The 42,856-nt window shown below is 59.3% G+C and carries 51 protein-coding genes and 8 pseudogenes; 22 read left to right on the forward strand and 37 right to left on the reverse strand.

Annotation, left to right across the window (positions count from 1 at the left end; genetic code table 11):
• From scpB to lov, 5 genes and pseudogenes are all read left to right on the forward strand, one after another.
• On the forward strand, nt 1-586 hold a 586-nt coding region (scpB, locus tag GA829_RS36180; RefSeq protein ID WP_195180518.1), incomplete at its 5' end, for an SMC-Scp complex subunit ScpB.
• Nucleotides 587-703: 117 nt separating this feature from the next.
• Complete coding sequence (locus GA829_RS36185) at nt 704-1,039, forward strand: FAD-dependent oxidoreductase (RefSeq protein ID WP_195180519.1); 336 nt, start codon at nt 704-706, stop codon at nt 1,037-1,039.
• Nucleotides 1,036-1,686 carry a hypothetical protein gene (locus GA829_RS36190; protein WP_195180520.1) on the forward strand — a complete coding sequence of 217 codons (651 nt, stop codon included), beginning with the start codon at nt 1,036-1,038 and terminating at the stop codon, nt 1,684-1,686. Before GA829_RS36185 ends, GA829_RS36190 begins: the two co-directional genes overlap by 4 nt.
• A 170-nt stretch (nt 1,687-1,856) precedes the next feature.
• Complete coding sequence (locus GA829_RS36195; protein WP_195180521.1) at nt 1,857-2,024, forward strand: hypothetical protein; 168 nt, start codon at nt 1,857-1,859, stop codon at nt 2,022-2,024.
• 306 nt (nt 2,025-2,330) lie between these two features.
• A pseudogene (lov, locus tag GA829_RS36200) lies at nt 2,331-3,364 on the forward strand (blue-light-activated histidine kinase).
• Between the two features lie 129 nt (nt 3,365-3,493).
• On the opposite strand, the gene GA829_RS36205 reads toward lov, so the two are convergent.
• Complete coding sequence (locus GA829_RS36205) at nt 3,494-3,703, reverse strand: hypothetical protein (protein ID WP_258052487.1); 210 nt, start codon at nt 3,701-3,703, stop codon at nt 3,494-3,496.
• Nucleotides 3,704-3,985: 282 nt separating this feature from the next.
• Between GA829_RS36205 and GA829_RS36210 the strand changes: the two genes are divergently transcribed.
• The 3 genes from GA829_RS36210 to GA829_RS36220 all read left to right on the forward strand — a co-directional run bounded on the left by GA829_RS36210 (nt 3,986) and on the right by GA829_RS36220 (nt 7,091).
• Complete coding sequence (locus tag GA829_RS36210; RefSeq protein WP_195180522.1) at nt 3,986-4,774, forward strand: alpha/beta fold hydrolase; 789 nt, start codon at nt 3,986-3,988, stop codon at nt 4,772-4,774.
• A gap of 10 nt (nt 4,775-4,784) precedes the next feature.
• Nucleotides 4,785-6,440: a hybrid sensor histidine kinase/response regulator gene (locus GA829_RS36215; RefSeq protein WP_195180523.1), complete on the forward strand. Its 1,656-nt coding sequence runs from the start codon at nt 4,785-4,787 to the stop codon at nt 6,438-6,440.
• A 486-nt stretch (nt 6,441-6,926) separates the two neighbouring features.
• Nucleotides 6,927-7,091 carry a hypothetical protein gene (locus GA829_RS36220; protein WP_195180524.1) on the forward strand — a complete coding sequence of 55 codons (165 nt, stop codon included), beginning with the start codon at nt 6,927-6,929 and terminating at the stop codon, nt 7,089-7,091.
• A gap of 934 nt (nt 7,092-8,025) precedes the next feature.
• On the opposite strand, the pseudogene GA829_RS37245 reads toward GA829_RS36220, so the two are convergent.
• Nucleotides 8,026-8,176: pseudogene (locus tag GA829_RS37245) on the reverse strand (acetyl-CoA C-acyltransferase); the annotation flags it as partial.
• Between the two features lie 378 nt (nt 8,177-8,554).
• Complete coding sequence (locus GA829_RS36225) at nt 8,555-9,730, reverse strand: FAD-dependent oxidoreductase (protein ID WP_308462375.1); 1,176 nt, start codon at nt 9,728-9,730, stop codon at nt 8,555-8,557.
• Nucleotides 9,731-9,769: 39 nt separating this feature from the next.
• Here GA829_RS36225 and GA829_RS36230 point away from each other — a divergent pair, with 39 nt between their 5' ends.
• Complete coding sequence (locus GA829_RS36230) at nt 9,770-10,384, forward strand: TetR/AcrR family transcriptional regulator (protein ID WP_258052488.1); 615 nt, start codon at nt 9,770-9,772, stop codon at nt 10,382-10,384.
• Nucleotides 10,385-10,579: 195 nt separating this feature from the next.
• Here GA829_RS36230 and GA829_RS36235 read toward each other — a convergent pair.
• A protein-coding gene (locus GA829_RS36235) for an IS3 family transposase (RefSeq protein WP_374940461.1) occupies nt 10,580-11,709 on the reverse strand; the annotation gives its coding sequence in 2 pieces (ribosomal slippage) (nt 10,580-11,463 and nt 11,463-11,709; 1,131 coding nt in all).
• A gap of 822 nt (nt 11,710-12,531) precedes the next feature.
• On the opposite strand from GA829_RS36235, the gene GA829_RS36240 reads away from it, so the two are divergent.
• Nucleotides 12,532-12,966 (forward strand): DUF899 family protein, encoded by a 435-nt coding sequence (locus tag GA829_RS36240; protein ID WP_195180527.1) that lies wholly within the window; start codon nt 12,532-12,534, stop codon nt 12,964-12,966.
• 325 nt (nt 12,967-13,291) lie between these two features.
• On the opposite strand, the gene GA829_RS36245 is transcribed toward GA829_RS36240, so the two are convergent.
• Both GA829_RS36245 and GA829_RS36250 read right to left on the reverse strand, forming a co-directional pair.
• Nucleotides 13,292-13,795 carry a hypothetical protein gene (locus GA829_RS36245; protein ID WP_195180413.1) on the reverse strand — a complete coding sequence of 168 codons (504 nt, stop codon included), beginning with the start codon at nt 13,793-13,795 and terminating at the stop codon, nt 13,292-13,294.
• Nucleotides 13,796-13,851: 56 nt separating this feature from the next.
• Nucleotides 13,852-14,256, reverse strand: coding sequence for a host attachment family protein (locus GA829_RS36250; RefSeq protein WP_195180528.1), 405 nt, complete (start codon nt 14,254-14,256; stop codon nt 13,852-13,854).
• A 230-nt stretch (nt 14,257-14,486) separates the two neighbouring features.
• Between GA829_RS36250 and GA829_RS37760 the strand changes: the two are divergent.
• Together GA829_RS37760 and GA829_RS36255 are read left to right on the forward strand one after the other, a co-directional pair.
• Nucleotides 14,487-14,660: pseudogene (locus tag GA829_RS37760) on the forward strand (DUF982 domain-containing protein); the annotation flags it as partial.
• Nucleotides 14,661-14,758: 98 nt separating this feature from the next.
• Nucleotides 14,759-14,962 carry a hypothetical protein gene (locus GA829_RS36255; protein ID WP_258052436.1) on the forward strand — a complete coding sequence of 68 codons (204 nt, stop codon included), beginning with the start codon at nt 14,759-14,761 and terminating at the stop codon, nt 14,960-14,962.
• Between the two features lie 195 nt (nt 14,963-15,157).
• Here GA829_RS36255 and GA829_RS36260 read toward each other — a convergent pair whose 3' ends face one another.
• The 10 genes and pseudogenes from GA829_RS36260 to GA829_RS36305 form a co-directional block, all read right to left on the reverse strand.
• Complete coding sequence (locus GA829_RS36260; RefSeq protein WP_195180213.1) at nt 15,158-15,373, reverse strand: hypothetical protein; 216 nt, start codon at nt 15,371-15,373, stop codon at nt 15,158-15,160.
• A 139-nt stretch (nt 15,374-15,512) separates the two neighbouring features.
• Entirely contained in the window at nt 15,513-17,108 is a 1,596-nt protein-coding gene (tnpC, locus tag GA829_RS36265; RefSeq protein WP_195180212.1) for an IS66 family transposase, read from the reverse strand.
• A gap of 44 nt (nt 17,109-17,152) precedes the next feature.
• Nucleotides 17,153-17,506, reverse strand: coding sequence for an IS66 family insertion sequence element accessory protein TnpB (gene tnpB, locus GA829_RS36270; RefSeq protein ID WP_195180211.1), 354 nt, complete (start codon nt 17,504-17,506; stop codon nt 17,153-17,155).
• Nucleotides 17,490-17,930 (reverse strand): IS66-like element accessory protein TnpA, encoded by a 441-nt coding sequence (gene tnpA, locus GA829_RS36275; protein WP_195180323.1) that lies wholly within the window; start codon nt 17,928-17,930, stop codon nt 17,490-17,492. Before tnpA ends, tnpB begins: the two co-directional genes overlap by 17 nt.
• An 89-nt stretch (nt 17,931-18,019) precedes the next feature.
• Nucleotides 18,020-18,385 carry a response regulator gene (locus tag GA829_RS36280; protein ID WP_195180210.1) on the reverse strand — a complete coding sequence of 122 codons (366 nt, stop codon included), beginning with the start codon at nt 18,383-18,385 and terminating at the stop codon, nt 18,020-18,022.
• A 66-nt stretch (nt 18,386-18,451) separates the two neighbouring features.
• Nucleotides 18,452-19,504, reverse strand: coding sequence for a sensor histidine kinase (locus tag GA829_RS36285; protein ID WP_195180209.1), 1,053 nt, complete (start codon nt 19,502-19,504; stop codon nt 18,452-18,454).
• 178 nt (nt 19,505-19,682) lie between these two features.
• Nucleotides 19,683-19,886: a hypothetical protein gene (locus tag GA829_RS36290; protein WP_195180208.1), complete on the reverse strand. Its 204-nt coding sequence runs from the start codon at nt 19,884-19,886 to the stop codon at nt 19,683-19,685.
• 300 nt (nt 19,887-20,186) lie between these two features.
• Nucleotides 20,187-20,336, reverse strand: a pseudogene (locus GA829_RS36295) (arginine-ornithine antiporter); the annotation flags it as partial.
• Between the two features lie 218 nt (nt 20,337-20,554).
• Nucleotides 20,555-21,085, reverse strand: a complete 531-nt coding sequence (locus tag GA829_RS36300; protein ID WP_195180215.1) for a cytochrome b/b6 domain-containing protein — start codon at nt 21,083-21,085, stop codon at nt 20,555-20,557.
• A 43-nt stretch (nt 21,086-21,128) separates the two neighbouring features.
• A complete protein-coding gene (locus GA829_RS36305; RefSeq protein WP_023795810.1) occupies nt 21,129-21,407 on the reverse strand; it encodes a PepSY domain-containing protein in 279 nt (92 codons plus the stop codon).
• A 260-nt stretch (nt 21,408-21,667) separates the two neighbouring features.
• Here GA829_RS36305 and GA829_RS36310 point away from each other — a divergent pair, with 260 nt between their 5' ends.
• Nucleotides 21,668-22,165 (forward strand): cupredoxin domain-containing protein, encoded by a 498-nt coding sequence (locus tag GA829_RS36310; RefSeq protein ID WP_258052489.1) that lies wholly within the window; start codon nt 21,668-21,670, stop codon nt 22,163-22,165.
• Nucleotides 22,166-22,319: 154 nt separating this feature from the next.
• On the opposite strand, the pseudogene GA829_RS36315 reads toward GA829_RS36310, so the two are convergent.
• A pseudogene (locus GA829_RS36315) lies at nt 22,320-22,451 on the reverse strand (VIT1/CCC1 transporter family protein); the annotation flags it as partial.
• A 54-nt stretch (nt 22,452-22,505) separates the two neighbouring features.
• Here GA829_RS36315 and GA829_RS36320 point away from each other — a divergent pair.
• Complete coding sequence (locus GA829_RS36320; RefSeq protein WP_195180529.1) at nt 22,506-22,706, forward strand: hypothetical protein; 201 nt, start codon at nt 22,506-22,508, stop codon at nt 22,704-22,706.
• Here the strand turns inward: GA829_RS36320 and GA829_RS36325 are convergent.
• Nucleotides 22,697-23,395 carry a DUF2270 domain-containing protein gene (locus GA829_RS36325; protein ID WP_195180530.1) on the reverse strand — a complete coding sequence of 233 codons (699 nt, stop codon included), beginning with the start codon at nt 23,393-23,395 and terminating at the stop codon, nt 22,697-22,699. The genes GA829_RS36320 and GA829_RS36325 overlap by 10 nt on opposite strands.
• A 149-nt stretch (nt 23,396-23,544) precedes the next feature.
• Between GA829_RS36325 and GA829_RS36330 the strand changes: the two genes are divergently transcribed.
• Entirely contained in the window at nt 23,545-23,742 is a 198-nt protein-coding gene (locus GA829_RS36330; protein WP_195180207.1) for a hypothetical protein, read from the forward strand.
• Between the two features lie 229 nt (nt 23,743-23,971).
• Here the strand turns inward: GA829_RS36330 and GA829_RS36335 are convergent, their stop codons facing one another.
• The 3 genes from GA829_RS36335 to GA829_RS36345 all read right to left on the reverse strand — a co-directional run bounded on the left by GA829_RS36335 (nt 23,972) and on the right by GA829_RS36345 (nt 25,500).
• Nucleotides 23,972-24,274 (reverse strand): hypothetical protein, encoded by a 303-nt coding sequence (locus GA829_RS36335; protein ID WP_195180206.1) that lies wholly within the window; start codon nt 24,272-24,274, stop codon nt 23,972-23,974.
• 101 nt (nt 24,275-24,375) lie between these two features.
• The gene (locus GA829_RS36340) at nt 24,376-25,095 is read right to left on the reverse strand and encodes a cytochrome c biogenesis CcdA family protein (protein ID WP_195180205.1); all 720 of its coding nucleotides are present in this window, start codon (nt 25,093-25,095) and stop codon (nt 24,376-24,378) included.
• Between the two features lie 9 nt (nt 25,096-25,104).
• Nucleotides 25,105-25,500, reverse strand: coding sequence for a thioredoxin family protein (locus GA829_RS36345; protein WP_195180204.1), 396 nt, complete (start codon nt 25,498-25,500; stop codon nt 25,105-25,107).
• 220 nt (nt 25,501-25,720) lie between these two features.
• On the opposite strand from GA829_RS36345, the gene GA829_RS36350 reads away from it, so the two are divergent.
• Nucleotides 25,721-25,918, forward strand: a complete 198-nt coding sequence (locus GA829_RS36350; RefSeq protein WP_195180203.1) for an integrase core domain-containing protein — start codon at nt 25,721-25,723, stop codon at nt 25,916-25,918.
• Nucleotides 25,919-26,030: 112 nt separating this feature from the next.
• Here the strand turns inward: GA829_RS36350 and GA829_RS36355 are convergent, their stop codons facing one another.
• Nucleotides 26,031-26,657, reverse strand: coding sequence for a class I SAM-dependent methyltransferase (locus GA829_RS36355; RefSeq protein ID WP_195180531.1), 627 nt, complete (start codon nt 26,655-26,657; stop codon nt 26,031-26,033).
• Between the two features lie 33 nt (nt 26,658-26,690).
• Between GA829_RS36355 and GA829_RS36360 the strand changes: the two genes are divergently transcribed.
• From GA829_RS36360 to GA829_RS36370, 3 genes and pseudogenes are all read left to right on the forward strand, one after another.
• The gene (locus tag GA829_RS36360; RefSeq protein ID WP_195180202.1) at nt 26,691-27,479 is read left to right on the forward strand and encodes a nucleoside phosphorylase; all 789 of its coding nucleotides are present in this window, start codon (nt 26,691-26,693) and stop codon (nt 27,477-27,479) included.
• 70 nt (nt 27,480-27,549) lie between these two features.
• Nucleotides 27,550-27,816 (forward strand): annotated as a pseudogene (locus tag GA829_RS36365) (multicopper oxidase domain-containing protein); the annotation flags it as partial.
• 89 nt (nt 27,817-27,905) lie between these two features.
• A complete protein-coding gene (locus tag GA829_RS36370) occupies nt 27,906-28,172 on the forward strand; it encodes a hypothetical protein (RefSeq protein ID WP_195180201.1) in 267 nt (88 codons plus the stop codon).
• 220 nt (nt 28,173-28,392) lie between these two features.
• On the opposite strand, the gene GA829_RS36375 is transcribed toward GA829_RS36370, so the two are convergent.
• The 14 genes from GA829_RS36375 to GA829_RS36420 all read right to left on the reverse strand — a co-directional run bounded on the left by GA829_RS36375 (nt 28,393) and on the right by GA829_RS36420 (nt 39,089).
• Nucleotides 28,393-29,958: a hypothetical protein gene (locus GA829_RS36375; RefSeq protein ID WP_258052433.1), complete on the reverse strand. Its 1,566-nt coding sequence runs from the start codon at nt 29,956-29,958 to the stop codon at nt 28,393-28,395.
• 323 nt (nt 29,959-30,281) lie between these two features.
• The gene (locus GA829_RS36380; protein ID WP_258052432.1) at nt 30,282-30,584 is read right to left on the reverse strand and encodes a putative quinol monooxygenase; all 303 of its coding nucleotides are present in this window, start codon (nt 30,582-30,584) and stop codon (nt 30,282-30,284) included.
• Nucleotides 30,585-30,655: 71 nt separating this feature from the next.
• Nucleotides 30,656-31,735 (reverse strand): Gfo/Idh/MocA family protein, encoded by a 1,080-nt coding sequence (locus GA829_RS36385; RefSeq protein WP_195180199.1) that lies wholly within the window; start codon nt 31,733-31,735, stop codon nt 30,656-30,658.
• A gap of 2 nt (nt 31,736-31,737) precedes the next feature.
• Nucleotides 31,738-32,592: a fumarylacetoacetate hydrolase family protein gene (locus tag GA829_RS36390; protein WP_195180198.1), complete on the reverse strand. Its 855-nt coding sequence runs from the start codon at nt 32,590-32,592 to the stop codon at nt 31,738-31,740.
• Nucleotides 32,593-33,219, reverse strand: a complete 627-nt coding sequence (locus GA829_RS36395) for a zinc-binding dehydrogenase (protein ID WP_374940462.1) — start codon at nt 33,217-33,219, stop codon at nt 32,593-32,595.
• Nucleotides 33,128-33,610 carry an alcohol dehydrogenase catalytic domain-containing protein gene (locus GA829_RS37765; protein ID WP_374940463.1) on the reverse strand — a complete coding sequence of 161 codons (483 nt, stop codon included), beginning with the start codon at nt 33,608-33,610 and terminating at the stop codon, nt 33,128-33,130. Before GA829_RS37765 ends, GA829_RS36395 begins: the two co-directional genes overlap by 92 nt.
• Before the next feature lie 4 nt (nt 33,611-33,614).
• Nucleotides 33,615-33,767 (reverse strand): hypothetical protein, encoded by a 153-nt coding sequence (locus GA829_RS37255; protein WP_258052491.1) that lies wholly within the window; start codon nt 33,765-33,767, stop codon nt 33,615-33,617.
• Between the two features lie 65 nt (nt 33,768-33,832).
• The gene (locus GA829_RS36400) at nt 33,833-34,690 is read right to left on the reverse strand and encodes an MBL fold metallo-hydrolase (protein WP_258052492.1); all 858 of its coding nucleotides are present in this window, start codon (nt 34,688-34,690) and stop codon (nt 33,833-33,835) included.
• Between the two features lie 135 nt (nt 34,691-34,825).
• The gene (locus GA829_RS37260; protein WP_258052493.1) at nt 34,826-35,032 is read right to left on the reverse strand and encodes a type 1 periplasmic-binding domain-containing protein; all 207 of its coding nucleotides are present in this window, start codon (nt 35,030-35,032) and stop codon (nt 34,826-34,828) included.
• Nucleotides 35,025-35,345 carry a substrate-binding domain-containing protein gene (locus GA829_RS37265; protein ID WP_258052494.1) on the reverse strand — a complete coding sequence of 107 codons (321 nt, stop codon included), beginning with the start codon at nt 35,343-35,345 and terminating at the stop codon, nt 35,025-35,027. Before GA829_RS37265 ends, GA829_RS37260 begins: the two co-directional genes overlap by 8 nt.
• 199 nt (nt 35,346-35,544) lie before the next feature.
• On the reverse strand, nt 35,545-35,808 hold the full coding sequence (locus GA829_RS37270) for a hypothetical protein (protein ID WP_258052495.1): 264 nt from the start codon (nt 35,806-35,808) through the stop codon (nt 35,545-35,547).
• A gap of 485 nt (nt 35,809-36,293) precedes the next feature.
• On the reverse strand, nt 36,294-36,695 hold the full coding sequence (locus GA829_RS37275; protein WP_258052496.1) for a hypothetical protein: 402 nt from the start codon (nt 36,693-36,695) through the stop codon (nt 36,294-36,296).
• Entirely contained in the window at nt 36,692-38,224 is a 1,533-nt protein-coding gene (locus GA829_RS36415) for a sugar ABC transporter ATP-binding protein (RefSeq protein WP_195180193.1), read from the reverse strand. Before GA829_RS36415 ends, GA829_RS37275 begins: the two co-directional genes overlap by 4 nt.
• Before the next feature lie 4 nt (nt 38,225-38,228).
• Complete coding sequence (locus GA829_RS36420) at nt 38,229-39,089, reverse strand: ketopantoate reductase family protein (RefSeq protein WP_258052497.1); 861 nt, start codon at nt 39,087-39,089, stop codon at nt 38,229-38,231.
• A gap of 268 nt (nt 39,090-39,357) precedes the next feature.
• Here GA829_RS36420 and GA829_RS36425 point away from each other — a divergent pair, with 268 nt between their 5' ends.
• From GA829_RS36425 to otnC, 3 genes and pseudogenes are all read left to right on the forward strand, one after another.
• Complete coding sequence (locus GA829_RS36425) at nt 39,358-40,125, forward strand: FCD domain-containing protein (protein WP_195180191.1); 768 nt, start codon at nt 39,358-39,360, stop codon at nt 40,123-40,125.
• Nucleotides 40,122-41,375, forward strand: a complete 1,254-nt coding sequence (otnK, locus tag GA829_RS36430; RefSeq protein WP_195180190.1) for a 3-oxo-tetronate kinase — start codon at nt 40,122-40,124, stop codon at nt 41,373-41,375. Before GA829_RS36425 ends, otnK begins: the two co-directional genes overlap by 4 nt.
• Nucleotides 41,372-41,999, forward strand: a pseudogene (gene otnC, locus GA829_RS36435) (3-oxo-tetronate 4-phosphate decarboxylase). The gene otnK and the pseudogene otnC overlap by 4 nt, the downstream one beginning before the upstream one ends.
• A gap of 550 nt (nt 42,000-42,549) precedes the next feature.
• Here otnC and GA829_RS36490 read toward each other — a convergent pair.
• Nucleotides 42,550-42,856 (reverse strand): annotated as a pseudogene (locus GA829_RS36490) (hypothetical protein); the annotation flags it as partial.

Consider the following 42,856-nt stretch of genomic DNA (forward strand, 5'->3'; position numbering starts at 1 on the left):
GCCGCCGGAACTGCGCTGGCGCGAGTGGATGGGTCGTGTCGAAGCGGTGATCTTTGCCGCTGACAAACCGGTGACCCGCGATGTGCTGGCACGCGTCGTTGGCAAGGAATGCAATCTCGAGCTGATCATCGACGATATCCGGGGTGAACTACGCGGCCGTCCTTACGAACTGGTGGCGGTTGCCGGCGGCTGGCAGCATCGCACGCGTCCAGGATTTGGCGACGCGATCCGGACTGCCTCGGGGGTGAGCGAGAAATCAGAGCTGACGCAGTCGGAACTGATTGTGCTGATGGCGGTCGCGTATCTGCAGCCGATTACCCGGGCCGAGTTGTCGGCGCTGTTCGGACGCGAGATCAGTCGCGACCTCATCGGTCATTTGCGCGGACACAACCTCATCGCGTCCGGACCGCGCAGCCCGACGCCGGGCGCGCCTTATACCTTCCTGACGACAAAAGACTTTTTGGCGGAGTTCGGTTTCGACACGTTGCGGAATTTGCCCGACATCGAGGCGCTTGAGGATGCCGGGTTACTTAGCAAGGAGAAGCTACTGGCCGGAGATTTCCAGATAGTAGCTGAGAAGGATTAGGGAAACAGTGAGAACTATCAGACGTGACGTTGCCAGCAGGATGGCAGGTATTCTGCTACCGCTACGCTCCGAAGGCAGAGGTACCGCAGGTCGGGAGCGCCATTTTTAATATAGGCGGTGATCGCGGCCGGCGCGGGGCCGAAGCTCCCGGACATTCCTGGGCTCCTAGAGGCCGGCTTCCTGAGCAATGAAACGGTGTTCAGCCTGACCGAACCACCAAAGAAGCTGCTTGTGATCGGCGGCGGCCCGCTGGGTTGCGAGATGGCGCAGGCGTTCTGTCGTCTGGGCGTGCATGTGGTGATCGCGCAGAAGGAGCCGACGTTCCTGCCCGGCGAGGAGCGCGAAGCCGCGCAACTCCTCTCGGGGTCGATGGTGCGCGACGGCGTCGAAGTCCGTCTCAACTCGACCGTGGTCGCCGTGCGGACCGAGAACAACATGAAGCTCGGATATTGACCGGTCTTGGCCGCAGCCCCAACGTTGAAGAGCTCGGGCTGGAACAGGCTGACATTGCCTTTGACGAGGACGGCATCAAGGTGGACGACCATCTACGCACGACGAACCACCGCGTCTACGCGGTGGCGACGTCTGTCTCCAACGCAAATACACTCAATGTCGCCGCAGCGACGGGAAAGATGGCCGTAGAAAACGCCCTCCGGTCCGGACGCAAGCGCCTGAGCGACCTGATTATTCCCTGGTGCACCTATACTGACCCAGAGATCGCCCATGTCGGCTTGTACTCTGTCGACGCGCGGCGGCGAAAAATTCTCGTCAAGACGTTCTCGGTTCTGATGCACTATGTGCCGCGCGTCGTAATGGACGGCGAGGAGCAAGGGTTCGTCAAGTTCCATGTTAGGGAGGGTACCGACCAGATCCTCGGCGCAACAATGGTGGCGCGCCACGCCGGAGAGATGATCAACACCGCGTCGCTCGCCATCGCCGCAAAGGTTGGACTGCGCACCCTCGGCGGTATCATCCACGACTTTCCGACCCAATCCGAGGCGATTGCAGCGGCGGGAGAAGCGTGCGCGCAGTCGCAGTTGCATACACGATGGCAGCGGCTGTGGGCGGCCTGCTTGGCTTTGATTCGCAGAACCGGCTAACATGATGCGCTCGCGGGACCGCTCTGGCATCGGTCTCGAAATCATCCGCCATGCCACTGCCGAGGGTGCTGTCGTATTGTCGATCGCCCGCGGTGAAGCCAAGCTACTGGCTGCCGCGGCGACGACCATCCCTGGCGCAGAAATCGCGCCGCTCGACCTGAGCGATGCCGATGCGCTCCAAGTTCCTCCGCTCGCTCGAAGCCTGCGATTACTCGCCCGACGTGCTGGTCAACAATGCCGGTCACGTAGCTTCGGTCGCGTTCGTCGACACCGACAGGACGAAGATCGACGCCATACTGCGCCTGAACATGATCGCGCCTGCCCCGCAAAGCCGCTGAGCGGCCAAGATTATGAAGTGGCGCGGGTCCGGCTCGATCATCAATCAGTCGGCACCCGTCGCTACTCGTCCGATGCCCCATTTCATACGCTGCACCTATCTCAGCATGAAGCACTAATCAGAGGTTCTGACCAACCGACAAAAGCCCACCGGCGTGACAAAGGAGAGGTCTGGAACATCCGAAGATCATCACCCGTGGAGAAAAAAACCGCGGCTGCGGGCAGTGTTGGCGCATCTGAACGTGAAGGGTGAACGTTTTTCTCTCATCCACGTTCTAGATGGATGTTGCCAGCCAAGGAAGAAATTGATGGCTAAGGACAGCGCCCCCAATCTCCGTGGCGATAGCCCTGCTGCGGTCACCGATGAGGCCATGCTTGACCGTAAGGAACTGGCTGCAACAGCGTTCCAGCGGACTCGAATGCCGATGTTGGTTACGGATGCCACCAAGGAAGACTATCCGATCGTGCTGGCGAACCAGGCTTTTCTAAACCTTACAGGCTACGGAGCGAGAGAGGTGCTTGGACGCAACTGTAGGTTTCTACAAGGAACCGCGACGTCGCCGGCCGCGATAGCCGAAATCCGGGCAGGTTTGCAGGAAGATCGCGATGTCGACGTTGAGTTGCTGAATTATCGGAAGGATGGGTCCGCCTTTTGGAATCAGCTTCACCTGAGTCCTATCCACGATGACGATGGCCGTCTCGTCTACCATTTCGCATCTCAGATCGATCGCACGGATTACCACAAGATTGAGAGCCTCGAAGCGTCTGAACACCGATTGCTGTTAGAGGTGGATCACCGCGCTAACAATGTGCTTGCAATTGTCGACAGTATCGTCCGCCTGACAAAATCCGATAACGCTGCGCTGTATGCAGCCTCTGTCCAAAACCGCGTTCAGGCGTTGGCTAGGGCGCATGGCTTACTTTCGCAGCGGGTTGGCATCGGATCCCTCTACGGGAGACAATTTCAACTCAAATTGAGCCATATGGAGCTGGGCGTACTTTGCTGGACGGCCCCGAGGTCCTACTTGCATCACATGCCGTTCAGCCGTTGGCATTATTCATCCATGAACTTGCGGTCAACGCGGCATCTCATGGCGCCCTTTCGAAAGGGGGCGGTCAAGTGCAAATCGTTTGGGAAGACAGGCCGAAGAATGATGGTTTCGTGCTCATCTGGAAAGAAATGGGAGGGCCTTCTCCGCAGATCACCCGCCGTCGAGGTTTCGGAACAGCTATCACGGAGGCTACAATCCGCAGACAACTTCATGGATCCATAAAACACGAGTGGTCGGATCAAGGAGTAAGGATCGTCGCTGAGATACCGAACGTCACTGCCTCGCGGTAGGTGCTCTATCCACGTTGCCGCTAACCCCTACATTGCGGAATGTGTAGCAACGGCCACAAACGATACGACACGCACTTGTGTCTCTCTCTACCTCCAAGGGAGACCATTGGGGGTTGGTTCAGCTCAGGATCATTCAGCTGTTAAAAGCGGCGTGCATCGCTTTGCATTTTCGCATGCGCCTTGTGCTGTGACGTCATTGCAGACAACAAGCACTCCGCCGACGCTGTCATCGAGATCGATGGATCCATAGCTGTAGGTCCACCAAACATTCTCGCGGCTACCATTTCGGGTGACCAGCATAAGACCGTCCTCACCCCAGGTCGAGCCCTTGCCGGCCATGACGTAGTCGATCTGCGGCCCGATGATCTCCCAGATCTCGGACCAGCAGTCACGGCCGCGCTGCGGTCGCCTGTATCGTTCTGAAATCAAAGATCCTCATGCCCGACCCTTCGGGACTCGTCCCGTTTGCTCCGCGGCCATTGATAATTCCCCCGACTCCACCATCTTCAGCCAGCCAGGTGGCTCAACCGCTTGGGCTTGTGGCTTTTGGCGGCACGGTGCAAACTTCCACGGCCAGGCCCTCCATGAGCCTTCGGCTAACTTGAAATCAAGGCCATAGAGATGTCCCGCGCGAAAATGCATAACGCCCAGATAACGGGTTCTGGAGACACTGCGATCGTCTTTGCTCATGGTTTCGGCTGCGACCAGAATATGTGGAGGTTGGTCGCTCCGGAATTCGAGGACCGGTTTCGTGTCATCACCTTTGACCATATCGGCGCGGGCGGTTCGGACCTGTCAGCATACGACGCGCAACGCTATTCGACGCTTGAGGGCTATGCGGACGACGTCGTCGAGCTCTGCCGGGAATCGGGCGTGATTGGCGGTGTGTTTGTCGGCCACTCGGTGAGCGCGATGATCGGCATCCTGGCCGCGAAAAAGGCTCCCGATCTGTTCAGCAAATTGGTGCTCGTCGGCCCTTCACCTCGCTACATCGACACTGACGATTATGTCGGCGGGTTCACCGAAGCCCAGATTGTTGAGTTGCTCGAATTTCTGGACAGCAATCACATGGGTTGGTCAGCCGCCATGGCTCCGGTCATCATGGGCAATCCGGATCGCCCGGAACTCGGTGCCGAGCTGACCAACAGTTTTTGCCGGACCGACCCGGAAATCGCGAAACGATTTGCTCGCGCGACCTTTCTCTCCGACAACCGAGCCGACCTGGAAGGCTTCTCGATTCCGTCGTTAATCCTGCAATGTTCTGAGGACGTGATCGCACCCGCAGTAGTTGGCGAATATATGCACCGTCATCTGGCCAACAGCCGGCTCGTGCACCTCAAAGCCACTGGACATTGTCCAAACCTGAGCGCGCCGGCGGAAACGGTCGCGGCGATCAACGCGTTTGTCTAAGTTGCCAATCGTGGATTCCAAAAACAGCGAACCCGTCAACGAACTCGCCGACCTCCGCGATCTCTTCGAAAGCGCGCCTTGCGGCTACGTGTCAGCCACGCGCGATGGCCTGATCCAACGCGTCAACGGGACATTCTGCGAATGGCTCGGATTCAAACAGGAGGAGCTTGTCGGCAAGCGCCTTCACGACCTACTGCCGATCGTCGGCAAAATCTATTACGAGACACACTTCGCCCCATTGCTGCGGATGCAAGGTGAGTTCAACGAGGTCGCACTTGATTTCCTGCGAGCTGATGGAAGCCGGCTGCCGGCTCTGGTCAACGCCAGGGAACGGCGAAACGAGGCTGGCGAAACGCAATTCGTCAGATTGACGATTTTCGATGCGAGCGATCGGCGGCGATATGAGCAGGAACTGCTTAACGCAAAGAAGACGTCGGATCGCGCGAGCGAGGAGTTGCTCCAGCTGAACAGCGTTCTCGAGGAGAGGGTCTCGGAGGAGGTTGCCGAACGCATGGCGGTCGAAGAAACCTTGCGGCAGGCGCAAAAGATGGAGGCGGTCGGGCAGCTGACAGGCGGCATCGCGCACGACTTCAACAATATGCTCGCCGTTGTCATATCTGGCCTCAATCTCATTCAGAGGCGGATCTCGCGGGGCGATACCGATGTCGGCACGCTCATTGAAGCGGCGATGGGCGGCGCCACGAAGGCCGCCACTTTGACCCAGCGACTATTGGCTTTCTCGCGCCAGCAAACGCTCGCCCCCGAGCCCATCACCGCGAATGTGATGGTGTCGGAAATGTCCGAGCTGCTCAGGCGCACGCTTGGCGAACCGGTTCACATGGAAACGGTGCTCGCAACCGGACTTTGGAAGACCGTCGCTGACCGCAATCAACTGGAAAACGTCATCGTCAACCTGGCCGTCAATGGCCGGGACGCGATGTCGGAAGGTGGCCGGCTCACCATCGAAACCGCCAATGTGGCGATCGATGACGGATACGCGACCGAGCACCAAATAGCCCCCGGCCAGTATGTCATGATCGCTGTCACGGATACTGGCGCCGGCATGCCCCCTGAGGTGATTGAGAAGGCCTTCGAACCTTTTTTCACGACCAAGGGCGTCGGCAAGGGAACGGGCCTGGGTTTGAGCCAGGTCTTCGGCTTCGTGAAGCAGTCGAGCGGCCACGTGAAAATCTATTCCGAGATTGGCCACGGAACGACGGTAAAGATCTATCTGCCGCACTATTACGGAACAGACGAAGCGCCAAAGCGCAAACTTTCGGGTGACACTCCAACCGGCCTGGCCGAGGAGGTCGTCTTGGTGGTCGAGGACGATCAATCCGTCCGAGAACTGACTGTCCAAATGCTTGGTGATCTCGGCTACGGCGTGTTTTCAGCCGATGGCGGCCAATCCGGCCTGCGCATGCTTCACGAGCACCCCGACATCAGGCTGCTGCTGACCGATGTGGTCATGCCTGACATGAATGGCCGCCGGCTGGCCGAGGAGGCGCTACAGCTCAAGCCTGACCTCAAGATCATCTACACGACTGGCTATACCCGCAATGCGATCGTTCATGATGGCGTGCTTGAGCCCAACGTCCATTTCCTTCAGAAGCCCGCGTCGGTGACAGTTCTTGCCCAGAAAGTTCGCTCGGTTTTTGACAATTGAGCCGCCCTTCTCGAAGGCATTCAGCAAAGAGTTGACGCGACAGCGCCCCTCATTGGCTGGCTCCGCGTTGTGAGCCGGGATTGGTTCGCTCTACCTCAGCCGTATACCATCCATCCCAAGTTCATGCTTTGTGCTCTCGCCGCATAAAAGGGAGTCGGGAAAAACAGCGTCGTCAGGATTTCCACAATACCCGGAACAACAGGCGACTCCTGGATGGCGCGGCACGGGGACCGCTTTGGGCCTTAAACGCAGACGCAGAGATCAGACCCGCCTTTTCTGAAAGCAGGCCCTCCGACTTGGGCGGCGTGTGTCCGGCATTAATCCAGAGCGTATAATCTTCACACTAGGCCGATCATTTTCAGGAACAGCATCGCCAAGATGATGAATGCACCCACCATAGCTATCATTACTGCAACGTTCTGGCCGGTCTTCCCCCCCCGGATTAGCTTTTAAGCGAAGCGATACGACGACCAAGATACTTGCGGCTTGGCACGCGAACCCAGCGAACATCAGCCAGGCCGCCGCGCCATGAAAATGGAAATCTCGCCCGTCGAGATACCCAACTGGGACCGCAAAGTCGTCGTGCAGCGCACCATACGCTGGCCAGCCCACCAGCAATGCCGCGATGGCTACAGCAGTCAGGTTCGCTAGCGTTGGGTTGCGGCTCCTCCAGCTGTCGCGCGTTCTCATGGTGTCCTCCGCGAGTACTACGGGTATTGGTAAGCGATGGTTACATTTGTGCAATCAGTGGAAGACAATACAAACCCGCCACCGCTTCGATCCTTCGCAAGAGCCATCGGTAGCTGAACGATAATCTATGGCGACCGCAGCGGAAACCGGACGTTCTCCTTCCGGCCCCCACTCTGCTGAAGGAAGAGCCGAGGCCGGGCATCCAGACCGCGCTGATGACACTGGTGAAGGATGCTCGCTCCGCTACCACAACAGGGGAGGTCGCCGGCAGGCGGATCACCCACAGTAGTACCACCAACGGGAACGGGGTCGTCAGGAATGCAATTGCGGCAAGCCAGCCGAAGGTTGCAGGCTGTAGTGGCTTTACATCAGCTAGTTTTGGCGGCGGCCCTGTAGCCGGTAGGATCGATAGGTTTTACGGAACAAATCAATTCAACACCCTAACCGAGTTGGGCAAGTCACTCGCACTCGGCCAATCAGATTCCAAAAGGTACCGGGGAGCTTCTTTGCAGACGCTGTCGCGGCAGTAGGATAACAGAAATTGCGCGAGAATCTCATGGTCGATCCGGATAAGTAACGGCACGGTTCACTTGAACAGGCATCGCAATGACGTGCGGATCAGTGCGATCCATGATCTCAAAGACAGTGGTTGCGCTGACAGCGGCGCTTTGTGTCAGCCAATGCGTTCTGGAGTGAGTTGGTAGCTTATTACTCAGTCGGATCATCACAGGATCTTTGCTGTTTATAGCGCTAGCACGCGTACTGGAGAAAGCCGGCCTTTCTCTTTTCATAAGCCGCTCACTTCGAATTTTAGAGCGAGTCATGGCCAAAAAATGGCATGGGTAAACTCTTGCCGGCACCTCTACACAGCCGGCGCAACGTCATTGACTTTGCATCAGAGCGCTTCGAGCGCAAGAGCGATACCCTGGCCGCCGCCAATGCATAGCGTGACAATACCTTTCCGAATGGTCACGCTTTATGGCGTAAAGAAGACGTGTCGTCAGGATCGCTCCCGTGGCACCGATTGGATGGCCATGAGCAAAGCTGTGTCGGACATTTCTGATCTCCCATTTGCGAATTTCAGATAGCCTATTTCCCTGATATGCCTAACGGAATGCCCGAGACGGACGAATACCGGACAGATCGCGCCAAGGATTGACGAGGTGAGCTCCGTTCAAATCGTAAGTCGTCACAAGTTCCTCGAAAGGACACTTGGTTCGGCAACATTCTGGGCGACGGCGAGGATTGGAGCCAACTATTCCACCGGGTGGCCAATGTCAGCTATTCTATTTGGAATTTACCGAGGTTTTGCGGCGCGCCACGGGTACAACCTGGACAATGAATGCAGGTCCTCGCGACCGTAAACTGTGGCATCTGTGCGTATTCATTGCCGGCGCCTGCGAAGCCCGCGTATCAAAAGCGCACTATCGGTTGTCGAGTTCGGCCAGCAGCCGGGCCAATCTGGCTGGTATGCCTGGAATATGGCCGGCGATTTCGAGTGCCGTGTTGCGCAACAATCGGGCTGGCGCAGACCTAAGCGTCGCTGCCCGCGTCATTCGATCGGTCATCGCGACAACGTTCTGCGCGATCTTGTGACGTCGGCTAGCCCAAGCGTCGAGCGCCGTGGTTGCGCCGCCGTGAACCGCGTCGAGCAACGGTTGGGCTAACGAGACGGCGTCCTGGATGCCGGTATTCATTCCTTGCCCGCCAGCCGGGCTATGCACATGGGCGGCGTCTCCGCACAACAGGATGCGTCCGGCACGCGGCGTGGCCGTGACGCGATGCTGGAGGTGAAAGCGCGAACTCCAGACGATTTCCTGGATTGTCGATCCCGTGCTCGCCGGCCCGCGTGTGTCAAGAATGCGCTGCAGGAATGCAATATCGGGGTGCTCGGGTGCTTTGTCGATAGTCGCGACGATCCGATAGCGCTCATCGGGCAACGGCGCGACAACGACCAATCCTGCGGGTGAGAAAAACAAGCTGACCTCCTCTCGAGAGAGCGGCCAATCCATTCGAACATCTGCCAGGACGAAGCTTTCCTCATATGCGCCGCCTTCGAAGGCGACACCGGCGGCATCGCGCACGACGCTGTGGGCGCCGTCGCAGCCGACAAGCCAATTGGTTCGGATCGCGTCCGATCTGCCATCACGCTTGACCGTTACATCGATACCACTGCTCTGCGCCTCGACAGCAATTACTTCTACCGGACGTAAAACCTCACCGCCCAGCGCGCGTAGCCGATCCAGAAGGATTGCCTCGGTCCGGTTCTGCGGGCACATGATGGTGAAGGGATACGGCGTGTCGAGCCCAGAAAAGTCGATCTCCATCAATACCTTGTCACGATCATGGATGCGGAAGATCGGTACCTTGACCCCTTCCTCGAGCACCGCCGCCGTGGCGCCGAGCGGCGTTAGAACTTCCAGCGTTTGCGCGTGCACCACGGCAGCACGTGACGTATTCGCACCTTCAGCCTGCCGGTCAAGTAGCAGGGGCATTGCTCCTAGCCGCCGAAGTTCCGCGGCAAGCGCCAGTCCACTCGGGCCGGCACCGACGATGATGATTTCAGTATGGGAGGGAAGCGCGTTCATGGCATACTCCAATGCGAACAGGTGTTCGCATATAAACGATGGCGAGGCAATTTGGTTCAGAAGGTTGTAAATAAAAGCGCGAAATCTCCTGCGCGGCCGCGGCGATCACAACCGAACCGCGACCGTATTCTGGCCGCCGCGCGTCGTGTGTTTGCCGCGCAGGGGTATGACCGCGCGACCGTTCGGTTGGTTGCCGCCGAGGCAGGCACCGCGCCGTCGATGGTGATCCGCTACTACGGTAGTAAGAATGAGTTGTTCGCGGCGGCGGTGAAATTTGACCTACGCCTGCCAGATTTGACAGGCGTTCCGCGCGGCGAGATCGGTGCACGCCTAACGCGACATTTTCTGGCGCGGTGGGAAGAAGCGCCGTCCGGGGGCGAACTCGGTGCGCTCCTCCGCGCGGCTATCAGTACTGACGCGGCGCGTGAGCGGTTGATCGAGATTTTCCAGCGTCAGCTCCAAGTTGCGGTTGCGGCGATTAGCGGTACCGACGGAATGGACAGCCGCGCCGCACTGATTGCGAGCCAGTTGCTCGGACTTGGACTAACCCGGTATGTGCTGGCTCTGCCCGCTTGCGTTTCGATGGATCATGATCTGATCATCGCTCATGTCGGCGCGACTGTTCAGGACTATCTGACCAAATCTATCTCTGCTGCGGACCGCTAGCTAGAACCGAGCATTGTGGGCAATCCAGGCGCCCGCCGGCCTCCAAACGCAAAAACCGCCCAGGCGCGACAGCTCTTGAACCCTTCACTTCGCTCTCAGAGTGCCGTTCCCCACAGTACCCAACACTGTATCGCGATCATCCCGTCATCAATCAGGATTGTTTGAATAGCCCCGAGTTTCGTAGACGCCCTCGGGTTACATTTTCTGCTTCCGTTCGAAGTCGACGGGTGACAGCATCCCGTTTCTCACGTGCTTGCGCTTCGGGTTGTAGAACATCTCGATGTAATCGAACACGTCCTGCCTTGCCTCGTCGCGGGTCTTGTAGGTCTTGCGCCTGATCCGTTCGCGCTTGAGCAGGTTGAAGAAGCTCTCCGCCACGGCGTTATCGTGGCAGTTGCCGCGCCGGCTCATCGAATGCTCAAGATTGTGGTGCTTCAGGAATGCAGCCCAGTCCATGCTGGTGAACTGGGAGCCTTGGTCGGAATGGACCAGGACCTTGTCCTTCGGCTTCCGGCGCCACACCGCCATCAGCAGCGCCTGCAACACGATGTCCGTGGTCTGTCGGCTTTGCATGGACCAACCGATAACGCGCCGCGAGAACAGGTCGATCACCACTGCCAGATAGGCAAAGCCCTCCATGGTTCGGATGTAGGTGATGTCGGTCACCCACGCCCTGTCCGGAGCCTCGACATCGAACTGCCGGGCCAATGTATTGTCGACGACCACCGACGGCTTGCCGCCATAAGAACCAGGCCGGCGCTTGTAGCCGATGAGAGCCTTGATACCGGCAAGCCCTGCAAGGCGAGCGACACGGTTCGGGCAACTGGTCTCGCCTTGATCCAGAAGGTCGTCGTGAAGCTTGCGGTAGCCATAGACTTTGCCGCTGTCGTTCCATGCCTTCCTGATGAGGTTGGTCTGACGCAGGTCTTCCTGGGCGCGTTTGCTCAACGGGCTCTTCAGCCAGGCATAGAAGCCGCTGGGTTGAATGCGCAGGCAATGACACATCGCCCGAACCGAGAAAAATGGGCGATGCTCGGCAACGAACGCGTATCTCACTTTGCATCCCTGGCGAAATACGCGGTGGCTTTTTTTAGGATGTCGCGCTCCTCGGTGACGCGAGCCAGTTCCTTCTTCAAGTGCCGGATCTCGGCCGCCTGATCCGCATCGCCCGAACCTGAAGGCTTCAGGAACTTCTTCTTCCACGCATAGAGCGAATGCGGGCTGACACCCAGACGCTGCGAAACCTCTGAGACCGGATAGCCGCGCTCGGTGATCTGTGTGACCGCATCGCGTTTGAAATCGTCACTGAAACTGCTGGTCTTCATGATGGCCTCCTTGCCTCAAAATTAGGGAAGAAGGCGTCCACAAATCTAGGGGCTATTCAGTTTCCGGGTTGCCAAGTTGCACATAGCGAATGGCTTCGCATTGGGCGGGCGATGACGTCCCTTATACGCCCTTCGACCGTTACCCGGTCCTCGTTTCGAAATGTGCTGACGTAGTCAATCCATAGGACATCCTTCCAACCAGGCGAAAATCCCTGGAAGGGCGACGCGTTTTCGATGGGCGCGTCATCAAGCACAACGACGTAATAAATCTTGAGCGGATCGGAAAAATCCATTGATTCTCATGTCGCACGAGGGTGAGGCGCATCCTATGACGTGCCGGCTAGGGCCCAACGGTGTTCGTGTGCGCTGAGTGGAATCCGCCATCTACTCGGAAGATCCGCGGAGACTTCTGCAGTGACCGTTTTTTTGATGTCAGAAGCGTCCCAGGCGGCTTGCGGCTCGATACCGTCATGCCGCGTTCTATCGGACAGTTCCGGATCTCGAAACGCAAAAACCGCCCCTGTTAGACCGGGACGGCTATAGATTTATGATAAAACTGGTTGCGGGGAGGGGATATAAGCCGTATTTGAATTAACTCTGTAACAGTACATTAAACCGCATCCACTATATTCCCCGTATGGAAGACTGGTGGCAGAAATTCGATTTTTCTGCTCAGGGGTGGAGCCGCGTCATCGGGCTTACAGCTCTCGGCACGCTCTGCTGCATCGCCATTGCGTTCACCATCGACAGCTATTCCTTCGAGGAGTGGCGTTGGCGGCTCGGTGCGAATCCGATCAATGACCTCATCTCACCTACTTCTGGATGTATGGCCCAATGCGCGATCGGCCTTGTCCGATGTGCACCAACTGGCTGGGCTCGGTAAATGGCAATGCATCCGACATTTCGCAGCGCGCGTCGCTTAAGATTCTCGGTCGCAGTCCGGTCGAGCCCCAAATCGCCTTTGCGCAGGAGCGCGACTGGCGCAGTCTGGAGTTCGTTCAGATCGTTGGTGACGACTACGCCAACGATCTTGGGCTGCTTACCCCTGACGGTGGCGAGAGCCCGGCGTTGGTTGTGTATCGGCGTGACGGCGACAACGTGCGTCTGTTCTGGTCAAGCGCGATGAGGCTTGAGATGGCTGAACCGGACCAGGACACGCGCGACGCGCCGGATATCGCCTCGCTCTGGTCGATCCTGGATTTGACGCCTGAAGGGCGTGGCGCCGACTGGTATCCAAAGCTGGAGTATGCCCGATGACCCTGACCGGCCATTGGCAGGTCAACGCATCCATAACAGATACGACCAGGTTCTCGGCAATCGGCGTTCCCATTGACCATCTCCTCAAGGGCTAGGGATCTTGAAGTGGCTAGCGAACCTATATCGGCGCGCTTTACGCCTCAAGTCATACATTTGTTACGGCCAATTTTTGGATCGTGCATGTTTCTTTGATGCAGCGGTATGTGCGCGAAAGAATAAGGTCACGTATCCGATTGAGCTCACGTGCCAATCGGGTAGGTAGGCGGATGGTCTTATCTCCGTCTGCCTGCCAGCTTGAACGCCGAGCCTGGCCAATCAAAAAACGCTAAGAACGGCTGAGATCAATCCGGCTGATTACAATGTTCTTACCAGTCGACGGGTCCTTGTCGATGGTCGTCAAACGCATCCCATCGTTTCCAACTTTTTCCAGCCTCAACTGGGCTGCCCGGTCGCCATTGACTTCCTTTGCCCAATGAATGCCGAGAACCAAAGCGTTGCCTGAGCGATTGCCACTGAGGCCGGCGGGGCCGGTGCTCGATCCAGTGTATGTGCCCGTATAGGTTTTACCATTGGTCTTGACGTCGGCGCCTATCGCCCGTGAGAAAACCACGTAACCTGTGCATTTGCCATCAAGTGATAAAGAGCTTTCAGTCGCGTTGGACGCGAATTTGCAGTTGATTTTGATGGGCTGGGAATCAGCGTCTACTTTGACGGTGCCCTTACCAACCCAGCTCCCCGCGAACGATTTCAGGAAGGCAGCGTCAGCAGCATGGGCAGGCCCTGCGATGAACAGCATAGCCGCTGCCAGCCAGCCAATGGATTTTGTCATGACTAAAGTCCTTCAATTAGGCGCGATGCAAATCTTTGGTCGTGCCAGACATCCGTCTATGCGCTGGCAACTGCTTTTTCGATCTCCTGGGCCGAATGGCCCGTGAGGTCCTTAGGGATTTCGCCAATAAGCACCGCAGATAGTTTCTGATGATAGTGCTTGCGCAGTTCGCCAAGCGTTCGAGGGGCGGCGATGATGATCAGATTAGCGATTTGCCCGCCCAGAACCTGTCGGTTGAGCAGTTCGGCAGTTCCAGCTGCGAAACTGTCTTCCTCGATTTGACTGCTGTCTGGATTGGCGGAGCTGCTTTGATGACGCGCGCCGGACCCCTTATTCTCGTTGGTAACATCTTCAACCGCCAAGGCCGTCAGCTTTGGGCTGGCTTCGTCTCCTGAGTTGCGGAACAAGTTGAGCCTTTCGCCATCAGCTACTGCAACGGTCGCGCCCTTGGGAATATCCATTCGTGATCGCCTCCGAAATTGCGCCAGCCGTTGGCTAATCAGATTGAAAGCCCGTTGACGTCAGTCTCAACGCCCCAAGCTGCCAATGGATGCTTGGGTCTGAGCCTTTCATCGAACCCGGCCACCTGAAGGCTTCGCCGATCTGATATAGCCCCGAAAACGCTGCGGTGATTGAGATTGGCATCGAGTTCACACTCCGTTCGCTGAGATTGATTGATAAGGGGGTGACGATGAAAGACGCTTTATTCAGGGTACCAGTGACAGTTGAGTTACCTAATGGCGAAGTTCTCACCCTGTGCAGTGCGTCCGAGACTGCCGTCTTGATGATGGAGAAGTGGCCTCAAGCGCACGGCCCAAGATATCTGGACGCGCTGCAAGCTTGCACGCACTCAATGACTACCGCGGACGATGTTGAAAAAGCCCGTCGGGCGTTTCTGGCGGCTGCCAAGGAAGCTGGTCTAAACGTGCAAGGTATCCATGATGACGACCCCCACCGCGTTCGGTGGAGCAGCCCAAATCGTCATACATCGCCGATGAGAAACGGCGGGACCGTGGACACAGGGAGGAGCAAGAAGACTTTCTCGTCCGTTTCCTGGCGCGCGAAACCGGCATCACCGAGGCGCAGGCTCAGGCACTGATCGGCATGGTTGGCACCGATCGGGCATCCCTGCTGCGGGAGGCCAGGATTTTGAAGGCGCAACGTTAAATGCCTGTCAGCTTATGGACCGCTCAGGACGGCGATCTCTGCGAGTTTGTGCTGTGCGGTAGGTATCGACCCCTCGCTATCTGCCGAATATTGGGTTCCGAAAATCTGATCGGCCCGCGCTCTCCGCCAGAGGCGCGGGCTCCCAAAGGTTTAGGTCAAGGCGTCACAATAGAAGACCTAAATTCTTCCTGTCTATCAGCATGATTTAGCTGGTGCCTGCCTGGCTGAAACGACCGTGCCGTCGTCCTTGCGAACTTCCACCGCCACGATGCCGTCCTGGGTTCTGGCCGGAAACTGCGCCAGCGCGTAATCCCGTGCGGCTTTCTCACCGTCGAACGGCATTTTCTCGACCATGCCCTGTTTGCCGTACCAAATCAGCGTGTAGGCCAGCTGCCCACTCCTTTTTGCCAATGTTTTCCTAGCGCACACCTGGTCTACATTCACCGCGTACAGAGAACGCTTTCCGGGCGGATTTTATAAATCCCTATTAGGGATTCGTATCGTAAGCGCGCATTTCAGTGCACGTCGTAAAGCGGCTTGAAGCGGAGGGTCAGGCAGGCTGCTTTTTGAAGTTGTGGGGCAGCAGGTCCTCTATATCGGCGTTGTCGGGACGCTGCGGCAGTTCGGTTAGGACGTGGCGCAACCACGCGAAGGGTTCGACGCGGCATGCCCGACAGGTCAGCATGAGGCTGTAGATGACAGCGCTGGCCTTGGCCCCATCCACGGTATCGCTGAAGAGCCAACTCTTTCTTCCGGTTGCAAAAAGTCGGATGTCCCGCTCCAGAAGATTGTTGTCGATCGGCATCCTGCCGTCATCTGTATAGCGCGTCAGATATTCCCATTGATTGAGTGTATAGGAGACGGCATCGCCAAGCTTGGTGTCGGGCACGACCTTTGGAGCGATTGCGTCGAGCCAGGCCTTGAGGGCGCTCAGGACCGGGACGCTGTGTTTATGGCGAAAGCGACGCAGGTAGTCGGCCTGCGTTTCATCCCCGTCGTCCGGCTTTTCGTCCCGCGCCTGCCTTTCGATGCGGTAGAGCTGGTCGAAGAACTTGAGGGCCTGCGCCGGCGGCCCGCCGGGTTTCTTCCTTGCCTTGAGGGCTTCGACAAAGCGTCGCCTGGCATGAGCCATGCAACCGACATGCGTGGCGCCTTTCAACGTGCGCCAGGCCGAGTAGCCGTCACTCATCAAGATGCCGCGATAATCGGCGAGGAAGGTCTGCGGGTATTCTTGCCCGCGACCGGGCTGATAATCGAACAGCACGATCGGCTGCTCGCTGTCCTCGCCGTTGCGATAGGCCCACATGTACGAGGTGCTGGTGGGGGCCTTGTCCTTTTCCTTCAGCACCTGGACCGTGGTCTCGTCGCCATGGATGACGGTCTGGGACCGGAGCCGCAGCTTCAGCGCGTCATAGACGCGAATGAGGTGCCTTTCGCTCGAGCCGATCACCCAGTGGCCCAGCGCGCCGCGGCTGACAGGAACGCCGGCACGCTCGAAGGCTTGCGCCAGACGATAGAGCGGCGTGCCATCAACATATTTATGAACGAGCGCGAAGGCCAGCGTCGAGGCCGTGGCGACACTGCCAGGCAAAGGCTGCGCGGGCATCGGCGCAATGACGATTGGCGTGCTGATCCCAGTGCGGTCGCAGTGCCGGCAAGCATATTTGAACCGCGCATTCTGCAAAACCTTCGCCTTCACCTCGATATGAAGCTGCTCGGTAACCAGCTCGCCCATGCGATGCATCCGGTCGCCGCAGCACGGGCAATTCTTCTGATCGTCGGCAAGGTCGTATTCGACGCGCTCGCGCGGCAGGTTCTCCGGCAGGCGTCTTCGGCCGGGTTTCTTGCCTTCCGCCTTTTCGGCCTCCGGCAATCCCGTGTTCGGCAGATCAACGCAATCCGTCCCGTCGCAGCCCTCGTCGTCCCCTTCAACCGCGTTCTTCTCCGCTTCGTTGAAGACGCGATCCATGTGCTTTTCGCTGCGCGGCGCAAAACGATGCAGCCGCGCGAGCGCCAGTTCTTCCTCAAGCTTGACGACGCGCTGCGCAAGAGCTTCCCGCTCGGCCTTCAGCGCAGCGATTTCGGCCGCATTCGCCGCCAGAAGCGCCATCAATTCCGCAACGGTCGGGGTGCCGGCTCGATTCATCGGATTCTTGAATCTGAAGCATGCCGTAACGTCAACGGCCAAATTCAGCCGACAAACTGATATTGCCGCACCGGGTGGCGGACCATCGCGTCGATATCAATGCCGTCGAGCAGCCAGTGCAATTGCTCGGCGTCAAGCGGCACCACTGTCTCCTGCCGCCGAGGCCAGCGGAACTTGTCTTCCGTCAGCGCCTTCAGCACCATCACAAAGCCCGACCGATCAAAGAATAGTAATTTCATCCGGGTGCGGCGGCGATTGCAGAAGGCGAACACCGCGCGATCGAACGGGTTGAGGCCCATCGACTGCTCGACCAGGATCGCAAGGCTGTTGATCCCCGCCCGGAAGTCGATCGGCTCCCGGTGAAGATAGACACGTAGATCATCAGCCAGCCGGAACATCGCAACGCCCCAACGCTTCGATCATCGCCGATAGAGCCTGGGCATCCGCACCTTCAAGCTCAAGCCGCACCCCGTTCGGCAGCGACGCCTTCAAGCGCACCCGTGGCGATGTCGGCCGACCCGTCGTGGCCGGCGGCCGCGCAATCGGCGCTGCCTCGACCACTGGAATAAAGGTCGACGCCGCGCAGGCCGGCAGAACCGTCAACGCGTTCTCCGCCCGCTGGTCCTGGCGCAGCTTGACCCAATTGCGCAACTGATTGGCGTTGACCCCATGCTCCAGCGCCAGCCCTGCAACCGATACCCCCGGCTCAAGGGCCGCATCGATCAAGCGTTCCTTCTCAACCGGATCAAACCGTCGCTTGCCGTTGCGAAGAACCCGCACGACCCGAAGCTGCCCTGATATTCCCGTGCCATCCAATGTCATTGTGTCCACTGTCTCCCTTGTGGACACAGACTCCCTCACTGCCTGATCAATGAACAGGTGCGGGGATTTGCGCGCTTACTTCGTATCAATCAGATCCGCACCATCCGGCGCATCTCTTCGACTATCGTGCTCTCGCTGTAAGGCTTAGGAAAAAATCGGCTTCCTTCTGGAAGCTCGATCTCTTCGATGATTGCCCTGCCAGATGCCACGATTAGCTTTACAGGCGGCCATCGGTTGCGAATGTAATGCGCCAATTTGATGCCATCCATTGTTCCGGGCATCCCGACATCGGTAAACACCAGGTCGATATCCGAACGCGCCTCCAGAAGCCGGATCGCCTCATCGGCATTGCTTGCTTCAAGCGCCTCGTACCCCGCAGATGAAACAAGGTCGACTGCTCCCATCCTGATGATAGCGATGTCTTCAACGATGAGAATGACAGCCTTGCGGGTCATGAATTTTCCGGATTGTACGGGACGAACGTTCGCGTGGCCTAACGGTTGCATGAGCTGATCATCGGGCTACGCCGCCGCTGGCAAATCTTCACCTGCGTGGGCTGTTTGCGTGTGGATAATCGACACTGCAGTGCCAGGCTTGCCGTCGGTTACCCTAATCTCACTCTGCAAATTCTTGACGAGGGCCTCGACAATGCCAGTGCCTAACCCTGGCTTTGCGGCACCTCGGCCGGTCGGTATGCCAATGCCATCGTCTTTCACAGAAAGGGTCCAATCTCCCCCATCCGAGCGATAGTCGACCGTGATCTTGCCGGAGCGTTGTTCAGGAAAGGCGTGCTTTAGTGCATTGATCACGAGTTCGGTAACGATCAGGCCCAAGCTTATCGACGCGTCCGACTTCACGACACTGTCGTCAACGGTTACGGCGATTGTGAGCCGGTCTCGATCGTAGATCATCGACGCGGCGAGGCTTTCACAGAGCTGCACGAAATATGTTCGAAGTATCACCTTGCCAGCCCCAGACGATGCAAGATGCCGCTGCACTGCTGCAATTGACATCACCCGGTTATGGGCGTCGTGCAGATGGCCGCGAGCCTCCTCGGATTGAACCCTGCGGGCGCTCTGCATCAACACGCTCGCGATGATCTGGAGGCTGTTGGCAACCCGATGCTGGACCTCCTGCATAAGGATAGCCTTCTCCCGGATCAGATCGTCCTTTTGCCTCGCGTCTGCGCGAGCGTCAGTGACGTCGGTTACCGCCATCAACAGCCGAATGTGGTCATTATCGCCATCATCCAGCTTGCGGGCGTTCACAACCAACTGTTGGATTTTCCGCCCCGGTCGAACAAGGTCAACTTCATAGGCTGCGATTTCAGCGCTTCCCGAGGCAGTCGCCTTGAGCAGCGAAGCAAGCTTTGCCATACCCCATTCGCCCGCACCAAGTTCTGACAGCATCCGGCCGGGGACCAAGGCCGGGTCGATCTCGAAGGTCCGGCAAAACGAAGCGCTGGCCGCAATAACCTTCATGCTGTCCGTCAGGAACAAAAGAGGTTCGTTTGACGACACGACCACGGCAATCGTGCTCGCAGCTTCCAAGTGTGGGGTTAGGTGTGACGCCATAATACTTGGCCCTCAGGGGCCGAAAGCTCGCGAAGCGAGCCATCACTCGGCATGAACGTCGATCGAAAAATCATGTTCAATCGAAAAACATGTCCCACGCTATCACGTCGAGCATCTTTCGCTATGAACATAAATCTGCCTTTGAACGGCGCGCAGACAAGGCCATATCCTCCCGGGACTAGCCGCGAGGCCTGACTTTATGTTGCGGCAAGCTTTCCAAGGGGTTTTCCGCCAACTTGGCTGTTCGCTGATCTTTTAGCCATAGAGTCTTCTTTTTTCGGGCCGCCAACTCATCTCTAACGCCATCGGCGGCAAAACGGCCACCGGCCACATTCGCAAAGTCGGCCCTATTGGTTCGGTAGTCTTCTTCTCTCGCAGACATATCTGATCTCCTCTGGAGATCAACGCGGTTGAGCGCCATACGGTTCCACAGTGGTAGGCTGGCACCAAGCGATCGGCTTGCAGGGAATGTATCTGTTCCGCAAGAAGCTGCCGTGCCACTTTGGAGCCACGACGTCTGACGTTCGCTCTTGAGAGGGCTGACAGCCGTCCAAGGTCTCCATTGTAATAACCGAATGCCAGCATAGCGAACTGGACCTGAAGGACGATTTCCTTGAACTTATTCACATTCCCCGGCAGCACGACCAGCGGCGCCGGCGCTGGAGTTGCTGGTAGCTGAACAGCCGACCACGGTGATCGACGAACCAATCAGGGTTGCCAGGGGACCAGCGCCAGCCGCCATGTTCTGCGGGAGGCTGAAGACGCCGGAGCCGACCATCGAACCGATCACCAACGCTGTCAGGGAACCCAGTCGAAGTTTCGTTGGCGCCATGGTCGCTACTTTCGAAACAGTGATATTGAAATCAGCCGTAGTCATGATGCTCTCCAAATTTGAAGGCTCTGATGGGAGGCAATGAACAGGAAACAGAGGCTGGCAGCTTCGAAGCGGATCGAATCAGAAAAGGTGCGTTCCCGGTTCACGGGTCGCCGAGTTAAAGAGCTCGCTCACCGAAATCGGATGTGTCCGATCCATTCGCCCCAGTCGCATCGTCAGGCGACGTCGGCCGGCTCGGCTTTGCGTTTTCGCCCCGTGATCATGGCTCGAACCAGGTTTTCGCGATGGCGAAAGCTTGCCAGCACAACGCCGCCAATGTGGAGGAAGACGAGCAGCAGCAGGCCGTGTGCAGCCAGGCTGTGCGCCGCCTCAACCCACGACACGCCGAAATAGGTGTCCGTCGTCATCAGCCATCCGGTCAGCCCGGTTGAACCCATCGCCGCAATCAGTAGGATCACCATCGCGCCACCAGCCGGATTGTGGCCGATGTAGTGGTCTTCGCGACTGCTCAGTATTGCCGCGAGATAGCGCAGCACCGTCGCAGGATCACGCACGAATTGTGAGAAGCGCGCATAGGGCGTGCCCATAACGCCCCACACGAGCCGCATCGCGACCAGCCCGGCAGCGGCGTATCCAGCCCAGTGATGGATATTCTCCCAGGAATGGGAGGTGAACCAGGCCGTGACGAAGCTGAGCACCAGCGCCCAGTGGAAACTTCGCACGACCCGATCCCAGACGCGTACCATCTCCGGAGATGGCTGCGCGTCCGCGGCCTCCGAAACGCTCAGATCAGTTTTCGCCGGCTTCGGCATTGTCAAGTTTTTCAAGGGTTTCGGCATTGTAGGCCAAGTTCACCTTCTTGCCGGCCTTGTCCACCGCGTAGACTTCGTAGCAGCCCTTCTCCACCTTGATCTGTCGGACAGTGAGGCCTTCGCCGGTCAACTGCGCCTCGAGCGTTGCTTTCGGCTTGAACTGTGATTTCGGGGCGGTGCTGCAGCTGCCGCCTGCGGCGAGTGCTGGCCCTGCAATCAAGCCCGCGAGGGCGGCTAGAACAAGAGTGCGGTACATGATGGCTCCATTTTGAAGAGTGGGCGCGGATGTTGCGCCTGTGGGTAGGATTTCGATCGACTTCAGTCAGACGGCGACATGACGCCATCGGTGCGGCATAACCAGTTCAACCTGACAACTGGCTGACAGCTGGATCGGCATCGCCGATCGGGCTCGCGCCGGACGGTTTGATCTGGCGCAAGGACGGCGGGTGACACCGCAAGCAGGATGACGAGCCAGGATGAAGAGCGCTTCAGCTGCCTTCCTGAAAGAGGATCGCTATGAAAACCATATCGAGGAGAGCAGCGCTCGGGCTTGCTGCCGCAATGCTCATGGCCGGCAGTGCCGGCGCCGTCCACGCTGCTTCGCTTGTCCAGATTTCGCTGTGGGACAAGGGCGCGAGTACGGAGATGCCGATGGGTCTCGCCTATGCAGCGCCTGGCCTCGATCTCGCCAAGGCGACCATGGGCATCAAGGCTTCGCCCGGTGCGGTGAAGGCTGGGGAGGTCACATTCAATGTGAAAAATGACTCCAAGGACACCGTTCACGAAATGATCGTGATGTACCTTGCTGATCCCGGCAAGCCGCTTCCTTACCTTGAGGCCGAGAACCGGGTCGACGAAGACAAGGCTGGCGACAAGGGCGAGGTTTCGGAGCTCGATCCCGGCAAATCAGGCTCGTTGACTGTCGATCTGAAGGCTGGAAAATACCTGCTTATCTGCAACGTGCCAGGTCACTATGGCGCCGGCATGTGGGCCGAATTCACCGTCGAGCCATAGGCCTTTCGGAAGCGGACGGGATCGGCAGTTTTGTAGGTTAACCGCCGGGGCGACGGAACGGCTGCCTGGGTAGTGCACGATGTTTGTGTGGTTGAAGACCGCATCACCGTCGCCTGACGTTGGGCATAGCGGGGAGTGGATCGTAATCCGCCTTCGCTATACCGGCAACCAGAACATTGGAGGCCACGGCGTTGGCTGCCGCCACGCCGATGATCAGGCTCGCCGTCGAGACGATGCCGTCATTGGCGCCAAGCACTGCGGCCCGCAGCCAGCCAATGCGCCGCATGCAGACGGCTCATGAGGTCACCGCGCACGCCGTGCGGCTGGCCGCAGCATCCTGATGAGCACCCCCGATTTACATAATAATGCTGCCATAGAGGGAGACGACAACGATGACAACCGGCTTGGCGAGATCATGGATCTCGCCCATGGCACCAAGGCTGAAGTACCACGCCAAAGCTCCGGTTATCGGCATGCCGAAAATGAACAAGTAAAGCACCAACAACGCGCGATAGGGATTTGCGTTGCCGCCTACACGTGAACGTCGCCAAAGGAAAGTTCGCCGTCGTGACCGATAGTGAGAAAGGTCGTGACCAGCAGGCCGGCGTAGAGTCCGCCGACCAGAACCACGATGACTAAGCCGGGGATTGGCCCCAGCGCTGCCGCACTAACGGCCTCGCGTACCGAACCGACGAAGCCGACGCGGACGCCTTCGGTGAGAAGACTAGGCGTCGACAGTTTGAGGATCCAGGCAAGCAGAAGGATCAGCAGCATGTGGATGTAGTTTCGGCGCAGACGCCGCGCTAACGCAACGCGTTGTGAGACCAGAAATTTGGGCGCGCGGAGGCTCTCCCCGACGATCAACAGCCAATCGGAGGCAAAGTCCGGCTGCGGTGAGAAAATCTGTGCAAAATAGTGGCGCTCGAATTGTCTGACGCGGGCGCGGTAGAAGTCGAAGAAGCGATATCGCCGTGCCTCTATCCACAGCAACAAGAGGACAAGCAACATGGCGAACAGGAGCACGCCGTGATGCGCGCTGGCCGTCGAAAGCGATATGGAAAGCATCGCCGCGACGACCGTTATAGCCCAGTTGCTCGTCCGGTCCAGACGGTCGCGCCATCCCGCCATGCGCGCAATCTCCGCGCGATGGAAATGCGACATCACGGTGACGAGTTCGCCAGACGAAAACGGTCTTCCGATGGGTTGCGGGGCCGCCAACGCATCTGCCATGACCACATCTCCACCCTGCTTGGAAAACAGTTTAATGGAGATATCGTTCCCGAAGCCTGCTTGACACCTTCCCCGCCGGAGGGCGCAGCCAGACTTTCTTGCGAACGCACAACGTCACAGGGCGCCGGGCCTGCCGTCGATGTGCTGTCTTGATTGCGATCCGACCCATCACCGGGCCGCGCTATGAGGTCGATATCCGGGATATGCCCCTCGGCGCTGAAGCGGATGAGGTGTGCGCACTTCATGTGGATGTCGCCGCCATGCGCGCCGCTGCTACCGCCCGCCATCAGCTCCTCGAAACCATCGCCCGCGCGCGCGATGAAAGTAAGGTGTACGCAATAGGCTAATCACAAATCGGCAGACAAATGCGGAGACGCGACCACGGACCGGAGGGGCGATGTGGTACGGGTTGAAGCTGGCGACAACCGTTCAAGTTGGTCAGAAGAACGAGTTTGAGAATTCAGGTCCTGAACCGGTCGATTCTTCAGAGGCGATTGTTGCTCGGACGCTGGATTCAAACCTGGCGACACCCAGCACGAAACCGCCTTTAACCGGCGGCTTCGTGCCGAATGGATGCTACTTCGCCATCTTCTCGCATTCTTTCGTTGCCTCAGGCGTCGAGGTGTCCACCATGTAGGTCTTGCCGTCGGCGCCGGTCATCATCATGACGCAATGATCGAGGGGCTTCGACATCTTCATCATGTCGCCCATCATCTTTTCATCGGTCATGGTCATCGTTCCCATGTGACCGTCAGGCATCACGGCGATGACCTCGCCACCTTTCATCATTTTCATCATGCCCATCGCATCATCGGCCAAGACCGGTGTAGCCGAAAGGCCGAACAGACAGAACAGAGTGGTTAGTTTCAACGCGTTCATTGTTTCCTCCTTGTTGCGCCATTGCATGGCGCAACGGTTGCGGTGTTTCGGGCGCTTCAAGTCGACGTCTCCACGGCCGCCCGATGCCGTCGGGAGTTTCTTCAAAAACGTGTCGTCAAGGCCGTCAGCCACGCGGGCGAGGCGTTAACGAAGGCGGTTTCAATCGCCTTGTCGACGCCGGTGAGTATCGCAGCGGCGGTGGTGATCAGCACAAACCCGAGCGCGATTTTCAGCCCGCTGCCGGCACTGGCCAACTGACCGCGCCAGCGCAAAAGAGTTTCGCGCGACAGTGTCCCAAGGATCAAAAGCGGAAGTGCCGCGCCGATCCCGAAAATGATCATAGTGACGGCAACCTGCGCGAGGTTATGACCTTGCGCCGCAAGCACGGATGCGGCGCCCAACGTCGGACCGACGCATGGACTCCAGACCGCACCGAGCAACAGGCCGACTCCGAACTGGCCCCACAGCCCGACCGACGAAAATCCGCCGAAGCGTTGTTCGGCCCAATTGCCGACCGGCCCCGCGGCGAGCGAGAATTGCGCCTGAAATGAAGGAACGACGAGGACGAAACCGAGGCAAAGCATCACGATCGCGGCGGCGCTCCGGAAGATGCCGCCGTCAAGCCCGATTGAAAACCCGATCGTCGCGATGAAAAGACCGATGGTGGTAAACGAAATGGCCAAGCCAGCCGCTAGCGCCGCAGGGCCGTAGCGATGCTGGCTCGCCGCGGCACCGAGCACGACCGGGATCAAAGGAAGGACGCAGGGCGAAACCGTCGATAGCACACCCGCAAGCAACGAAAAACCCAGTCCACCAAGCATAGCGGTCGCTCAGATCGTCGTATCGAGCAGCTGCTTGATGGCATCCGCCTTGGTTTCGCCGACCAGTCTTCCGACTTCTGTGGCGCCCTTGAAGGTGATCAGCGTGCTCTGCATTTGCGCGTTGAAAGCCCGCACGACATCCTTTTGGGCGTCGAAGTCAACTTCGAAGACCGCCAGATTCTTGTGCTCAGGCATGGGTAGCAGCCCTCCAAGCACCTGCTTCTGCGCCTTGCAAGTCGGGCACCACGACGCGGTGATCTCGACCAGGATTGGCTTGCCCGCCTTTTGCGCGGCGTCGAAAGCCTGCTGGGTGAAGGCCATCTGATCGGCGGCGAGCGCGGAAGGAGCCGAGGCGAACGTTGATGCGGCGGTCAGAGCGATGAGAAAAGCACGTCGATCAAGCATGGCTCACTCCTGAACTGTCTGCCCACCAAAAAAGGGTGACGGCGGACATGAGATGATAATTCGTACTTCGTCACGGAAAGCCGATTTGTTACATTTGGCGCGATACTCCACACCTGACAAAGATCCGTTCGGCTTCTTTGCCGCACCGGTCATAGGGGCTTTTTGCGAAGCTCGTTTTCCTAGCGGCTGTATAGCCTGCATGCGCGTTATAGCGCGTTGCATGGCTTCCGAGATCATCTCAGGCAATACGCTGCTCCCGGTCGTTCGGCTTGTCGCAATTCTGAACCTTGCCCAAGTGCTGACAGGGATTCAGCTATGGAAGGAGGATCATAACGAGCACCGACCACATTCGACCCTTGCCAACATCACGCCAGCCGAGTTCGCATCGAAAATGAGACTGGAAAAGCTGGCCGCATGAGGCCACAAATCATGATCCGATCTCCAGGAACTGGACCGTTCAGAATTGAGTTTTCCGCTGTAATTTCCAGCCCGGAATTCAATGATCGACAGATCGTGCAGGGAGGCGCTTACTACGAGGCAACCCGCCGAAAAATACTGATTTGGAATGACTGAGTTGAACCCCAAGGCGTCACATGCGTATGCTGCCGAGTGTCGACTAACTCGAATCCCGGCCCGAGCGTCTGGCCGAGGCTCGTCGCATCATAACGCTCTACGCGAAGACCGCTACATCGGTCTGGCCCGTCAGGGGCAAAAGTGGCAATGATCGCGTGTCCTCCGGCCTTTAGGGCTCGCCTCAGGCGCGCGACGTAGGCAACACGATCCTGCTCCTCGGTAAGGAAATGGAAGGCGGCTCTGTCATGCCAGATGTCGTAGGTTTGCGACGGCTCCCATCTCGTGGCATCGGCAACGAGCCAATGGGCTTGCGCGGCCCGTTCTCCAAGGCGGGTTTTGGCAGCCTCCAATGCGGCGAAGGACAAATCAAGGACCGTGATGTCCCTAAAGCCCTTTTCGATAAGGCTATCAACCAGACGTGAAGCACCCCCTCCGATGTCGATGATAGCCAGGTCGTTGGTTGGCGCTAAAGCGGCAATCAGTTCGAGCGAAGGAGCGGGATTCTCTTCAAACCAGCTGACTTCTTTCTCGCTTTTCCTGGTGTACACGTCCTCCCAATGGGCCTGACGGCTCTCGCTTCCCATAAGTTTCTCCCTCCGGTTCAAGGTTAGCGGAATATGGTCACTCCACCCATTCTCGACAACAAGCACATAGCCACGACATCCGTATTTACCCCTGCGGCTCTGTTGCGAGAGGCTCGGCGACAGAAGGGGTTGGCCGCTGAGCAAGTGCCGCCAGTATGCATTCTGGATCCGGATGGCGACTTGGTACGCCACTTGCGCCGAACGGGGTCAGCGCAACCGTTTGCGAACTGGCCCTGCTATCACACCGAACTGGACACATTCGACCTTGGCGGCCAGCGTGTCGGGATTGTGGGGCGGGTGGTCGGCGCGTCCTTTGCCGTCCTCGTAGCCGAAGAACTTTTCGCCACTGGATGCCAGCTGCTCGTGAGCCTCACCTCGGCCGGGCAGATTGTGCCGGCGGGGCCTCCACCTTACTTTGTCGTCATCGACAGGGCGTTGCGGGACGAGGGGACCAGCTATCACTACGCTCCTCCGTCGGAGTTCGCCGAGGCTGTCCCTGACCTTGTGACGCGGGCGGCAAGCGCGCTGGCGCAGACGGGGCTGCATAGCATTGTCGGGGCAAGCTGGACGACGGATGCGCCCTTTCGTGAAACCATCGAAGCCATCAACGCAGCGCGGACCAAAGGCATCCTCGCGGTTGAGATGGAGGCGGCTGCACTTTACACTTTTGCCCGCACTGCAGGCGCGCGGGTGCTCTGCCTTGCTCATGTCACCAATACGATGGGGCAGAGCGGGGATGATTTCGAGAAAGGAGATGCGGACGGCGCACGGGACGCACTGATGGCGCTTGAAAGCGTGATTGTCGGTCTGCACGACATTTGATTTTTGCATGGACACGTCAATGGCCGCGTGGTTCCAACTTTCGATCTGATCGCGCCTCGATGGCGCCTGTACGATCCCTGGTCCGACGCTTCGCATCAGACGGGGTCAGCCGATCCGTATTGTCGTCGAGAACGGGCTTGACGAAAACACCACGGTTCATTGGCACGGCATCAGGTTGTAGAACGCCATGGATGGCGTGCCGGGCTTGACACAATCGCCGATCAAGCCCGCCGAGCGTTTCACCTACGAATTCACACCACCTAATGCCGGCACCTTCTGGCATCACATCGCCATCAGGATCGACCAGGCAAGTTCGCGAGAGACGGCCGCCGCTTGATCAACATCGTTTGATCACGCGGTCGGGCTTCTTTGCGATGACAAGTGGTAACGACGGTCGATCCGGAGCGGACCTTTTGGGCCTAAGTCTTGATCCTTCATGGCCTGCGGCACTGGTTTGAGCGTAAGAGTGAGCAGCGTGGTGGCGGACAACGGATCTCACGCCACGGTTATAACATTCATCGGCTCATGGAGTCTGAAACCGGCCGCCGGGCGATGGCGAACAGGGATCTTGGCGCCGACTGCGTGGCTCATGCTCGCATGTTTTTCAACCGCAAGGAATACGACCGTGCATCTGCCGAACCGCCGACCTTCGCCCTGCTGCCGACGCCCTGCGGCGAGACTACGGTGCCTTGATCGCCATGATCTGTGGCCCTATGCCGAATTTCGACTTGGTGCTCCGGAGCGTCCGACGGTTGGAAAACCCTTTTGAATAGGCCCGAGGGCCGACTTCCGTCCGTTCGCCATTTGTGCTCAAAAAGTCGCGTAATGGGCAGTCTGGAAACGGCTGACCGATCCTACAAGCGCTAATCTGAATGTCCTCTAAGACGCACGCCTAACGGTAGTCCGTCTTGGGTCAAGGGGCTATCGCCGAGCGGTATCGAGCATCGACCGATGCGGATGCAGTGAGTATCATCGTTCGATAGCGACCCAGCAGTAACGACTTGATTTGCAATGTTGAAACCTTCGCCGACGGCTCGATGATACAGGCTGAGTCGATAGCCCGAGGGATCGAAAGCTCGATATCCTCGGGGGTAAGATTTGCGATCAGGATGCGGGTACTCTCGCCGCTGCGATATGCAACAGCCGCGATACCCGAGCGATCGAAAGACACCTCGTAGCGCTCCGCACCGGCTGCGGCCGCGAGCGCGGCGTGGACTGCCTGGATAGGAAGGTGAATTCCGGTCGGGCCGAGCAGGCCGAATGAACCGTTTGGAGACGCGATCATGAGTCGGTCGACACCAGCCGCGGCAGCCTCAGCTGCGACACCAACCGCGAAGGCCGCACCGAACAGCGCGCCATGCCGAGGGTCCTCGCCCGAAGCAGGTATTCTGACACGACCAGGATTTGCTGCCACACCGGGGCCGTAGGGATTGTGGCGCATTCCGATCGTGCAGGGACCGAGCCAAATCGGTTTTTCCGGGCACAGACACCGCGCCGTGGCGATGACGGAAGGATAGACGCCCAAGGTTTCCATGACGGAAAGGTCATCGGCTGCATGTACGACCGCGGCGTTGCCGAAGAAGATGAAATCGGCATCGCCGATTGGCGGGTTGCGATTGAATTCAGTGAACAAGGAAGGGGTGCCGGCGCCGATGGCAGCAGTGATACCGGTTGATTTGAGCGCGTCAACGAGATCGCTGACTGGCCGTTCGCCCGGAGGGACCAGGTTCGACCCCCTTGTCTTGAATTCCCGCCGGGGTGAAATCAGGACAGCGCTGGCTTCGATACCCGACGACCGGATCGCATTGACGACAGCCTTTGCCTCCGACGTCGGGTCGACCGCATCGAAGACCGCCTCGATCGCCAGCAGGGCTCCGATCGAGGCAGCCAATCTGGATGCCTCTGCCAGCGTCTTTGCATTATGTCCGCGCGAGCTGTCGAATCGGATAATAACTTGCTGTGCCGGGCCCAGCAGGGGTGCTGAGGCCAAGGCTTCGGGCAGGTCATCTGGGTCGAGAAACAGAGCCATGGCCGGCATCCGTCCGGCAGGTCCACCTAGCGTCAGCGTCGCCCGGTCTGCGGCTCGAGGGCGGGTCTTCGGTGTCTTGGCCTGGATGGAGACCGTGACACGCTGGACATCCTTCGAACCGCTGGCGATGATATAGGGTCGCGGCTTCGACAGCGGACGGACATATGCCTTGAACGAGGCGTCGGTCCAGTTGCGCTGATCCTCCATCTCGAAAACATCGCCTTCCATGCTGACCGTGCAGACCATGTCGGGTTGCGGCTCGTGCGTCATCGTGGCGATGTCGAAGGCCGGCTGATCTGGGCTGATCGCCTCGGGAAATACCGTTTCCTCGATCCGGCCGTCACTGTGTGTGATCGCCAGCCGTCCGCCTGCTGTCTCGGAAGGATGGAGCACAACGAACCCGGTGCGATTGGTTGGGAAGTCAGTGAGAGCGACGCCTTCCGCTTCCATCGTCAGCGCGCCGGAATCCTTGCCTCTTATTGTCATCCGGTAGGAAAAGCGGCCCTGCGGACCGGTGCACAGCCCGTCGTAGCCAACCTCAAACGTGGCCTCGTCTTCCGATATGCGAATGTTCGAAAGCTCTGCCTTGTATGTGCCCCAGGATGCGTCTCGCGCCAGATAGTTGATCGCTCGGACCGCCTCGACGCCAGCGAAGCAGATCGTGCGAAGGTTGCCCTCTTCAAGGATCGCGGTCAGCGGTCCGGCCGTAAGGGTCCGACGTTCGGCAACCGGCTCGTTCGTCCCGAACAGATCAAACGCGGTGACGTAGCCGCTCATATGCGTTCCGCGACCTTGGCATTTTCCAGCACGGCATAGGCGAGAACGGTCTTGTTGATCACCAGGTCGCGCGAGCGCTGGTCGAATTGACGGAAATGGTCCGAGGCAAGATGCAGGTCAAAGGCCGCGCGATCCGTATATATCTCATAGAGGAAAACACCCGTGGAACCGGTTGCATCCAACGGCGTCAACACATCGAAGCGCAAGCAATCCGGCTCGAGCTTGACGGAAAGCGCCGCGTTCTCGCTAACCAGCCGATGAAATTCGGGAAGGCCGCCCTTGATAAGTTCAAACGTCACGGTGATCGCGAAGGTGGCTGCACGGGCCTTTTGCTTCGATCGCCTTTGCGCCTTTTGCTGACCCATCGCAGTCATTGTGCCCACCGCTCCATCGAGAGGGCGCCGGTGTTTTCTTTCCATTGGGCGGGAATGATTGCCCGATGTTCGGCGGCCGCGCGATAGGCTGCGTCAACCAGGGCGTAGGTCTTGAGATTATCCTTGCCGGAGGTTTCGGCAGGCACGCCGCGCTGAAGGCAATCGAGAAAATGGCGGCAGGCCATGAATGCGCCTTCTTGCGCGACATGCCAGGGATTGCTGGTCCAGGACCGCAATGGTGAGCCGATGTCCTCCTCGGTCGTTGTTCCGTTGCTGGTGACCCGCATGATCGAGCCCGGACGAACGATGATCGAGCCTTTGTCGCCCTCGATCTCCACCAGCGTTTCCGGAAACGGATCGGGGTCGCGCCGTGCCTCGTATGTGCATTCGACAACGCTGACGGCGCCGCTGCGATGGCGCAAAAGCATCGTGGCCGTGTCCTCGGCCCGCACTTTGGGATTGCGGCGCTGGGTCTCACAGGAGATGCGCTCGACCTCGCCGAGAAAGAAGCGTGCGAGGTCGAGCACATGGATGCCGACATCGGCGATTGCCAGCCGTTCCTCGTCGTAGAAATAAGGCTGCGTGAGATAGACGTCGAAGCCGGTTCGGAATGTCACTCGCGCCCAGTTCGGCGTGCCGATGGCGCCGCTGTCGATGACGCGCCGAACATGGCGCATCGGCGTCTGGAAGCGAAAATTTTCATGCACCGCGAGCCACACGCCGGCCTTTGCGGCTGCCTCGACAATGGCGACGCAGTCGTCCCAGTTCGGGGCCAACGGCTTTTGCACGATAATGGCAACGCCTCGCGCAATCGCCAGTTCGCAGAGCGCGCGGTGCGTGTCGTGACGGGTGACGATGTCGACGCCGTCAAGACGCTCGGTCGCAAGCAAAGCAGCGGCATCCGTGTAAAAGGGCACGCCAAATGTCCGGCCCGCTGCCTCGGCTTTGCCGGGATCCACATCACAGACCGCGGCAAGCACGGCCCCATCGGCAGCGAGTTCCTTCCACGCATGCAGATGGTTCTGCGCGTAGAAGCCGCAGCCGATCACCCCAATCCGGATCGCCACCGTCGCCATGTTTATCCCGCAACGATGGGTGTTCTAAGGATGCCGATGCCATCGGCTTCGATCTCGACGACGTCGCCGGCCTTCATGAAGATCGGCGGCTTCTGGAAGATGCCGACGCCGGCCGGCGTTCCCGTCGAGACGATGTCGCCAGGTTCGAGCGGAATGTATTGCGACAGGAAGGAGACGAGTTGCGGCAGGGAAAACAGCCAGTCCGAAGTGCTGCCGTCCTGCAGGGTCTTGCCGTTCAGCCGTGTCTTCAGCGCGACATTATCGGGATGCGGCATCGCGTCCGAGGTCACGATGCACGGACCGATCGGCGAGAAGCCGGCAAAGTTCTTGCCGATGGTGATCTGGTTGTCCTTGAATTGGACGTCACGTGCCGAAATGTCGTTGAGAAGCGTATAGCCGAAGATTGCCGGCATCACGTCGGCTTCCTTTGCTTTGTGCAGTTTCTTGCCGATGACGGCGGAAAACTCCACCTCGTAGTCCATCTGCTCTGTCCTGACAGGCTTTTCAACCGGCACATTGGGTCCGACCACCGAGGTCGGCAGCTTGGTGAAGAAAAACGGTTCGGTCGGCATTTTCGCGTTGGGATTTTCCTCGGCGTGGCCCTTGTAGTTGATGCCGGAGCACAGCACCTTGCCCGGGCGGATCGGCGCCTCGAGGATCACGTCCGCGAGCGCATGGCGCGGAGCCTTGGCAAGGCCATCGCGGATACGGTCGAGGATGGCTTTGCCGCCCAGCACGATCTCCATCACGCTGCCGGCGATACCGGCTTCCGTCAGGCAGGCGACGTGATCGCCGTCGAGCACGCCGGCATGATGACTGTGGCCTCCCTGAGGGTGGGAGAAGGTAACAAGCTTCATCTAGTCCTCCGAAAGGAATACGGCCTTGTGCAGGGCCATTGGATTGTCCGCGAGTTTCTGGAAGACGGCCGGCGCTTCGCTGAGCGCGAAGGAGCTTGCAATCTTCGGGTAGTGAATCTTGCCCGAGGCAAGCAATTCGAGTGCCTCGGGAAAACAATCGACGGAGGCACGTGAGCCCAGGATGGTCACCTCCTTGCGGGTGAAATCGAGACCCGGGAAGGTGACGCCGACGCCTTTCTTCAGCAGCCCTAGAATGACGATGCGCCCGCCGGCGGCGACGAGCTCGATGGTCTGTTCCATGACCGGAGCAACGCCTGTTGCTTCCATGACGACCGGCATGCCTTCGCCCTTGGTGATCTCAAGCACGCGCTCAACCAGGCCAACTCCTCCGGCGATCGGGATAGCGCCAAGATCGGCGGCGGTGGACAATCGGTCTGGCGAGATATCGGTGGCATAGACCTTGGCGCCGAGCGCGCACGCGACCTCAACGATCGCCAGACCGATTGGTCCTGCACCGAGTACCAGCACGGTATCTTCAGCCGTGACCACGCCGCGCCGGCACCCCTGCACGCCGATCGCCACCGGCTCCGCGAAGGCAGCCTCGAAATCGGTAATATTGTCGGGCACAACATTCAGGTTCTGAGCCGGCGCCGTGACGAAGTCCGCAAAGCCGCCCTCGCGATGAACGCCAACAATGGTGAGGTTGGCGCAGCAATTGCGCTTGCCGAGCCGGCAGGGATAGCAGCGGCCGCAGCCGACGAAGGGGATCGACGACGACGCGTGTGCCGATCGCGGGGCCGCTGGTGCCCGGGCCATAGGCCTCGACCACGCCAGCGATCTCGTGGCAGCCGATCCTTGGATAGGTCACGTAAGGGTTCTTGCCGGTGTAGATGTAAAGGTCGCCAGCACACAGCCCCGCGGCCCTGACCCGAACGAGAACCTCGCCCTGGCCTGGAACCGGCTTCGGCGCTTCCGCGATGCGCAAGCTGAACGGCTCATCAAAGATTGCGGCACGCATGTCCTCAAGCCGCCTTGGCCGGTCGCACGACCTTGCCGTCGCGATCGAACTCGATCCAGTCTCCGGCACGCAGCAGATAGGGATCGGCGATCGCTTCGCCGCGCGCCTTGGCCTCCCGGTGATGCTTCATATATTCGGCGACCGTCCTTGTCACCATCGAGTTTGATGTAGTGGCACGGCAGCACTGTCTCCAGGCCAAGCCATTGCGTTGCGAGAACGCCTTCATAAGGGCTCATCTCGCCGGTCAGCATCTCGCCCGGCATTGGGTTCAGGTGAAGAATCTCTTGCGGATTGGCGATTCCGATACAGCCGACATTCGGCTTGTAAAGTTCTGCCTGAAGCTTGAGGTCGGAAAAGATGGCCGTGTCGCCGTAGTGGTAAAAGCGCAGATTGGTCGTCGGCATAGACGATGAAGGCCATCGGCACGCCGGAAATGAAGGAATTGTCCTTCAGCCTGATCTGCGACCAGTGATGGCATTCGAGCGGCTGAATCTCGATGCCGGCCACCTTGACCCTAATGCCCCAGGTCGTGGCGCGGATCTGGTTGGCCGGGATGCCACGGTCCATCAGCCACGCCTTCACCTCGCCTCCGCAAACGATTGGACAGCCATATTTCGCGGCGATCTTGTCGGTATCGCCGAGATGGTCGAAGGCCGCATGGCTGACGATGACCAGATCGACATGATCGAAGTCGGTCGATTTTGTTGCCGCGCCGGGATTCTGGTCCAGAAACGGATCGCACAGGATGCGCAATCCGTCCCGCGTCAAGATTTCGTAGGCGGCGACGCCGTGGAAGCGCATGCGGGTGGTGGGATGAAGAGCCATTTCATATCCTTGGGATTGGTTGGCTGTCCGACGGCGAGGGAGATCACGCCGCCGGACGCTGCTTGAGCCTGACGCAAGGCTCCGCGACATTGAGTTTCTGCCTATTTCACGTTTTAGCGCCGTCAATACCTTGTCGACATTGTCCTTGGTGATCAGGATGACGCCCGTATCGAGAGAGTCCGGGATCGGACGGCCGCCATCCTTCGACGAGAGGCCAGCCGACTTCAGCGTGTTGGTGTTGTAGTCGTGCAGCAACTTGACCGCGTAGTAGATGAACAGCTCGCGGTTTGCACCACGATGGCGTCGACCCAGCCTTCCTTCGCGGATTTGAAGAAGTCAGGCGTCTGCTCCATCGCGGTCACCTTGATGTCGCCGGGCTTCTTGCCGGCTTCACGCAGTGCCGGTGACGATGCCGGCGCCGGATTCAGAATCGAAACCGGCGAGACCGGCGATGTCGGGATTGGCCGCAAGAATCGCCGCCGTGACCTGCGCGGCTTTCTGCGCGTCGCCGCCGTCATCCTCATTGGCGACGATGGTGTATTTGCCGCCGCCATTGGCTTCGACATAGGCTTTGAAGCCTGCTACGGCCTCACGCATGTTTCCGGCGTTGATGATCGACATCGACGCTATTTTGCCGCCCCTTGGGCAGCATTTCCATCAGCTTCTTGGCCTGCGCGACGCCGACCTGAGTCCAGTTGGTGCCGATATAGGCGAGACGGCCAGAGGCCGGCAGATCGCCGTCATCGACAACGGTTGGCACGCCTTGCTCCATGCATTTCTTGACTGACTCCGTCAGCGACGGGTCCCAGCCGCCGACGACGGAGACGCCGTTCGGCTTCTGCGCGCAGACTTGATCGACTGCAGAGATGAAGCCAGGCACGTCGAAATCTGTCGGTCCGGCAACGATCACCTTGACACCGAGCTCTTCGGCCGATCCGCTTCATCCCGACATAGTCATACTGCACGAACAGCGGCAGGTTCGCCTTATTGGAAATCCAGTAGTAGGTCTCTTTCGCGTTGGCCGGCCCGAAGGATGATTCCTGCGCATTAGCAGGCAAAGTGGCAGAGCAATGCCGTGGCAGCTAGGGCTGCGCCGGAGAGTATCGTTCTCATTGTTTGATTTCATGCCCGTTTCCTCCTGATGTTGTTTTTTCTAGTCCCAGTTCCCGCATGTCATCCGGTTGTCCGAATGCCTCCTCCCGTCCTCGCCTGATTTCATGCGCGGCCGCCTGGTCTTGAAACGATCGCAGCGAGACGGCAAACAGCAGGACCAGACCCACCACCAGTCCCTGCCAAGAAACACGCCGATCGCGCTTGATGATCATCGGCGTTCTCGATGAGTGGCGATAAAAAGCCACGCCGAGAATGCCCACCGAGGATCCGTGCCTTCGCCGCCTCTTCAGGCTTGGCGCCCGCCAAGCACCGTGGCGGTGAATCACCTTCAGCTCGATGCCAACGCCGGCGTTGACAGACCGCCGCTTGTTGAGGCGCGCCCGCTCCCAGACGGCCCGGCCAAGCCTGCCAGCGCTCCCATGATGACGAAGCCGATCAAGATGAGCCGGTTCGACGCGAAATGCCCGAGAGCTGAGCTGCGCGAGGATTGCCGCCAATGAAGTAATACTGCCGGAAGAAGCGCGTGCGCGCGACCCAGCCAGCCACCGATGAGCACACAAGTACCAGCATCGCCCAGAATGGCGACTGGAATGCGCAGCAGCGGATCCGCTGCCCGCCCATAAGCGGCGAAGGCGTCGGTAATCGGTGTGACACCGGTGCCGGCGGTGACATAGGTCAGACTGCGATAGATGGTTTAGGGTGCCGAGCGTGGCTATCAGCGCATTGATACCGATGCGCGTGACGATCAGCCCATTGACCAGGCCGCACAGAGCGCCCAACCAGAATCCCCGACCACAATCGCGACTTCGGCCGGCCAGCCCCACCATCCTGCCACGACAGCGGCCCAGACCCCGGAGAAGGCCAGGGTCGAGCCGACGGACAGGTCGAATGTGCCGCCGATCATCAATAGCATCATGCCGCAGACAAGGATCCCGACAGGAGCCAGGTTGAGAAGCACGGCCCGCATGTTGGATGCGGTGGGGAAGTTGTTCGGGTAGACGATGCTCATCGCTAGCGCGAGCGCGATGACGAGCACGAAGAGCGTCAATTCCCTGGAATCGGCTAGGCGCCGCACAACACGCACGAAAAGATTTTCGCGTCGGCGTTCGGCATTCTCCGCCATCGGTTGCGTGATCCGCATCGTCATGCCTCCGCTATCCCTGGTTGATCGCGAGCTTCAGCCACCGAAGCCGTGTATCTGGTGGCGAGACGCAGCACCTGTTCTTCGGTCGCGCCTTCGCCCGGCAGTTCACCCACGGTCCTGCCTTCCGCCATCACAACGATGCGGTCGGCAAGAGCCAGCACCTCAGGCAGGTCCGAGGACACGACGAGCAAGGCGACGCCCTTGTCGGCGAGTGCCCGCAACAGCCGATAGATTTCCGAGCGTGCGCCGACGTCGACGCCACGCGTCGGTTCGTCGACGATCAGCAGGCGCGGCTCCATTGCCAGCCATTTGGCGAGCAGCACTTTTTGCTGGTTGCCGCCGGAGAGATTGCCGACAACCTGATAGACGCTCGGCGTCGCGATACGCAGTTCGTCGATGAAATTCTTCGCTAGCGCTTCAGCCTTTGAGTTGGAAAAGTTTACCCCCGCCGAAACCTTGGAAAGAACCGTCGCGGCAACGTTGTTGACGATGTCCATGCCAAGGAACAGGCCGGCCGCCTTGCGATCCTCCGGCACCATGCCGATACCGGCGTGCTTGCCGTCCCACGGGCCTTTCGGATCGATCGGCGTGCCGACGATCCGGATCGATCCCGAGCGCTTCCGGCGCGCGCCAAAGATCGCCTCGCAGAATTCACTGCGTCCGGACCCGATAAGTCCGGCCAGGCAGACGATCTCTCCGGCCCGCACCTTGATCGAGGCCGACCGCACCAGTGGCGGCGCGTGGACATTTTCGGCTTCGAGCACGATGTCGCCGATCTTGCGGGCAGCCGTCGAGCGCGCGAAATGCACATCGCGCCCCACCATCAGGCGGATCAGTTCGTCCGTTGTGGTCTCGGCAACGCGGCGGGTCCCGGCAAGCCTGCCGTCCTTGAGAACCGTCACCGAATGACAGAGTGCAAAAATCTCGGCGAGGCGGTGCGAGACGTAGATGATCGAGACCCCGTTTCCGGCCAGCCGGCGCACCACGTCGAACAGTTTTTCGGTTTCAGTCAGGGTCAGTGCGGCTGTAGGCTCGTCGAGGATCAGGATCCTGAGGTCGCGAGACAACGCTTTGGCGATCTCGACGATCTGGGCCTGCGCCGGCGACAGAGCTGAGACCTTCAATGCCGGATCGATAACCACGCCAAGCTGGGCGATAAGCGCCCTGGCCCGATCCCGCATGGCGCGGACATCGACCTGACCCAGCCATTGCGTGGGCTGCCGGCCGGCGAAGATGTTCTCGGCGACCGAGAGCTGCGGCACAAGCGAGCCTTCCTGATGCACGATACCGATACCGAGATCGCCGGCAGCCTTTTCGTCGGGCTGGCCGGTTTCAACACCATCGACAAGGATGGTGCCCTGGTCGCGCAGATAAACACCGGCGACGATTTTGCCGAGGGTTGACTTGCCTGCCCCATTTTCGCCGAGCAGTGCGTGGATTTCCCCGCCATCCACGCTCATCGAGACGTCATCGAGCGCCCGCACGCCGGGGAAGAATTTGGAAAGGTTCTTGATTTCCAGCCTGGGCGCCATGGCGCTACTGAGCCTTGGCCTGGAGGTAATGGCTCTCAACGGCCTCGATCATCCAGACCATCGTCTCATTGTGCGGGGTCGGCACGCCGACGCGCTGGCCGGCCGCGACGATGGCGCCGTTGATGACCTCGATCTCGGTTTGCCGCCTGGCTTCGACGTCCTGCAGCATGGACGCCTTGCCGCCAACGGCGTTTTCGAGCAGGCCGGTGATCGCTGCCCAGCGTTCGTCGTAGTCGAGCGCGATGCCTTGCGCGGTGGCAACGGCAACCACCTCCTTGAGGATAGCGGCCATCAGGCTCTTGGTGCCGTCGAAGGCGACGAGTTCGTGCGACATGAAATGCAGTAGCCCGGCAACCGGCAGGGTGCAGGCATTGAGCGCCAGCTTTTTCCAGACCTCGTTCAGGATCTTGTCCGACTGCGTCGTCTCAATCTGCGCGGCGCGGAAGGTCTCGATGACCTTGCCTAGGCGCTCGGTCGGCTTGCCGGTTAGCTCGCCAATATAAGTCATGCCCGAACCGGGATGCTTGACGCGGCCGGGAGCCAGTAGCGTGCCGCCATGATAGGTCAAGCCGACCAGCACTCGGTCCTCGCCGACAATTGAGGCAATGCGCGGTGCATTGCCCCAGCCATTCTGCAGGCTGAGCACCGCGGTATCCTTGGCAATCATAGGTGCTGCAGCCCGAACCGCAACTTCGGTGTGATAGCACTTTACGAAATTGATGATGAGATCGACCGGTCCGACGCTTGCGGGATTGTCGCTTGCCGGCACCTTGATCACCGGCTGCGAACCATCCTTCTCTTCGATGGTCAGGCCGTTGTCGTTGATTGCCGTCACCGCCGCCTTGGAGACGTCGATGAGCGTCACGTCATTGCCGGCGCGTGCAAGATATCCCCGAATATCCCGCCCATAGCTCCGCCGCCGCCCAGAATGGCGATTTTCATTCAAATTCCTCCCTTGGCGATGCGATCGCCGTCTTAACAAGCAAGTCAGGCTGCCGATGTGGCGTGCAAGAGCGAGCGGCCCAAACCGCCGCTGGCCGATGCTCGCAGCATCTCAGCCATCGTTTTCGATCTCGCATTTTTAGCATTGCAAGCTGTTGCATGGTTGTCAAGCATGATGGTATGAAAGGTCTATGGTCGACCCCCTAATCATAGAACGCAAGAAACTCTTCGAGCATGTGGCCACACATCTCGAGGGCCAGATTCTCTCCGGCAAATTAAAGCCCGGAGACCAGCTACCGCCCGAGCGTGACCTGCAAGCGCGCTTCGGCGTTGGCCGCCCGGCCATTCGCGAGGCGTTGATCTCGCTACAGAAGGCCGGGCTCGTCGAACTCACCAACGGCGCCCGCGCCAAGGTGCTGATGCCGACCGCCAGTCATATTTTCACCGGTATGGCGCCCGCCGTCCGGCAGATGCTGTCGACCGAGGAAGGGCAGCGCTCCTTTCAGGGTGCGCGCATGTTCTTCGAGGTCGGCCTTGCCCGCGAGGCGGCACGGACAGCGACGCAGGAGGATCTTCAATCCCTCGCCCAGGCGCTCGAAGCCAACCGGTTGGCAATCGGTGACCGTGATCGTTTCACCAGCACCGATATCGCGTTCCACTTCGAGCTGGCGCGCATCGCGCGCAATCTCGTCTTCGTCGCCTTGCATGACCAGATCTCGGAATGGTTGAAGGAACAGCGTATTGTCACGCTTGCCGCTGACGGGCAGGAACAGACGGCGTACGAGGCCCACCGCGCCATATACGACGGCATCGTCGCACGCGAGCCCGATCGCGCGGAGCAGGCGATGCGTGAGCATCTGGATCAGTTGACGACGATGTTCTGGCGCCAGCGCTCAAGTCATCACGAGGTGGCCGACCATGACACGGGCGATCGCGCGACGGGCGACCACAACGAATGAAGATCGGCGTCATCGGCGACGATTTCACGGGTTCCAGCGACATCGCCAACACCCTCGCCAAGGCCGGCGCTCGAACCGTTCAATTCGTCGGCACGCCGACCGGACGACTGAAGGCAGAGATCGACGCAGCGGTCATTGCGCTGAAGACGCGCTCGAGCGAGGCTAGCGAGGCAGTGGCGCAATCGCTGGTTGCCTGCAGGTGGCTGGTTGCCAACGGCGCCCAACAGATCGTTTTCAAATACTGTTCAACTTTCGATTCCACGCCGCAAGGCAACATCGGCCCGGTCGCGGAAGCGCTGCTTCTGGAATTAGACACGACGTTAGCGCTGGTTTGCCCTGCATTTCCGGCCAACCGCCGCACGATCTACAACGGCCACCTCTTCGTCGGTGATTGCCTGCTCAGTGAGTCGGGCATGGAAAATCACCCACTGACGCCAATGCCCGATCCCGACATCAGGCGATGGTTGGCGCGGCAGACCGCACTCAAGGTCGGCCATCTCGGCCTGGAAAGCCTGCGTTCGGGCAGCGGCCAGGCCGCCTTGCGCCTGGCAAAGCGCAAAGGCGAAAGACTGATCGTTACCGACGCGATCTCGGATGACGATCTGCGCGCGCTGGGCCGGATAGCAAGGACTCACCGGCTGGTTACTGGCGGCTCAGGGATTGCCATGGGCCTGCCCGGCAATTTTGGAATCCACCCGGGGATCGGGGGTCGGCAGCGCCTCGCAGGGGGCAATGGGCCTGGCCTCATCCTCTCCGGCAGTTGTTCCTCAGCGACGCGCCGGCAGATCGCCACCTATGGCAGTGGCCATCCCTCAAAGCGCCTGGACGCCGTCGACGCACTAGATCCGGGCGCAGCTGTTGCAGGCTGCCTCGATTTCCTGATCAGCCATAAGGGTGCGGGCCCGCTGGTCTACTCGACAGCGGAGCCTTCCGAAGTCTCGGCGGCACAGACCCGGCATGGGCGCGAACGGCTGGCCGAAGCGTTCGAGACTATTTTCGCCGAACTCGCTACAAAGGCAGTATCTGCCGGCTTCCGGCGGCTCGTGGTAGCTGGTGGCGAAACATCGGGCGCGGTCGCCTCGGCATTCGGCGCATCGGCCCTTGAGGTCGGTCCGGAGATCGATACGGGAGTCCCGGCGCTTGTCCTCGACGGCAAGCCGAGGCTGGCATTCGCGCTGAAGTCCGGGAATTTCGGCGCTGATGATTTTTTTGAACGCGCGCTCGCTGTGCTCGGAGGTGACGCCACGTGACTTCAGAAGAACAGCAGCTTCGCGACGAATTCTGCCGCTGGGGAGAATCCCTGTTCAGGCGCGGCTACACCGCCGGCTCGTCCGGCAATCTATCGGCTCGGCTTGCCGACGGGTTTTTGGTCACGCCGACCAATTCCTGCCTGGGGTATCTGGAACCCGAAAGACTGTCGAAGCTGGATGCCCAGGGCATGGCTGTGTCAGGCAATGCCCCGACCAAGGAAATCCCCTTCACATGGCATTCTATGAGGCGCGACCGCAGGCCGCGGGCGTGGTGCATCTTCACTCACCGCGCTCTCCTGTCTCGAGGATACCGATCCAGATGACGCCATCCCGCCGATCACGCCCTATGTTGTGATGCGCGTCGGGCGCGTGCCGCTTCTGCCCTATACCCATCCTGGGTCGGCCGACGTCAGGCCGCTGGTGTTGGCCAAGGCGCACGATCATGCGGCCGTCCTGCTGGCCAATCATGGTCCGGTGGTTTCCGGGCGCAGTTTTCGCGATGCAGTCTTTGCCGCGGAGGAACTGGAAGAAACGGCAAAACTGGTGTTTCTGACAAGACAGCTGTCTGTGCGTCGGCTATCCGCGAATATGGTAGGCGAACTTGATCAGCGTCGACAAACGTGAACTCAGTTTCAGCGAGTCGTGAAGCCGTTGCGAAATCGTTGCGAAAAATTCACAAACGGTATCTTCTTTCGGAATGCCGACAAGGCTTTGGCGCGGCGTCGGTCATGCCATGCGAGACGAAATCGGTATTCATGTCGGCGGCCAGCCTGTCGGCATCGAAAATTCCAGACCTTACCTGAGCCACTGAGTTCATGTCGTCTATCCCATTTTGCCGCTTAGCGCGCCGACCCCGGCCACGGCACGGTGGGCTTTTTCGCTATTCGACCCGTGGCGGGCTGGCACCATTGCGAATGGTGTGGTCGAACGTTCGCTGCTTTCCGCGCTCTTCGGTTACCCTGATCCAATCCGGCTGGCGGCCGACCGCGCTTGTCCCAAAGCCCTTGACATCAACGGCCCATTACCAACGTCCGGAATCTAGCGAAACCCCCGACTAAAGTAATGATTGGCTAAGCATGCAGCCATGGAGGTGTGACGTTGACCCCCTCCTGTTGAAAACAGTGGATGGGGTTTTTCGTTTTTGGGTTCTTACGAAGCCAACTTGGACTGCGGCCTATTTCAAATTCAAGAGATAATCGGCGACTGCCTTGCGATCATCATCCGTCCAATGTGAAGTTTCGTCGGAAATCACCAATCCCATTTCGCCGCCCACCTTGCCGGCGTTGGGAGTTAGACCTGTTTTGAGAGTTTCCGCGAAGCTGTCTCTCGTATAACCGTCCTGTAGCAGTGCAAGCACTGTGAGTGGTGGCGCTTTTCCTCGGGACCGCCGCCGGAATTTTCCGGTGAACTCTTGCCGCTTGTAACCGCACCGAGCGCGTTGAGCGGCGAGTGACAGGCACGCAATGCGTGAGGCCGTTGGG

The sequence above is a fragment of the Mesorhizobium sp. INR15 genome, from assembly GCF_015500075.1.
Taxonomy (GTDB): domain Bacteria; phylum Pseudomonadota; class Alphaproteobacteria; order Rhizobiales; family Rhizobiaceae; genus Mesorhizobium.

What these genes read in the sequence shown, in the direction of transcription:
- GA829_RS36335 (WP_195180206.1), bottom strand. Translation starts at nt 24,274, where the DNA reads ATGAACGCGTTGAAACTAACCACTCTGTTCTGTCTGTTCGGCCTTTCG.
- GA829_RS36240 (WP_195180527.1), top strand. Translation starts at nt 12,532, where the DNA reads ATGTATGGCCCAATGCGCGATCGGCCTTGTCCGATGTGCACCAACTGG.
- otnK (WP_195180190.1), top strand. Translation starts at nt 40,122, where the DNA reads ATGAAGATCGGCGTCATCGGCGACGATTTCACGGGTTCCAGCGACATC.
- GA829_RS36355 (WP_195180531.1), bottom strand. Translation starts at nt 26,657, where the DNA reads ATGGGAAGCGAGAGCCGTCAGGCCCATTGGGAGGACGTGTACACCAGG.
- GA829_RS36210 (WP_195180522.1), top strand. Translation starts at nt 3,986, where the DNA reads ATGTCCCGCGCGAAAATGCATAACGCCCAGATAACGGGTTCTGGAGAC.
- GA829_RS37765 (WP_374940463.1), bottom strand. Translation starts at nt 33,610, where the DNA reads ATGCGTGCCGCAATCTTTGATGAGCCGTTCAGCTTGCGCATCGCGGAA.
- GA829_RS36390 (WP_195180198.1), bottom strand. Translation starts at nt 32,592, where the DNA reads ATGAAGCTTGTTACCTTCTCCCACCCTCAGGGAGGCCACAGTCATCAT.
- GA829_RS36195 (WP_195180521.1), top strand. Translation starts at nt 1,857, where the DNA reads ATGCGCTCCAAGTTCCTCCGCTCGCTCGAAGCCTGCGATTACTCGCCC.
- GA829_RS36285 (WP_195180209.1), bottom strand. Translation starts at nt 19,504, where the DNA reads ATGGCGTCACACCTAACCCCACACTTGGAAGCTGCGAGCACGATTGCC.
- GA829_RS36245 (WP_195180413.1), bottom strand. Translation starts at nt 13,795, where the DNA reads ATGACAAAATCCATTGGCTGGCTGGCAGCGGCTATGCTGTTCATCGCA.
- GA829_RS36310 (WP_258052489.1), top strand. Translation starts at nt 21,668, where the DNA reads ATGAAAACCATATCGAGGAGAGCAGCGCTCGGGCTTGCTGCCGCAATG.
- GA829_RS36290 (WP_195180208.1), bottom strand. Translation starts at nt 19,886, where the DNA reads ATGTCTGCGAGAGAAGAAGACTACCGAACCAATAGGGCCGACTTTGCG.
- tnpC (WP_195180212.1), bottom strand. Translation starts at nt 17,108, where the DNA reads ATGAATCGAGCCGGCACCCCGACCGTTGCGGAATTGATGGCGCTTCTG.
- GA829_RS36305 (WP_023795810.1), bottom strand. Translation starts at nt 21,407, where the DNA reads ATGTACCGCACTCTTGTTCTAGCCGCCCTCGCGGGCTTGATTGCAGGG.
- GA829_RS36325 (WP_195180530.1), bottom strand. Translation starts at nt 23,395, where the DNA reads ATGGCAGATGCGTTGGCGGCCCCGCAACCCATCGGAAGACCGTTTTCG.
- GA829_RS36340 (WP_195180205.1), bottom strand. Translation starts at nt 25,095, where the DNA reads ATGCTTGGTGGACTGGGTTTTTCGTTGCTTGCGGGTGTGCTATCGACG.
- GA829_RS36360 (WP_195180202.1), top strand. Translation starts at nt 26,691, where the DNA reads ATGGTCACTCCACCCATTCTCGACAACAAGCACATAGCCACGACATCC.
- GA829_RS36415 (WP_195180193.1), bottom strand. Translation starts at nt 38,224, where the DNA reads ATGGCGCCCAGGCTGGAAATCAAGAACCTTTCCAAATTCTTCCCCGGC.
- tnpB (WP_195180211.1), bottom strand. Translation starts at nt 17,506, where the DNA reads ATGTTCCGGCTGGCTGATGATCTACGTGTCTATCTTCACCGGGAGCCG.
- GA829_RS36320 (WP_195180529.1), top strand. Translation starts at nt 22,506, where the DNA reads ATGAGCACCCCCGATTTACATAATAATGCTGCCATAGAGGGAGACGAC.
- GA829_RS36385 (WP_195180199.1), bottom strand. Translation starts at nt 31,735, where the DNA reads ATGGCGACGGTGGCGATCCGGATTGGGGTGATCGGCTGCGGCTTCTAC.
- GA829_RS37255 (WP_258052491.1), bottom strand. Translation starts at nt 33,767, where the DNA reads ATGGTGACAAGGACGGTCGCCGAATATATGAAGCATCACCGGGAGGCC.
- GA829_RS36250 (WP_195180528.1), bottom strand. Translation starts at nt 14,256, where the DNA reads ATGGATATTCCCAAGGGCGCGACCGTTGCAGTAGCTGATGGCGAAAGG.
- GA829_RS36350 (WP_195180203.1), top strand. Translation starts at nt 25,721, where the DNA reads ATGGCTTCCGAGATCATCTCAGGCAATACGCTGCTCCCGGTCGTTCGG.
- GA829_RS37260 (WP_258052493.1), bottom strand. Translation starts at nt 35,032, where the DNA reads ATGCGTGAGGCCGTAGCAGGCTTCAAAGCCTATGTCGAAGCCAATGGC.
- tnpA (WP_195180323.1), bottom strand. Translation starts at nt 17,930, where the DNA reads ATGACATTGGATGGCACGGGAATATCAGGGCAGCTTCGGGTCGTGCGG.
- GA829_RS36205 (WP_258052487.1), bottom strand. Translation starts at nt 3,703, where the DNA reads ATGGCCGGCAAGGGCTCGACCTGGGGTGAGGACGGTCTTATGCTGGTC.
- GA829_RS37275 (WP_258052496.1), bottom strand. Translation starts at nt 36,695, where the DNA reads ATGACGATGCGGATCACGCAACCGATGGCGGAGAATGCCGAACGCCGA.
- GA829_RS36280 (WP_195180210.1), bottom strand. Translation starts at nt 18,385, where the DNA reads ATGACCCGCAAGGCTGTCATTCTCATCGTTGAAGACATCGCTATCATC.
- GA829_RS36425 (WP_195180191.1), top strand. Translation starts at nt 39,358, where the DNA reads ATGGTCGACCCCCTAATCATAGAACGCAAGAAACTCTTCGAGCATGTG.
- GA829_RS36300 (WP_195180215.1), bottom strand. Translation starts at nt 21,085, where the DNA reads ATGGTACGCGTCTGGGATCGGGTCGTGCGAAGTTTCCACTGGGCGCTG.
- GA829_RS36375 (WP_258052433.1), bottom strand. Translation starts at nt 29,958, where the DNA reads ATGGAAGCGGAAGGCGTCGCTCTCACTGACTTCCCAACCAATCGCACC.
- GA829_RS36345 (WP_195180204.1), bottom strand. Translation starts at nt 25,500, where the DNA reads ATGCTTGATCGACGTGCTTTTCTCATCGCTCTGACCGCCGCATCAACG.